Source organism: Flagellimonas lutaonensis (assembly GCF_000963865.1).
In the GTDB taxonomy this organism is placed as follows: domain Bacteria; phylum Bacteroidota; class Bacteroidia; order Flavobacteriales; family Flavobacteriaceae; genus Flagellimonas_A; species Flagellimonas_A lutaonensis.
Map to the genome: position 1 here is coordinate 2,428,377 of NZ_CP011071.1, position 57,068 is coordinate 2,485,444.

Annotated in this window: 57 protein-coding genes (2 of these 57 cut by a window edge); 28 read left to right on the forward strand and 29 right to left on the reverse strand. The window is 44.5% G+C overall.

From position 1 onward, the window contains the following. The 7 genes from VC82_RS11320 to VC82_RS11340 form a co-directional block, all read right to left on the reverse strand. On the reverse strand, positions 1-2,151 hold the 5' portion of the coding sequence (locus tag VC82_RS11320; protein ID WP_045802469.1) for a DUF5916 domain-containing protein. The gene continues 48 nt to the left of window position 1, outside the view; 2,151 of the gene's 2,199 nt are visible here — the first part of the coding sequence; the start codon lies at positions 2,149-2,151; the stop codon falls past the left edge of the window. 64 nt (positions 2,152-2,215) lie between these two features. Next, positions 2,216-2,389: a type II toxin-antitoxin system antitoxin gene (locus VC82_RS15475; protein WP_084598217.1), complete on the reverse strand. Its 174-nt coding sequence runs from the start codon at positions 2,387-2,389 to the stop codon at positions 2,216-2,218. Further along, on the reverse strand, positions 2,382-3,311 hold the full coding sequence (locus VC82_RS11325; protein ID WP_045802470.1) for an alpha/beta hydrolase: 930 nt from the start codon (positions 3,309-3,311) through the stop codon (positions 2,382-2,384). Before VC82_RS11325 ends, VC82_RS15475 begins: the two co-directional genes overlap by 8 nt. Continuing rightward, positions 3,308-3,466, reverse strand: coding sequence for a DUF4177 domain-containing protein (locus tag VC82_RS15575; protein ID WP_157518070.1), 159 nt, complete (start codon positions 3,464-3,466; stop codon positions 3,308-3,310). The genes VC82_RS11325 and VC82_RS15575 overlap by 4 nt, the downstream gene beginning before the upstream one ends. Further along, the gene (locus VC82_RS11330) at positions 3,453-3,959 is read right to left on the reverse strand and encodes a hypothetical protein (protein ID WP_045802471.1); all 507 of its coding nucleotides are present in this window, start codon (positions 3,957-3,959) and stop codon (positions 3,453-3,455) included. Before VC82_RS11330 ends, VC82_RS15575 begins: the two co-directional genes overlap by 14 nt. Before the next feature lie 13 nt (positions 3,960-3,972). Next, entirely contained in the window at positions 3,973-4,833 is an 861-nt protein-coding gene (locus tag VC82_RS11335) for an SPFH domain-containing protein (RefSeq protein WP_045802472.1), read from the reverse strand. Between the two features lie 73 nt (positions 4,834-4,906). Beyond that, positions 4,907-7,162 carry a transglycosylase domain-containing protein gene (locus VC82_RS11340; RefSeq protein WP_045802473.1) on the reverse strand — a complete coding sequence of 752 codons (2,256 nt, stop codon included), beginning with the start codon at positions 7,160-7,162 and terminating at the stop codon, positions 4,907-4,909. Between the two features lie 170 nt (positions 7,163-7,332). Here VC82_RS11340 and VC82_RS11345 point away from each other — a divergent pair, with 170 nt between their 5' ends. Further along, a complete protein-coding gene (locus VC82_RS11345) occupies positions 7,333-8,118 on the forward strand; it encodes a S1/P1 nuclease (RefSeq protein WP_045802474.1) in 786 nt (261 codons plus the stop codon). On the opposite strand, the gene VC82_RS11350 is transcribed toward VC82_RS11345, so the two are convergent. The 3 genes from VC82_RS11350 to VC82_RS11360 form a co-directional block, all read right to left on the reverse strand. Next, entirely contained in the window at positions 8,108-8,386 is a 279-nt protein-coding gene (locus VC82_RS11350) for a TIGR03643 family protein (protein WP_045803413.1), read from the reverse strand. The two genes, VC82_RS11345 and VC82_RS11350, sit on opposite strands and share 11 nt — an antisense overlap. 233 nt (positions 8,387-8,619) lie before the next feature. Further along, complete coding sequence (locus VC82_RS11355) at positions 8,620-9,219, reverse strand: alpha-ketoglutarate-dependent dioxygenase AlkB family protein (protein WP_045802475.1); 600 nt, start codon at positions 9,217-9,219, stop codon at positions 8,620-8,622. Continuing rightward, positions 9,219-10,097 carry an AraC family transcriptional regulator gene (locus VC82_RS11360; RefSeq protein ID WP_045802476.1) on the reverse strand — a complete coding sequence of 293 codons (879 nt, stop codon included), beginning with the start codon at positions 10,095-10,097 and terminating at the stop codon, positions 9,219-9,221. Before VC82_RS11360 ends, VC82_RS11355 begins: the two co-directional genes overlap by 1 nt. 227 nt (positions 10,098-10,324) lie before the next feature. On the opposite strand from VC82_RS11360, the gene VC82_RS11365 reads away from it, so the two are divergent. Then, entirely contained in the window at positions 10,325-10,696 is a 372-nt protein-coding gene (locus VC82_RS11365; RefSeq protein ID WP_045802477.1) for a hypothetical protein, read from the forward strand. Between the two features lie 52 nt (positions 10,697-10,748). Here the strand turns inward: VC82_RS11365 and VC82_RS11370 are convergent, their stop codons facing one another. The 6 genes from VC82_RS11370 to htpG form a co-directional block, all read right to left on the reverse strand. After that, entirely contained in the window at positions 10,749-11,381 is a 633-nt protein-coding gene (locus tag VC82_RS11370) for an MOSC domain-containing protein (RefSeq protein ID WP_045802478.1), read from the reverse strand. Between the two features lie 193 nt (positions 11,382-11,574). Further along, positions 11,575-12,006 carry a hypothetical protein gene (locus VC82_RS11375; RefSeq protein WP_045802479.1) on the reverse strand — a complete coding sequence of 144 codons (432 nt, stop codon included), beginning with the start codon at positions 12,004-12,006 and terminating at the stop codon, positions 11,575-11,577. A 341-nt stretch (positions 12,007-12,347) separates the two neighbouring features. After that, complete coding sequence (locus tag VC82_RS15295) at positions 12,348-13,484, reverse strand: helix-turn-helix domain-containing protein (RefSeq protein WP_052699002.1); 1,137 nt, start codon at positions 13,482-13,484, stop codon at positions 12,348-12,350. 129 nt (positions 13,485-13,613) lie between these two features. Next, a complete protein-coding gene (locus tag VC82_RS11385; protein WP_045802480.1) occupies positions 13,614-13,967 on the reverse strand; it encodes a DoxX family protein in 354 nt (117 codons plus the stop codon). A 3-nt stretch (positions 13,968-13,970) separates the two neighbouring features. Then, positions 13,971-15,305 (reverse strand): hypothetical protein, encoded by a 1,335-nt coding sequence (locus tag VC82_RS11390; RefSeq protein WP_045802481.1) that lies wholly within the window; start codon positions 15,303-15,305, stop codon positions 13,971-13,973. A gap of 125 nt (positions 15,306-15,430) precedes the next feature. Further along, a complete protein-coding gene (gene htpG, locus VC82_RS11395; RefSeq protein ID WP_045802482.1) occupies positions 15,431-17,317 on the reverse strand; it encodes a molecular chaperone HtpG in 1,887 nt (628 codons plus the stop codon). Positions 17,318-17,721: 404 nt separating this feature from the next. Here htpG and VC82_RS11400 point away from each other — a divergent pair, with 404 nt between their 5' ends. Beyond that, complete coding sequence (locus tag VC82_RS11400) at positions 17,722-18,381, forward strand: TetR family transcriptional regulator C-terminal domain-containing protein (protein WP_045802483.1); 660 nt, start codon at positions 17,722-17,724, stop codon at positions 18,379-18,381. Positions 18,382-18,386: 5 nt separating this feature from the next. Beyond that, positions 18,387-19,697 (forward strand): ABC1 kinase family protein, encoded by a 1,311-nt coding sequence (locus VC82_RS11405; protein WP_045802484.1) that lies wholly within the window; start codon positions 18,387-18,389, stop codon positions 19,695-19,697. Here VC82_RS11405 and VC82_RS11410 read toward each other — a convergent pair whose 3' ends face one another. Then, positions 19,698-22,145, reverse strand: a complete 2,448-nt coding sequence (locus VC82_RS11410) for an alpha/beta hydrolase family protein (RefSeq protein WP_045802485.1) — start codon at positions 22,143-22,145, stop codon at positions 19,698-19,700. A 238-nt stretch (positions 22,146-22,383) separates the two neighbouring features. On the opposite strand from VC82_RS11410, the gene VC82_RS11415 reads away from it, so the two are divergent. After that, positions 22,384-23,391, forward strand: a complete 1,008-nt coding sequence (locus VC82_RS11415) for a 3-oxoacyl-ACP synthase III family protein (protein ID WP_045802486.1) — start codon at positions 22,384-22,386, stop codon at positions 23,389-23,391. Positions 23,392-23,580: 189 nt separating this feature from the next. On the opposite strand, the gene VC82_RS11420 is transcribed toward VC82_RS11415, so the two are convergent. Next, positions 23,581-26,031: a TonB-dependent receptor gene (locus tag VC82_RS11420; RefSeq protein ID WP_045802487.1), complete on the reverse strand. Its 2,451-nt coding sequence runs from the start codon at positions 26,029-26,031 to the stop codon at positions 23,581-23,583. A 333-nt stretch (positions 26,032-26,364) separates the two neighbouring features. Between VC82_RS11420 and VC82_RS11425 the strand changes: the two genes are divergently transcribed. Then, positions 26,365-26,724 (forward strand): CoA-binding protein, encoded by a 360-nt coding sequence (locus VC82_RS11425; RefSeq protein ID WP_045802488.1) that lies wholly within the window; start codon positions 26,365-26,367, stop codon positions 26,722-26,724. A 138-nt stretch (positions 26,725-26,862) separates the two neighbouring features. Here VC82_RS11425 and VC82_RS11430 read toward each other — a convergent pair whose 3' ends face one another. Continuing rightward, complete coding sequence (locus tag VC82_RS11430) at positions 26,863-28,344, reverse strand: sodium:solute symporter (RefSeq protein ID WP_045802489.1); 1,482 nt, start codon at positions 28,342-28,344, stop codon at positions 26,863-26,865. 78 nt (positions 28,345-28,422) lie between these two features. Between VC82_RS11430 and recR the strand changes: the two genes are divergently transcribed. The 13 genes from recR (at position 28,423) to VC82_RS11490 (ending at position 38,804) form a co-directional block, all read left to right on the forward strand. After that, on the forward strand, positions 28,423-29,043 hold the full coding sequence (gene recR, locus VC82_RS11435; protein ID WP_045802490.1) for a recombination mediator RecR: 621 nt from the start codon (positions 28,423-28,425) through the stop codon (positions 29,041-29,043). Positions 29,044-29,122: 79 nt separating this feature from the next. Next, positions 29,123-30,478 carry a dihydrolipoamide acetyltransferase family protein gene (locus VC82_RS11440; RefSeq protein WP_045802491.1) on the forward strand — a complete coding sequence of 452 codons (1,356 nt, stop codon included), beginning with the start codon at positions 29,123-29,125 and terminating at the stop codon, positions 30,476-30,478. A gap of 57 nt (positions 30,479-30,535) precedes the next feature. Beyond that, positions 30,536-31,309: a carboxylesterase family protein gene (locus tag VC82_RS11445; protein ID WP_045802492.1), complete on the forward strand. Its 774-nt coding sequence runs from the start codon at positions 30,536-30,538 to the stop codon at positions 31,307-31,309. A gap of 8 nt (positions 31,310-31,317) precedes the next feature. Beyond that, positions 31,318-32,094, forward strand: coding sequence for a 3'-5' exonuclease (locus VC82_RS11450; protein WP_045802493.1), 777 nt, complete (start codon positions 31,318-31,320; stop codon positions 32,092-32,094). Between the two features lie 72 nt (positions 32,095-32,166). Continuing rightward, positions 32,167-32,778 carry a fumarylacetoacetate hydrolase family protein gene (locus VC82_RS11455; RefSeq protein WP_045802494.1) on the forward strand — a complete coding sequence of 204 codons (612 nt, stop codon included), beginning with the start codon at positions 32,167-32,169 and terminating at the stop codon, positions 32,776-32,778. Then, positions 32,778-33,116: an Hpt domain-containing protein gene (locus VC82_RS11460; RefSeq protein WP_045802495.1), complete on the forward strand. Its 339-nt coding sequence runs from the start codon at positions 32,778-32,780 to the stop codon at positions 33,114-33,116. The genes VC82_RS11455 and VC82_RS11460 overlap by 1 nt, the downstream gene beginning before the upstream one ends. An 83-nt stretch (positions 33,117-33,199) precedes the next feature. Continuing rightward, positions 33,200-34,447 carry a competence/damage-inducible protein A gene (locus VC82_RS11465; RefSeq protein WP_045803415.1) on the forward strand — a complete coding sequence of 416 codons (1,248 nt, stop codon included), beginning with the start codon at positions 33,200-33,202 and terminating at the stop codon, positions 34,445-34,447. A gap of 71 nt (positions 34,448-34,518) precedes the next feature. Further along, a complete protein-coding gene (gene rpmB / locus VC82_RS11470; protein ID WP_045802496.1) occupies positions 34,519-34,755 on the forward strand; it encodes a 50S ribosomal protein L28 in 237 nt (78 codons plus the stop codon). Between the two features lie 12 nt (positions 34,756-34,767). After that, positions 34,768-34,950 carry a 50S ribosomal protein L33 gene (gene rpmG, locus VC82_RS11475; protein ID WP_045802497.1) on the forward strand — a complete coding sequence of 61 codons (183 nt, stop codon included), beginning with the start codon at positions 34,768-34,770 and terminating at the stop codon, positions 34,948-34,950. Positions 34,951-34,959: 9 nt separating this feature from the next. Continuing rightward, the gene (locus VC82_RS15480) at positions 34,960-35,112 is read left to right on the forward strand and encodes a DUF4295 domain-containing protein (RefSeq protein ID WP_084598219.1); all 153 of its coding nucleotides are present in this window, start codon (positions 34,960-34,962) and stop codon (positions 35,110-35,112) included. 107 nt (positions 35,113-35,219) lie between these two features. Further along, positions 35,220-36,182 (forward strand): signal recognition particle-docking protein FtsY, encoded by a 963-nt coding sequence (ftsY, locus tag VC82_RS11480; protein ID WP_045802498.1) that lies wholly within the window; start codon positions 35,220-35,222, stop codon positions 36,180-36,182. Beyond that, positions 36,179-37,057, forward strand: a complete 879-nt coding sequence (locus tag VC82_RS11485; protein WP_045802499.1) for a DUF2911 domain-containing protein — start codon at positions 36,179-36,181, stop codon at positions 37,055-37,057. Before ftsY ends, VC82_RS11485 begins: the two co-directional genes overlap by 4 nt. 88 nt (positions 37,058-37,145) lie before the next feature. After that, positions 37,146-38,804, forward strand: coding sequence for an amidase family protein (locus VC82_RS11490; RefSeq protein WP_045802500.1), 1,659 nt, complete (start codon positions 37,146-37,148; stop codon positions 38,802-38,804). On the opposite strand, the gene VC82_RS11495 is transcribed toward VC82_RS11490, so the two are convergent. Continuing rightward, entirely contained in the window at positions 38,797-39,885 is a 1,089-nt protein-coding gene (locus tag VC82_RS11495; RefSeq protein ID WP_045803416.1) for a serine hydrolase domain-containing protein, read from the reverse strand. The genes VC82_RS11490 and VC82_RS11495 overlap by 8 nt on opposite strands. Before the next feature lie 123 nt (positions 39,886-40,008). On the opposite strand from VC82_RS11495, the gene rimO reads away from it, so the two are divergent. The 3 genes from rimO (at position 40,009) to VC82_RS11510 (ending at position 43,602) form a co-directional block, all read left to right on the forward strand. Continuing rightward, on the forward strand, positions 40,009-41,319 hold the full coding sequence (gene rimO / locus VC82_RS11500; RefSeq protein WP_045803417.1) for a 30S ribosomal protein S12 methylthiotransferase RimO: 1,311 nt from the start codon (positions 40,009-40,011) through the stop codon (positions 41,317-41,319). Positions 41,320-41,500: 181 nt separating this feature from the next. Continuing rightward, a complete protein-coding gene (locus tag VC82_RS11505) occupies positions 41,501-41,983 on the forward strand; it encodes a DoxX family membrane protein (RefSeq protein ID WP_045802501.1) in 483 nt (160 codons plus the stop codon). 2 nt (positions 41,984-41,985) lie between these two features. After that, a complete protein-coding gene (locus VC82_RS11510) occupies positions 41,986-43,602 on the forward strand; it encodes a Gfo/Idh/MocA family protein (protein ID WP_045802502.1) in 1,617 nt (538 codons plus the stop codon). Positions 43,603-43,628: 26 nt separating this feature from the next. Here VC82_RS11510 and VC82_RS11515 read toward each other — a convergent pair whose 3' ends face one another. Further along, on the reverse strand, positions 43,629-44,384 hold the full coding sequence (locus VC82_RS11515; RefSeq protein ID WP_170218322.1) for an anti-sigma factor: 756 nt from the start codon (positions 44,382-44,384) through the stop codon (positions 43,629-43,631). Further along, a complete protein-coding gene (locus VC82_RS11520) occupies positions 44,381-44,941 on the reverse strand; it encodes an RNA polymerase sigma factor (protein ID WP_045802504.1) in 561 nt (186 codons plus the stop codon). The genes VC82_RS11515 and VC82_RS11520 overlap by 4 nt, the downstream gene beginning before the upstream one ends. 112 nt (positions 44,942-45,053) lie before the next feature. Between VC82_RS11520 and VC82_RS11525 the strand changes: the two genes are divergently transcribed. Beyond that, on the forward strand, positions 45,054-45,572 hold the full coding sequence (locus VC82_RS11525) for a fasciclin domain-containing protein (RefSeq protein ID WP_045802505.1): 519 nt from the start codon (positions 45,054-45,056) through the stop codon (positions 45,570-45,572). 55 nt (positions 45,573-45,627) lie between these two features. Here VC82_RS11525 and VC82_RS11530 read toward each other — a convergent pair whose 3' ends face one another. From VC82_RS11530 to VC82_RS11545, 4 genes are read right to left on the reverse strand one after another with little or no spacing between them, the layout of a single operon-like run. Next, entirely contained in the window at positions 45,628-46,146 is a 519-nt protein-coding gene (locus tag VC82_RS11530) for an SRPBCC family protein (protein WP_052699004.1), read from the reverse strand. Beyond that, positions 46,146-47,300: a serine hydrolase gene (locus tag VC82_RS11535; RefSeq protein ID WP_045802506.1), complete on the reverse strand. Its 1,155-nt coding sequence runs from the start codon at positions 47,298-47,300 to the stop codon at positions 46,146-46,148. The genes VC82_RS11530 and VC82_RS11535 overlap by 1 nt, the downstream gene beginning before the upstream one ends. Then, positions 47,287-47,529 (reverse strand): hypothetical protein, encoded by a 243-nt coding sequence (locus VC82_RS11540; protein WP_045803419.1) that lies wholly within the window; start codon positions 47,527-47,529, stop codon positions 47,287-47,289. The genes VC82_RS11535 and VC82_RS11540 overlap by 14 nt, the downstream gene beginning before the upstream one ends. Before the next feature lie 14 nt (positions 47,530-47,543). Beyond that, positions 47,544-47,999 carry an SRPBCC family protein gene (locus VC82_RS11545; RefSeq protein ID WP_045802507.1) on the reverse strand — a complete coding sequence of 152 codons (456 nt, stop codon included), beginning with the start codon at positions 47,997-47,999 and terminating at the stop codon, positions 47,544-47,546. A gap of 115 nt (positions 48,000-48,114) precedes the next feature. On the opposite strand from VC82_RS11545, the gene VC82_RS11550 reads away from it, so the two are divergent. The 5 genes from VC82_RS11550 to VC82_RS11570 all read left to right on the forward strand — a co-directional run bounded on the left by VC82_RS11550 (position 48,115) and on the right by VC82_RS11570 (position 54,510). Beyond that, positions 48,115-48,990: a hypothetical protein gene (locus tag VC82_RS11550; protein WP_045802508.1), complete on the forward strand. Its 876-nt coding sequence runs from the start codon at positions 48,115-48,117 to the stop codon at positions 48,988-48,990. Beyond that, the gene (locus tag VC82_RS11555) at positions 48,950-50,386 is read left to right on the forward strand and encodes a peptidylprolyl isomerase (protein ID WP_245615892.1); all 1,437 of its coding nucleotides are present in this window, start codon (positions 48,950-48,952) and stop codon (positions 50,384-50,386) included. Before VC82_RS11550 ends, VC82_RS11555 begins: the two co-directional genes overlap by 41 nt. Positions 50,387-50,389: 3 nt before the next feature. Beyond that, the gene (locus VC82_RS11560; protein WP_045802510.1) at positions 50,390-51,343 is read left to right on the forward strand and encodes an AAA family ATPase; all 954 of its coding nucleotides are present in this window, start codon (positions 50,390-50,392) and stop codon (positions 51,341-51,343) included. Between the two features lie 158 nt (positions 51,344-51,501). After that, a complete protein-coding gene (locus tag VC82_RS11565) occupies positions 51,502-53,772 on the forward strand; it encodes an aconitate hydratase (protein WP_045802511.1) in 2,271 nt (756 codons plus the stop codon). Positions 53,773-53,949: 177 nt separating this feature from the next. Continuing rightward, the gene (locus VC82_RS11570; protein ID WP_045802512.1) at positions 53,950-54,510 is read left to right on the forward strand and encodes a TlpA family protein disulfide reductase; all 561 of its coding nucleotides are present in this window, start codon (positions 53,950-53,952) and stop codon (positions 54,508-54,510) included. Here the strand turns inward: VC82_RS11570 and VC82_RS11575 are convergent. The 3 genes in view from VC82_RS11575 to VC82_RS11585 are tightly spaced (at most 3 nt apart) and all read right to left on the reverse strand, a layout consistent with a single transcriptional unit that may run on beyond the window. Continuing rightward, on the reverse strand, positions 54,477-54,959 hold the full coding sequence (locus tag VC82_RS11575) for a sterol desaturase family protein (protein ID WP_045802513.1): 483 nt from the start codon (positions 54,957-54,959) through the stop codon (positions 54,477-54,479). The two genes, VC82_RS11570 and VC82_RS11575, sit on opposite strands and share 34 nt — an antisense overlap. Before the next feature lie 2 nt (positions 54,960-54,961). Continuing rightward, positions 54,962-55,801: a phytoene/squalene synthase family protein gene (locus VC82_RS11580; protein WP_045802514.1), complete on the reverse strand. Its 840-nt coding sequence runs from the start codon at positions 55,799-55,801 to the stop codon at positions 54,962-54,964. 3 nt (positions 55,802-55,804) lie between these two features. Then, positions 55,805-57,068, reverse strand: partial view of a phytoene desaturase family protein gene (locus VC82_RS11585; protein ID WP_045802515.1) — the 3' portion only. It continues 194 nt past the right edge of the window; 1,264 of the gene's 1,458 nt are visible here — the last part of the coding sequence; its start codon lies off the right edge, out of view — the gene reads right to left on this strand; its stop codon occupies positions 55,805-55,807.

Genomic DNA, 57,068 nt, shown 5'->3' on the forward strand with positions numbered 1-57,068 from the left:
CGGCATAAAGGTATTGACAAAGTAGTTGTCGTTGTAGACGATGAACAAGTCTGAAAGCGGCGCAAACCGCCATTGAAGCCTTGAATTGAAGCCTAGGTTGTCGCGCTGGTTGCTGTACTGAATCAACGTTGACCAAAAGACCGATTTGTTAAATGTGACATCGATTCTAGGGCTGAGCAACCATATATCGGCGCTCGAATAGGGACTTGGCAGCTCTAAACGGTCATATTGTGCCTCAAGCCTGAGATTGAAACGCGGTTGCAATCGCAAATTGCCAGACAGCTCGAGTGAATAGCGGTTGCCATTGAAAAAGCCCCCGATCTCGGGTTCTATCGAATACGAGAACGCTTTTCTTCGGTCAGAACGAAATTCTGCCCCGAACGAGGTAAAATGGTAACCTTGGTTGGCAGGCAAGGGCACTGCATTATCCTTACCGGTGGGCTCAAATTCGTCGGTCAAGAAAATATATTGGTACGATAGGCCGGCTTCCATTTCTGAAAGGTTGTTGAATTCTGCTCCCCATCCGAAATTTATGCGGCGGTCGGTGTTTTGAAAATCAAGTTTGGGCCTCCAGACATAAACCGAAAAGAGCTCAAAACCATGGTTGTTTATTTTTTTTTGACTTGGCCAAAAGGTTCTGCTGAGGTTCAAAGCGCCCTTAACAATGTCTTTTCTTGGAATAAAGCCGAGGTCTGAGGTAAATTCTTCATCTACATACACCATATCTACGAACGCACCATACTTTCTCGAATTATACCCGGTAAAGGCCCCCAACGAATAATTGCCCTCGCTATCGTTCGGTTGAAACGATTTATGGCCATAAAACTTACCGATCCAAGTATTGTCTTTAGAGGCAAGATTGTAATCAATGCCCACTACACGGTTGTATTCCTCAGATTCATCGACATAGTCGGGGGCATTGAAGGTTTGCCTATTGATGAAGAACATACCGATGTTCGAACGTGCGAAAACCCTTTGTTGCAAACTAAGCATCATGTTGTTGTTAGAGGCAATCTCGTTGGCCGCATCTTCTTCTGTCTGAATGTTCAAAAAGCCCAATCTAAGATTGTTGTTGATTTTCCCGCTTAAACGCAGCCCAGCAATTATGGGGTTTTCGATGGTATTTCCATCGACATCCTCTGCGATGCCGATACGCCTCGAAAAGAATGGGTTGGCATCACGGCCGCCACCGAAATTTCCGAAAAGGTCGTTGTTATCGATAAAGAACTGTCGCCTTTCTGGCAGTCTTACCTCAAATCGTGTCAAATTGGTAAAGAAATTGTCAACTTCTACCTGTGAAAAATCAGGATTTACGGTAATGTCAAGGTTCATTGAATTGCCAATGGCCACCTTGGCATCGCCACCCACTTTGACCGTGTTGGTACTCTCATCGATTTCGAAATCCTTACCAGAAAAACCATTGATATAGGGGATAATGGTCAGTGGGGTACGCGATTTGCCCAACGGTTTTTCAAATACCATATCGCCCATGAACGCCAAATTGAATATGAGTTGGTTCTGCGGAATTCTGACCCAGGTACTTCTCTCGTTTGCCTGCATGTCAAAACGGTAGCTGTTGAACCTCCATTTTGTCTCTCCTTCACGAAACTTAAATGAGGTAAGGGGTATGGCGATCTCTGCGGTGTAGTAATTATCGTATATTTTCGATTCGCCTTTCCATTTTACATCCCACGAAGTGGTAAACCCACGCAAATCGGACCCACCACCGGTGATCAATGCCTCTCGCCGAACGCCAAGGGGGTTGATGCCAAAGAGAAAGGCATTTGTACCGTCGTTAAAAGTGTCAAATAGCAAACTGATGTTGTCGTTGCCGCCGGCCCTAAAGTCTCTTTGGAGAGAGGGTATGATATAATCTTTACCCTGTGTATCCATTCGAATGCCCAAATACAGATTTTTGTCATCGTACATCATTTTTATGTCGGTCTTTTGGGTGGCCGCAATGGAATCCGTTGGAAAATATTGATGGAAGTCATGGGCACTTTCGGCTTGTTGCCAGGCAGGTTCGTCCAAAATGCCATCAATTCGAACGGGTTCAGAAATGTACTTGACAACGAACGATTTTGTGGTTTCTTGGGCGGTAAGGTTTATAAAAAAAAATAGAAAGGGTAGGTAGGCGTATTTTCTTGCCATTTGGCAGTATTTGAATTAGTCGCCCAAATTTAAGGGTTAGTAACGTTAAAAAAATGTCAAAAAATCACTCTTTTTCAGTGCTCTTTTTTTTCGGGGCCCTATTTGCTTCTTTAAGGCTTTTCATCAACATCCATTCAATTTGGCCATTGATGCTACGAAACTCATCGGCGGCCCATTTTTCAATGGCCTTCAACATGTCTTCGTTCAACCGTAGCGCAAATGCTTTTTTTTTACCCATTGGAGAGGATGAATTTTGCGAGTGTTTCGACAAGTTTTGATGATAGGGGAAAACCGGCCTCTTTGTAAGACCTTTGATTTTCGCCCCAAGATTCTACCGATTTCAGCACATGGTTCATATTTGGGATCATGGCCAACTCAGCATCCGGCTTGGCTTCTTTGAGCCTTTTTGCATCTTCGGGAGTAACCTGTAAATCAGCATCACCGTTTACGATAAGCACGGGCATTGACAGTTTGGCGATTTCCTCTGCAGGGTCCAACAACATCCAATCTTTCAGGTATTTTTGGTTTTGTGGTGCAAAAAGGGCCATCAAAAATGGATTTACATCGAGAATCGTGTCGGTTTCCATTAGTTCATCGATATATTTTTCGGCCATTTTTCCGGCATCCTTGTTTTGTGCCCCAAGTTGACGGATCAGGGCTTTGTCTACGGGAGTGCCAAGGCCCGCCAACGAAGTATAGCTTTTTATCTCTTCAGATGCCGCGAGCATGCCCAGCAATGATCCCTGGCTGTGCCCTATTAGGTGCAGAGAGGCAAAACGTTCATCATCTTTAAAACGACTTATGGCCACCTTAAGGTCGGCGACCAGATCGCCGATACGCATGTTCTTTGATTTGGCAAGGTTGGCGGGGGTTGCATTGCGCTTATCGTAACGGTAAAAGGCAATGCCCCTCGCATTTAAGCTGTCGGCCAATTCTTTGATGTAGTTGGCCCCGACCATTTCACCTTGGTTGCCATTTCTATCAGGATTGCCCGAACCGTGTACAAAAATGGCCAAGGGCGGCTTTTTTGTCTGTATGGGATAGCTCAACGTGCCAGGCAGATAGATGCTATCGTTGTACAGTTCAAGTTCTTCGACCACTATCTCTTGGCCAAGACACGAAAAGGCCGATAGCCAAAATATGTAGAACAGTTTTTTCATCGGTTCTTATCTCTTTCAAAAACGATTCTTGCGCTGTGTTCGGCGATGTGCAATACCTGCCAGCCTTGTTTGGCATATTCGTTCAGGGTATCTTCTAAACGCCTGTTGTTGTTCGAGAGCCCCATTTTCCAGGTGGTGACCTTATATTCCTTCATTGTTGAAATATCTATCTATTACTTGTTGTGCTTCCTTAGGTTTTTGGGTGCCTAGCAGTACTTTTTTCCCATCCTGCGTTTCAAGCTGAATGCCTTGGTTTCCCTTTACGTTGTAGGCATTGCCCTTTCCGAAGGAAATTCGGTATCCCCAGCCACCATATTCTTTGATCGGATTGTATTTTCTGGTGTAGCATTGCTTTAGCGCTTGCCATTCAATTTTTCTTTCGTTTCGGTGGAAAGGAAAAAAGCGATAATGGATGCCCCGTTCATCTATTCTGGTCTGTAGTTTGAGAAACGACAGAATCGAGATTGGAATCACGGTCAACACCACTACCAGTACCATGACAATTTCTTCATTGCAATCTGTGGCACCCATCAAATATTGGTGTTGGTACCAGTCGTAGGCCAGGTATAAAACACTGAATACCACAACCGCTTGAATGGCATAGAACCACCATTGGTCGAACCGCTGTTTTTCTTCGAAGACCCTCATTTCTCAACAAGAATTAGTGGTTCAAGGTACCGGCATTGACAATCGGGGCGGCATCTTTGTCTGAACAGAGTACCACCATTAGATTGCTGACCATGGCCGCTTTGCGCTCTTCGTCGAGCTCGACTATTTCTTTGCTATTGAGTTCTTCCAAGGCCATTTCTACCATGCTTACGGCCCCCTCGACAATTTTGTGCCTTGCGGCCACAATGGCGGTAGCCTGCTGCCGCTTTAGCATGGCGTTGGCAATTTCTTGGGCATATGCCAAATAGCCAATTCGGGCTTCCAACACCTCAATGCCGGCCATTTCCAGCCGATCTTGTATTTCTTTCTCAAGGGCCTCGCTCACTTCGTTGACACTAGATCTCAACGTAATGTCTTCTTCAATGCCCTCATCGGCAAAATTGTCGTAAGGATACATACTGGCCAGTTTTCTTACGGCAGCATCTGTCTGTACCCGTACAAAGTTCTTATAATCGTCCACATCAAAGGCAGCCTTGTAGGTGTCGGTAACGCGCCAGACCAGAATGGTACTGATCATCACCGGGTTGCCCAGTTTATCGTTTACTTTTAGGCGCTCGCTGTCAAAATTACTGGCCCGTAAAGAGATTTTCTTTTTTGTGTACAAGGGATTGACCCAGAATAGACCGTTCTTTTTAATGGTGCCCACATATTTACCGAAGAGCAACAAGACCCTTGAACTATTGGGGTTGACGAGCACCAAACCGAAGAACAGCACAAACCCTGCAAACACAGAAAATCCGTACCAAGGTGACCCAATTCTGATAATGGCCGCAATACCGCCAAAAAGCAGGAGCAAACTCAGAAACAGCATTACATACCCGTTGAAGGGCGTTATAGATTTTTCATTGGTCATAGTCGTAGTATTTAAGAAGTGATATTAAAATGATATCATAAATATATCAATATAAATCCAAATAAACAAATGATTAGCCCTTGAACTTTCTTTTCTTCTTTTTGTTGGGGTTTGTGAACAATCGCTTCAAAAAGCCATCGCGTTTAACGGGTTCGCAATCAAGTCTCTTTAAAATCTCTTGTGATGGGGTCTTGAACCGTGCACGTGTAAGGGTATCGAACCGCTTGTCTTTGTTCATTTCTTTAAGTAACAGGGCAAACAGGGGAAGGGCTGCGTTGGCCCCTTGGCCTAAATGTGTACTCTTGAAACCTATTTCATGATCATCGAGCCCCACCCAGTTGACATGTACCAGTTTGGGCATTACCGCAACAAACCACGCATCTTTATTGTATTGCGTAGTGCCCGTTTTACCGGCAATGTCGTTTTTGAGTCTGTAAGTGGTTCTGATTCTTGCTGCAGTACCTTTATCAACGGTCGCCTTCATCATTTCGAGCATCAATTGGCGGGTATCATTGGAAAAGGCCTTTTCTGAACCAATTTCGGGCGAAAAAGTTGTTAAAATGGAGTCGTTGGCCGTGGCAATGGCCGTAATCAGCATGGGTTTTACTGGTTTTCCATTATTGAGGTAGCTGGCATATGCCCCCGCCAGCTCTGTTATTTTTATTTCTCCCGTACCAAGGGCCACAGATGGTTTTTTGGGCAGTTCTTCATGAATGCCCATTTTTCTGGCTTGTTCCAATACGTTTTCAATACCTGTTCTTTCCAACACCTTTACCGCTATGGTATTGACCGATTTGCTCAGGGCCTCTTCCATCGAATAGTTCAGGTAGGCCTCATCTTCAGCACCTGAGTTGCTGGGGCTCCATCCCTCCAAATTTTTGTATTCCACCTCCCGTGCAGAAATGTGGTCGCAGGGATCCAATCCTTTTTCAAGTGCTGCCGTGTACACAATTGGTTTGAAAGTAGACCCAACTTGGCGTTTGCTCTGCGAAACATGGTCGTATTTAAAATGCTGGTAATTGATGCCACCGATCCATGTTCTTACGGCACCTGTAAAGGGGTCAATGCCCAAAGAGCCAATGTTCAAGAATTTCATGTAATGCTGTAAGCTATCCAAGGTGCTTGCCTGCATTTCTTTGGGCCCGTCCCAAGTGGATAGTTTCATGTTCTTTTTGACCGAGAGCGAGTCCCAAATCTGCTTTTCTGACAACCCTAAAGCCTTCAATCGCTTATAGAAGGGCAAATTTTTGGCCTTCTTTCTGACCAAACTTTTGTTGACCAACCAAGGGGCGTTTTTACCATAGCTTTTTTCAAATGATTTTTGTAATGAATTCATATGTGCCTGCATGGCTTTCTCGGCCAATTTTTGCATTTCAAAGTTAAGGGTGGTGTAGATCTTGAGTCCGGAGGTGTAAATGTTGATGGGGGTTTCACTTTCTAAGTTCTGGGCCCATTGCATCAATTCTTTTCTGACGGCCTCACGAAAATAGGGGGCTATGCCCTCATCATGGCTGTATTCACGATAATTGAGTTTCAACGGCAATTGGGCCAAGCTATCACGCTCTTCTTCTGGGATAAAACCATTGTTGGCCATGGCCGAGAACACCAAGTTGCGACGGGCCAGGCTTTTCTCAGGAAATATCCTCGGATTGTACGCGTAGGTGGCCTTTAACATTCCGACCAGAACAGCAGCCTCTTCGATTTTCAGCTCTTTGGTTGGCTTGTCGAAGAATTTTAGCGAGGCGCTTTCAATGCCAAAAGTATTTCCCCCGAAGGAGACCGTATTGAGGTAATGGGCAATGATCTGTTTTTTTGACAAGACATTTTCAAGTCTTCGCGCCATGATCATCTCCTTGACCTTGTTGACGGCAATATTTGCAATTTTTCTATCCTTTCGCGGATATAGGTTTTTTGCCAGTTGTTGGGTCAGGGTACTTCCACCCCCCGCTGATTCGTCTTGTAATAGCAGTGATTTGAAAAACACCCGCATCAGACTTTTGGCATCGATGCCGTCATGGTCGTAGAACCGCTCATCTTCAATAGCGACCAAGGCCTCTACCAAATGATCTGGAAATTGACCGTATTCTATGGGCTGGCGGTCATACAGGTAGTACTTGCCAATAAGCACACTATCGGCAGAATACACTTCAGAGGCCCGCTGATATTGAAAATCTGCCAGTTCCTCTTGGGAGGGAACCTTGCCCCAAATGCCCATGTATACCGAGCCGATAAAAAGGCCTAGCACTAGTAAGGGAAGAAGTAAAATCGCCCCCAATAGCTTCCACCTTTTGACTGGCTTCTTTCGTTTTGCGGGTTTTGATTTCTTCATCTATCCAACGATTTTAATGAATTGAATGTCTGGTTTGCTCTCTTTAGCTGTTGTGCCCTTTGTAAATTGGTTCCCTTGCGCGTGCAATATCCCACTTAAAAACCAAATTTGATATGGCCGTAACACTGGCCAAAGGTACAATGGCTATTTTTGTGTAAAAATTTTCTCTTATGCGAAAAGTACTTCTTATCATATTTCTTTTGGGTCCGTTGGTTTTTGCCAATGATCTCATCTGGTCAAAGACGGGCCATAGAGCGATTGGTGAAATTGCCCAACAACACTTGACCCGCAAGGCTGAACGGGCCATTGCAGAACTATTGGGCGGGCACGACCTGGCATTTGTCGCCAATTTTGCAGATGAAATCAAGGCCGATAGAAGTTTTTCAAAATTCAGTGCCTGGCATTATGTCAACTATCCTGCGGATAAGAAATATACCGAAGTTGAACCGAGCGAGTACGGCGATGTTGTGATTGGCATCGAAAAATGTATTGAAATCGTTCAAAATGAAAATAGCCCACGTGAAGACAGGGTATTTTACCTAAAAATGTTGATACACCTTGTGGGAGACTTGCACCAGCCCATGCATGTGGGCCGATTGGAAGATCGTGGTGGAAACGATCTACAGGTACGCTGGTTCGATGAGGGAACCAATCTACACCGGCTATGGGACAAAAACTTAATCGACTCTTACGGCATGTCGTATACCGAGTTGGCGCAGACCCTTCCGCAGCTTTCAAAAAAAGAGATCAAGCGATTGCAACAAGGTACTGTTTACGATTGGGTCGAAGAGTCGCAAGACCTTGCCAACGAATTGTACGATTCAGTAAAAGTGGGCGAAAAATTGGGGTACCAATATAGCTATAGATACAACAAGGTGCTTTTGCACCAATTGCATCTTGGGGGTCTTCGGCTGGCAAAGGTCTTGAATGACCTTTTTGACCGATCTATCTTTTAGAGATCTTATTGCCCGAAATATTTTTTTGGCGACTGGACTTGAACCGGGCAACTTGGCCATTTCTTAGCTTCGCATGTTTGGTTTTTCTGCCCTGCACCCTTTTTCGCCAAAGGCGAAAACTACTAGGCTTCAGCTCTCGGCGCATGAGTTCTATGGTCTCTTGTTCAGATAGGCCAAATTGGGCAGCAATGGCCTCAAAGGGGGTTCGATCTTCCCAGGCCATTTCAATTATTCTGTCAAGTTCACGTTCGGTAATTTCTTTTTTCATAGCGAAAACAAAGGTACTTATTTGGTCTGGTATGCTAAATAACATGCAACTCAACCAAGAAACGTGAAAATGGGCGACTGTACATATTTTGGCACACAATTTGGAGTTATATTAAAGTAAGAAGTTGGAAGCGAGGAGATTAGTGCGGTGTCCCAACGTATTAAAGGCAGCGAAGACTTCAATAACCAGGGATTAAAAAAAATCGGTTCAGCAAACCGATTTTTTTTGCGCTGTCAGACAATGACCCGAAAGGTCAAATTGATCCGTGGCCCTATTCGTTTGGCTGTTTTGGGTATCTGATGCTGCCAATTATGCTGGGTTTCTCCCTGCATCAGCAATAGGCTTCCGTGTTGCAACAACAGCTTGCTTTTCAGTGATTTATTCTTTTTGTGCCTAAGGTGAAAATAACGTTCTTCACCTAAGCTCACAGAGGCGATCACCGGATTTCGGCCCAGTTCTTTCTCATCATCTGAATGCCACCCGTTGCTGTCTTTTCCATCTCGGTACAGGTTCAATAGGCAGGTGGTAAATTCAACCTTGGCGACCTTCTCGATTCTTTCTTTGATAGTGGTCAATGGCTCAATAAAAGAATGTGGCCACATAACGATGTTTGAATAGGAATACGGCTTGCCGTTATTGCCATAGAGCGCCGTCAACCTGGGCTGTTTGTAGGTTTTGCCGAAAATGGTGATGTCATCATGCCGCCATTCTATATTTTGTAGAAGCCTGTCAAAGAAACAATCTGCTTCGCTTGCGGTTAAAAAATGTGGATAGTAACGAATATCGGCATCGACAAGGGCGAGTTTGGTATTTTCCGCAGACGGCCACCCCATTATTGCAGTACTGCTTTTAACTGATTTCGGTATTCAGATGGGTTTTGCCCGGTGAAGGCCTTGAATGACTTGTTAAAATGCGAAAAGTTGTTGAACCCGCTTTCGTAACAGACCTCTGTGATGCTCATGGGTTGCTCGGCCAACAATTTTGACGCATGCACCAACCGATATTCGTTTACAAACTGCGTAAAGGTCTTATTCGTGATTTTTTTGAAATACCTACAGAAAGAGGGCACCGTCATACTTACCATATCTGCCATTTCATCAAGCGATATCTCTTCTTTGAAATGTGACTTTACATGGTTGAACACCAAATTGATACGGTCGTTGTCTTTGACCTCTGCGGGCATTGAAAAACTTTCGGCATTCAGTATTTTATACTCGGTAGAACTACCAAGTTCGTTCAAAATATTGAGTATGGAAAGTAGCCGCTGAAAGTGGGTCTGGTACTCCATGATCTCCATTTTTTCACCAATTTTGCGCTTGGTCTTTCCAGAGAAGGCAATACCGCTCTTCGACATCTCAAAGAGCTTTTTTATTTTTTCCATTTCTGGGATATTAAAAAAGTCGTTCCCAAGAAAATCCAATTTCATTTGAATGACGGTTTCACTCTCGTTGCCGGTCAGCTTATCGGTAAATCCGCAATGGGGCAAGTTAGAGCCTATAAGAATAAGGTCACCATCGGTATAGTAAGAAATATGGCTACCTATTTGGCGCTTGCCCGAACCACCGTTTACATAGACCAACTCCAGTTCTGGGTGGTAATGCCAACTTTTATTGGTATTCGATTTGTTCTTGTCGAACTTCTGGTAGGTAAACGAATGCCCAAAAGTTGGTGATATGGATTCAAAAGCCGGTTTGTGCTTCACGATCGTCATTTTTGCTTTTGTAAAAGTAGACAGGTCAACTACAGCGAACCTGTGCAAAATTACCCAAAAAGTGTTCTATTTTACCATTTTAGGGCATTTAACACTTTATTAGGGTTAAAATTGTATAGAAATTTGAAAACGGAGTGGTGGTTTCAAGGGGTAGTACATCGCTATGTTTGCACTGTAAATTGTTGATAACACGCCTGAGTTGATTCAGGCATTAAAAAACAAACGTTATGAAAAGAGTTTTGAAATTTACAGTTGCATTGGCCCTTTTGTTTGCTTCGACCAGCCTATTGGCCAATGGACCCGCAAAAACCTTCGGCAAGAAGGGCTTTGGTGTTGAAAAAGAACTGATCGATATCAATTTGGACCCCGTATTCCTTAAAAAAGGTGATAAACTTTTGATGAACCTCTTGAACTTGGACCAAGATAATGTCATCGTTAAAATTTACGATAGCGAGGGTAGGATCGTGTTCAAAGAAACCTTTGAAGGGAAACTTGTTGTTGAGAAGGCATTCAATTTTGAAAAAGCCTTTGAAGATGAGTACACCATCGTGGTAATTGACAGCAACAAAACCTACAAAGAAAAAGTAACGGTAAAATAGGTTGTTAATTGAGTTAATTGTTGAAAGTCCCGGTCATTGATCGGGACTTTTTTTATAGATATTTTTTCAGGCGCTCCCGTTTCGAAAGGGGCAAGGCCTCGTTTTCAACGGCCATTTTAACCAGTTGCCTATCCTTGTCCTTGGCGAACAAAAGGTCAAAAAACTGTTTTGTGGTCAAAGAGGGGGTAGGTGCCATAATTAATTCAAAGGTATCGCCTGCTTTAACGTTGCCATTCTGCAAAACCCTGACATAAGTGCCGGGGTGGCCATGCACAATAAATTCTTTCAGGATCTGTTGGTTGCAGAACCTAATTCCTAATTTGTAGCATGGCTCGCGGGGTTGGGTAATCTGTACAACGGCACCACCGATACGATAGGTACTTCCGACAATAAGCTTGTTTTCGTCTAGGCCGGCCACCGTTAAATTCTCACCGAACATGCCCCAATCCCATTCCAGACCGGGATACTTTTCTTTCCAGTAGGGATACTGATCTGCTGAAAACAGATAACAGGCCTTAAAAGTGCCACCGTGTACCCTTTTATCGGCTACCGTGTCATGGGCAACCTGCTCTTGTTGCAATAGTATGGGTTGTGTTGTCGGATATTTATAAATACCCGTTGACTGTTGTTTACCATTCCAAGTAATGGTTGTTGCTTTCCCAATATTGGTGGCGATGATTTTCATTCCCTTAAAATAAAAAAACCACCGTTGACTTCGGTGGTTCTGTAACAAATTATACGTTTTGGATTATTATTCGTCTTTTACTAGGTGATTCGTCATGAATATATAACCAATGTTGATGAGTTACTGTCGGAGCAAAAAAAACATTTCGCCAAACCAACCAATGTCGGTAATATTTAATAGTTAAAAGAATCTATCAAACAGCGTTCAACCATGTCTTTGGATTGGTCATATTTATAAATTCTTCATCATAATATTTTAATTGCAATAACTGTATTTCAACAGTATCATGGCCCACATTTTCCAAATCTTGAATTAAAAATCCGTGTTGCAATTCTTGATAATAGGAATCTTCTTCTTCAAAGACCAACAAATCCACTTTTCCTGAAGCATATCGTGTAATTAGAATACCGCCATTGATGCAGTACACAACAAAGGGATATTTGTGCCGCCTAAATGCGATTCTCTCCTTAGGCTTTAGAACAATTTCCCAAAGGGTAACCGAATCATTTTCAAACATTAAACGATTGCCCATTATTTCTGAGAATTTCAAATGTTCCAACTCTTTAATCGTATTCGAACTCCAATTTTTAAAATTTCCGGCAGGATTAAGCTCTAGTTTCCTCATATCGTCTCCATGTTATAATCCCGCAGCTGTAAAACATGCATTTGTCTGTTCTTGCTGAATTAAAATCAGTTTTCTTTGGTAAAAACTGTATCAATTCAATCGGTTCAATTTCATGAACAGGCAATAATGCACATTTAAAAACAATAACTGGCCAATTTTGATTATTAGCGGGGTTAAAAATAAAACGACAAATATTTCATAAGATTGGTTGATAATCAACGATATGGAGGTATAATTGGTTCTAAATTCAGAATTTAGAACGGATGGTGGGTTATTACTTCCAAACTTTCAATAATCAATATGCTCTAATGTAAATTATTTAGAAAAAGAAAATGAAATTTCTACTTATCAGCTTTTTTATCAAATCGAATTTTATAGGTTGTTGGGGTTATGTCAGTAACTTTTTTAAATGAACCATAAAAGGCACTTTTACTTTTAAATCCTGATTCATTTCCAATTCCGTCAATGCTTAAATTCAATTTATTGAAGTTTTTCAAAAGCCGCTTTGCTTCATCTACACGATAATTATTAACATAAATGTTGAAATTTTGATTTGTTATCGTATTGATGGCATTGGATATTTTTTTTGGATGCATTTGTAATTTTTTGGCAATATCAATAATGGTAAGGTCTTTCTTAAGGAATAATTTTTCATTTTCCATGATGTGATCGATTTTAGTAAGCGTACGCTTTAAATCGGCCATATCTGGTTTTGCCTCTTCATTTTGGATTTGAGCCTCAACTTTACCAAAATTGTTTTCAAATTTGTTCTCACTCAAAACAGTATGGGTATTCTGTTGTTGCAAACCAAATACCGACACCCATGAAATCGCGATTAAATCAAAAATCGCAAATATCAATCTGAAATAGTAATTATCCGGATCATAATAATATAGGATGTGTATTATTAACGAACTTAATAAACTATAGATCAAGAATGTTTTCGCCCAGTTCAATTCCTTTGACTCGACCAATGAATAATAATTTTGGATCTCAAGTTTATGGCGGTTCAACATCACCAAATTCCAAAGGCCTATACTCCAAGAATAAAATATTCCTAAATAGGTAAATAGAAATTCATACCATACACTCTGGGCAATTATGAGTCTTGTTTGATAGGGCATCAGAAAAATGATGAGTTGGGCAATAAACGACAATATGCCGGGAACCAAAACCCAATAATTGGTTTTTTGGTCCGAAAAAAATGATATTTTTTGGCAATAGATAAAGAACAAAGGGAATAGCAACCAAGAAAAATTGAAAGGAACCAAAAATAAACTCGGATGATATTTTTCCAGCGCTATGCCATTTGCAATATAGTGCAGTAGCTTAAGTGAAAAAACAATTAGAAAAAGGCCCAAATAGAAGGTGCTTTTGTGCCTGTTCCTGTTCATTATAAGAATTATTGAACCTAGGGTAAGGCCCTGTATAAAACCGACAGCATCTAAAAAAGAGATGAAATTGTAGTTCAATTCCATAATGACAAAAATACTTGGATTAAAGTACCCGGTTGGGTTAAACCCACCTTTATTTCACTGCTCAAAAATTTAATTTAGGGTCTAATATTGGATTTTTTAAAGTGTTTATCTTAAGTAAATTATAGAAATTTATAAATAAAACCAAGCCCAATAAATTAATCCGAACTGCAGGGGTATTCGCAGTACGAGCACCCATTTGGGAATACCTGCCGAGGCTTTTTCATCTGATAGCATATAGAAATGAACCAACAGAAAAACCGTCAACATGGCAATGATGCCATAGATTGAGGGCTTTTTGGTGGCCGAAAAACACAGTCCGACACCCAAGGCAATCTCCACCAAGCCGCTCACATATACCAATAACCTGTGCTGTGGCAGGTACCTGGGCATGATGCGCATATAGGCCCTTGGAAAAACAAAATGCATGATACCGGCAATAATGTACATGACGGCCATAAGAGATAGATGCCAGGGGGTGCTCATGGTTCAGTTGTTAAAATACCAAAAAGGGATGGATGCCTCTGTGACGGAAACAATCTCACCCTTTTCCTTTCTTTTTCGTTTGACCCGCAGCAAATGCTTGCCTTCCGATAGATTTTCGATATTCAGATAGGTTTCAAAGCCCAACTGGCCTTTTGGACTGGTGGTAATCACGAAATCTGAATCCAATTGAAGCGTATCTATTTGAAATGAGTAGCTTTCATTGAACGTTTTAAGGTAAATCGAGCGAATACTGTCTTTTTGACGTGTAGACATTCCCCAATTGTTTCCTTTGCTTGAAAATGTAATGGTAGATGATAGCCCTCTTAGATCTTCTTTGGGCTTAATGGAATCGTTGTAGGCAAAAATACGATCTTCTATTTTTTCAGCGTAGGGAATAAAAACCTGTAAATATGGGGTTGTAATCACTTTTGAAGGAATAACGGCATCACCGGGATAATCTTCTTCCTCGGTCAACATGTCAAAGTAATTCTCTTTGTTGGCGATTTCGGCAGACGAGTTGCTGTCATGGTCCAAGTAGTTAGAATTGCGGTATTCAAGGGAGGTAATGACCAAGATGAGTATATAAAAGGGTGTCAACGATAGAATAAGCCTTTTACCAAACTTATTGTCCAAAAAATTATAGATAAGCGGTCGATACAAAATGGAAAGGGTCAGAAAACTGAACACCCAATAAACGGGAAAGTATATTTTGGCCACCCATTTGTTTTTTTTCAACAACCCCTGGGTGATAAAATCAAAGAAGGTCAATAACATACCGATAAGCAAGAATATCACCAGCCCCACGCCCAGCCCTTTGGATATCCAGTTGGGGAGTTCATCGTTGCTTATGATGAACGTTGCCACCGATACGAAAGCCACTATAACGGCCGTAACGGCCAAAACATAGAATATGAGCAAAAACGAAATAGCGAAGAGTATACTACAATAATTTTCTAGATTGGCAATATATCGGTCAAAAGAAACAATCCGTTTGCGCAGATAATTTTTGAACTTGGCACTATACCCTAGGCTATCGAAGTCTATATCGCCCGAAACATAGCGTAAGCCGAGGGCCCCGATCCACAGGCCGCGCAGAACAACATGAAGCAATAGATTGAAGAGCAAGATGGAACAAGCTATAAAGGCCAAAAAGTAAATGACAAAACTATAGATCTGTTGCTCGTTCTGTGCATTGATCATGGCTGTCTTCAACGGCTCATAGGCCGTGAACAGTCCAAATATGGCAAACCCCGATATAATAAGTTCCAGTTCCCAGCTTTGTTGTTGCAGTGAGTCGAGCAATTTTTTAAAAGCCGGACTTTTGTAGTCGTTGCTCATAGGTCGGTTGTTTAGTGAGCATAATATAGTGACTTTGCCACAAAAAACCGCCCTACATCTTTCTCGCTTGATGTAGGGCGGTCATGAGATTCAATACGTGGCTACTGAAGTCTAAAATGCAGCGCCTATTTTATCATTTCATAGCTTCTGCTGATAAACTTCGTAAGCTCTTCTCCTTTTAAGAGGCCTTTAGACAGTCGTGCCAGATCCAAAGATTGATTGATCAACCGTTCCCGCTTTTTGGCAGTTTTGGTATTCAGTATCTGGCCAACCAATTCGTGGTTGGTGTTCACCACCAGGTTGTACATGTCGGGCATGTTGCCCATACCGAACATACCTCCACCGGTTTGCTGCATTTCTTTCATGCGGCGCATAAACTCGGGTTCGGTGATAATAAAGGGCTGGGCGGTGCTGTCCATAGCTTCCAATTGAATGGTGTAGTTGCTTTTTTCGCCCACCACTTTTTCCAATTCCTCTTTCAAACGGTCTTTTTCCTCATCGGAGAGTTTAGAGATGGCACTATCCTCTTTTTTGATGAGGTTGTCGATATGGTCGGCATCGACACGGGCGAAAGAGATCTTCTCTTTGGTGGTCTCCAGTTTCTGCATGAAGTGCGATACGATGGGAGAATCCATCAACAGCACTTCGTACCCCTTTGCCTTGGCCGCTTCAATATAGCTGTGCTGCTCTTCTTTGTCAGAAGCGTACAAGATGACCATTTTACCGTCTTTATCGGTCTGGTCATCCTTAATTTTCTTCTCCAACTCTTCAAAGGTCAGGTATTCACCATCTACAGTAGGGTAGAGGGCAAATTTTTCGGCCTTTTCAAAGAACTTCTCTTCTGAGAGCATTCCGTACTCGATCACGACTTTGATATCGTTCCACTTTTTCTCGAAATCCTCACGGTTGTTCTTGAAGAGCGAGTTGAGCTTGTCGGCCACCTTTTTGGTGATGTACGATGATATTTTCTTCACCGCCCCGTCAGCCTGCAGGTATGATCGTGAAACGTTGAGCGGAATATCGGGTGAGTCAATGACCCCTCGTAACATGGTCAAGAACTCGGGTACAATGCCCTCAACATTATCGGTCACAAAAACCTGGTTCTGGTACAGTTGAATACGGTCTTTTTGAATGTTGATGTCTGTAGTCAACTTGGGGAAATACAGAATTCCCGTCAAATTGAAGGGGTAATCCACATTCAGGTGAATATGGAACAAAGGTTCCTCGAACTGCATGGCGTACAGTTCACGATAGAAATTTTTGTAATCTTCGTCTTTAAGCTCTGTGGGCTTCTTGGTCCATGCCGGGTTCGGGTTGTTGATAATATTATCGACCTCTTTGGTGGGTGCCGGATCGTCTTCTTTGGCCCCTTCGGGCTTCGGTAGCGTTTCTGTTCGTGTACCAAACTTAATGGGCACTGGCATGAACTTATTGTATTTCAACAACAGTTCACGAATTCTGGCATCTTCCAAAAACTCGGTCGAATCATCGGCAATGTGCAGAATGATCTCGGTGCCCCTGTCTTCTTTTTTGGCTTTTTTGATGGTGAACTCTGGTGAACCATCACAGGTCCAGTGCACTGCTGGCTCATCTTTGTAGCTCTTGGTGATGATCTCTACTTTGTTGGCCACCATAAAGGCTGAGTAGAAACCTAGGCCGAAGTGGCCGATGATGCCCGCATCTTTACCGGCATCCTTGTACTTGTCCAAAAATTCTTCGGCACCAGAAAAGGCCACCTCGTTGATGTACTTTTTAACCTCTTCCTCGGTCATACCGATACCTTGGTCAATGATGTGTATTTTTTTGCCCTTCTTATCGATTTTTACCTCGATAATCGGGTCGCCCAACTCAACCTTTGCCTCGCCTATCGAAACCAAGTGCTTGAGCTTCAGGGTAGCGTCTGTGGCGTTTGAAATCAATTCACGCAAGAAGATTTCATGGTCACTGTACAAGAATTTTTTGATCAGCGGAAAAATGTTCTCTACTGAAACATTGATTTTACCTGTTGCCATATGTATTGTCAATTTTTATGGTCTTCTTTTCCAATGGTTGTTAGAAAAGAAACTGTTTTATACTATTAGATTACTGTTTACTCGCTGTGGGGTCAGAAACAAAAAAAATACCATACTGAAAAAGGTGACAAACTGACACGACATATGGCGCTGAAAAATTTTAACAAAACTTTGTTTAATTTTTAAAAAAAAAGATTAAACATTTTTATACTTTTGACATGTTGTGGTTAAAGAATTGCTATGAAAAGATGCATGCTGCAACAAGTTTGTTTATTTATTGGTTAGGTTGTTTGGGAACGTGCATTGCTAGATGCACGTTCCTGTTTTAAGATGGACGCATTTATGCCATCGTTAACAAAACCGGAATCGTTACAGCCGTACCATTGTAAAACATATCCTATATTATGGCGACATCAACAAAAGCTACCAAGGTTTCAAAAGAAAAGATCATCGAACGGTACATGCAATATGTCTTGGAACATGAGACCGTACCAAGATCAATTTTCAAGTTCTGTAAGGAAATCAAAATCAAAGAAGAGCAGTTTTACGAACATTTTGGCTCTTTCGATGGCTTGCAAAAAGAGATCTGGAAGACCTTTTTTGACCAGACCATGGGGTTTTTGGGTAAAAACAAAGAATATGGGGCTTATGCCAACAGGGAAAAAATGCTGTCGTTCTTTTTCACATTTTTTGAGCTGTTGACCCTAAACCGGAGCTACGTGCTGTTCGCTTTGAAAGAGCATCACAGCAAAATGGAATCGATGGCCCAGTTGAAAGGGCTACGCTCCAACATCAAAGATTTTGCAACAGAGTTGATTCAAAAAGGCAATGAGGGCAAAACCTTGAAAATAACAAAGCAAAATCCTGTTATTTTTTCTGAAGGTGCATGGGTGCAGTTTTTGTTCTTATTGAAATTTTGGATGGAAGACTCCTCCCCACGGTTGGAGAAGACCGATATGGCCATTGAAAAATCGGTGAATACCATTTTTGACCTATTCGACAATACGCCACTTGACAGTATCGTCGATTTCGGCAAATTTCTCTATAAGGAAACCTTTGCATAACACCGATGAAAACCCTTGACAGCATCCCCACGGGCAAGATTGAGCGGGCCAGTAAACTGGTCAAGACCGGTGTAAAGATCGGTGGCAACTATGTCAAGTATTACGGCCAGAAACTCGTAAACCCAGATACGACCAAAGACCGCTTGAACGAAGAAAATGCCGCCGATATCTACGATGGGCTTAAAACGTTGAAGGGAAGCGCCCTAAAGGTGGCGCAGATGCTGAGTATGGAAAAGAACCTGCTGCCCAGGGCCTACGTTGAAAAATTTTCGCTAGCACAATTTTCGGTGCCACCACTTTCGGCCCCTCTGGTACGAAAGACATTCAAAAAATATCTCGACAAATATCCTGAAGACGTTTTTGATGCCTTTGAGAAAGACTCCGTAAATGCGGCCAGCATCGGCCAAGTGCACAAAGCCACTAAAAATGGCAGACAGCTTGCTGTAAAGGTGCAATATCCAGGAGTGGCCGAAAGTATCAGCAGTGATTTGGCATTGGTCAAGCCCATAGCCATTCGAATGTTTAATCTACAAGGAAAAGATTCTGATAAGTATTTCAAGGAAGTTGAGGGAAAACTCATTGAAGAGACCAACTATCTGCTTGAATTGAAGCAGAGCCAAGAAATTACGGAAGCCTGTAGTGCAATACCCAATATCACATTCCCTAGATATTATCCTGAACTTTCGAGCGAACGTATCCTTACCATGGATTGGATGCAAGGCCAACACTTGAGCGAGTTTACCAAAACCGATTTTTCGCAAGAAACAGGCAATCTACTGGGGCAGGCCCTTTGGGATTTTTATATGTTTCAGATACATGGTTTGCGAAAGGTACATGCCGACCCGCACCCCGGTAATTTTTTGATCGGCGAAGACAGCAAATTGATAGCCATTGACTTTGGTTGTATCAAAGAAATTCCGAATGAATTCTACAAGCCTTATTTTGAGCTGGCAGAAAAAGGCAACATAGAGAATGATGAAATCTTCATGAAAAAACTCTATCAACTGGAGATTTTAACGCCAACCGATTCTGTTAAAGAGCTGTTGTTCTTCAAAGAGCTCTTTAAAGAAATGCTCACCATTTTCACTTTGCCGTTCAACAAAGAGGTTTTTGACTTTGGCGCACCTACTTTTTGGACCCAAATTGCGGCATTGAGTGAACGCTACTCAAAAGATGAGCAGATTCGAAAAATGAACGGCAATAGAGGCTCAAAGCATTTTCTATACATGAACCGAACCTTTTTCGGGCTGTACAACCTGCTTCATGATCTAAAGGCCCAGGTCAATGTAAATAACTTTAGGCAGTACCTCGGTTAATCATCGATTTTTGCCCGAAGCCTCTTTGTCGCTGGTCTGGCCTTTGTTCTTTACATATTTTTCGAGCCAACGGTCCTGTTCCCAGAGCAGGTGCAAAATACTTTCTTTGGCCCTGTACCCATGGCTTTCTTTTGGTAGCATCACCAACCGTACTGTGGCCCCAAGTCCTTTGAGGGCATTAAAGTATCGTTCGCTCTGCATCGGGTAGGTGCCCGAATTGTTGTCGGCCTCGCCATGTATCAACAAAAGAGGAGTCTTCATTTTATCGGCATGCATAAAGGGCGACATGGTATAATACACTTTTGGGGCTTCCCAATAGTTGCGTTCCTCGCTTTGAAAGCCAAAAGGGGTCAAGGTACGGTTATAGGCACCGCTTCGGGCAATGCCCGCAGCAAAAAGATCAGAATGCGATAGCAGGTTGGCCACCATAAAGGCACCATAGCTGTGACCACCAACGGCTACGCGGTCTCTGTCGATGTAACCAAGGGAATCAACGGCGTCAATGGCCGCTTTGGCGTTTGCCACCAGTTGGCTTCTAAACGTATCGTTTGGTTGCTCGTCTCCCTCGCCTATAATGGGGAAGGCCGCATCATCCAATACCACATAGCCCTTCGTGACCCAGTAAATGGGAGAACCCCAGTACGGATAGGTAAACTCATTAGGGTTCTGGGTGTTTTGTGAAGCACTGTTCTTGTCTTTGTATTCCCGTGGATAGGCCCATAAAATCATGGGCATTTTTTCTTTTTTGGCCATATCGTACCCAATCGGTAAATAGAGGGTGCCGGTAAGTTCGAGGCCATCGTCGCGTTTATAGGTAATAACCTCTTTGTGTACATCTTGAAGGCTTTTGTAGGGGTTCTCAAAATTGGTCAATTGTACTGGTCCCTTTCTTTTGACCAAGCTTTTGATATAGAAATTCGGAAATTCGGTGGGCGACTCGATGCGAACGAGCAACTCATCTTTATCGCTGTTGTAGTCTATCAACCGTTCTAACTTTCCTTCCAATTTTGAGGTGTAGAGGCGCGTCTTCTTTTGCGTTTTCAAATCCATTTTGTCCACAAATGGAAATTGGCCCTCTTCGGTATAGCCATCTCCCAGCAAATAGCCGGCATTCCCCTTGAGTGCTAAAACCTGTACCCCGTTTTTATTGCGGCGGGTCACAAAACGGCCCAGGTCTGAATAGCGGTCTTGATAATTTCTGTCAGAGATGACCACAGGTTGCTTATCTGGCTCAGAAGGGCTGAAAAGGTAGGTTTTGGTATTTCGGTTGTTCCACCAATAGTCATAGGCGATGGCAATATCATCGTTGCCCCAATTGATCCAGTTGAAACGGTTCTTTGTCTTCAAAAGGCTTCTGGGCTCGCCATCAAACGGGGCATCCAATTCAAATACTTCATCACGGTATTCGACCTCGTTTTGGGGATCGCCACCATCCAATGCAACCGCATAGTACAGTGTGGCCGGTTTATCATTGCGCCAGTTGACCTCGCGCATGCCTTGCCGCACGGCCATAAACCCTTTTGGAAGGTCTTCGATCAAGGGAACTTTCAGCAAGGGGGTGACCAAACTGCCATCATTTCTATAAATATTTGTGGTAGCCGGAAATCTATAGTAAGGAACCAAGTACGAAAAAGGTTTTTCGACTGTGGTTACCATTACATATTCGCCATCAGGTGAAAAGCTGATACTACTGTACATATCTGCCTCTTTCCATTGTGCTTTGGTGCCATCCAGATTTATGCGGTACAGGGCTGATCGTGCCAATTGCTCAAAATTGAACTCATCGTTCGGGTTTTTCAACAAATCTTGGTAGGTACGGTTTTGCGCCTTTTTTCCATCGTTTGATGAAATGGTGGGCCCTTCGGGCACCGCCTCAGAAGCATTGATGAGGGGCTGGCGGTCTTCGGGCAGCATTTTTGCCAATATTGATTTCCCGTCTTTAAACCAGTTGATGGCGTCGCGCATGTTCACGTTCATGGTGGGCTCCGTCAGCTTTTTGGCAGAGGTAGAGGCAATGTCTATTACCCATAGCTCTACGCCCTCAGGAGTGGTATGCGTCATGGCAACCATCGTTTGGTCTGGTGACCAATTATAGTTTGCCAGGCGGGGGTTCTTGGGCAGGCCCTTTACCTGCACGGCCTCATCATCACCCACTTTCTGGATTTTTATATTGTTATAATAATTGGTGCGGCTTCCTATGTTGGTCTTGGGGTTTATACGTAGGCCCGCCAAACGCATTTCGGTTTCAGAGAGTTCGGCAATGCTTTTGTAGGGATCACGATAAAGAAACACCATATAGTCCCCATTTTCGGTCAACCTGACAGAAGGCGGCAACGGGGCATCTACCAATTCCAAAATCTCTTGGGAGGGTTTTTGATAGGTCAGTTTTTCTTGGGCCGGTAGGCAGACAACAAAAAGGAAAGCGAATAGAAAGCTCAGAGTTCTCATGATAGTATGCGTTAAATTGACTTAAGGTGTCATTAGAATATCCTAAAAATAAATGTTTTAGAGGGAAAGACGAAGGCTTGGGGCAAGCTTTTTTGTTCATTCATTAAAGTAACCCCTCAATTACCTATTTAAAGCAAACGACCTTATTTTTGCCCTTTTCTATGTGCCATAGGGATATATTTTTTACTTTACAAAATCAATTTGGATTTCTGAAAGGCAATCCGCAACCCAAAAACAGATGTACAATTCAAAGATAATAGGGCTTGGCCATTACGTGCCAGACAATGTGGTCACCAACGATGACCTTTCAAAATTGATGGATACCAGTGATGAGTGGATACAGGAGCGGACAGGCATCAAAGAACGCCGTCATGGCATAAAGGGGAAAGACACCACGACCACCATGGGCGTCGAGGCCGCAAAAGTAGCAATTGAACGGGCGGGAATCGATAAAGATGACATCGACTTTATCATTTTTGCAACCTTGAGCCCTGACTACTATTTTCCAGGCCCTGGGGTGCTGGTGCAGCGTGATCTTGATATCAAAACTGTAGGTGCATTGGACGTGAGAAACCAGTGCTCAGGATTCGTGTATGCCCTTTCGGTGGCCGATCAGTACATAAAAAGCGGTATGTACCAGAATATATTGGTCATTGGCTCAGAACTGCATTCGTACGGCCTTGACATGACCACACGGGGCAGGGGGGTCTCGGTGATCTTTGGTGATGGTGCCGGTGCTGCTGTGGTGAGCAGGGAGGAAGATACCTCAAAGGGAATACTTTCTTCACATTTGCACTCAGAGGGTAAACATGCAGAAGAATTGTCTTTGATTGCGCCCGGCATGGGAAAGCGTTGGGTTACCGACATTATCGAAGACAACGACCCCAACGACGAATCATATTACCCTTACATGAACGGGCAATTTGTGTTCAAAAACGCAGTAGTACGCTTTAGTGAGGTGATTATGGAAGGGTTGCAAAAAAACGGACTTTCACCAAATGATATCGATTTGTTGATACCCCATCAGGCCAATCTGCGCATTGCACAATTCATCCAAAAGAAATTCAAACTTTCCGATGACCAGGTCTTCAACAATATTATGCATTACGGTAATACCACTGCAGCCTCTATACCCATTGCTTTGACCGAGGCTTGGGAGCAAGAAAAGGTAAAAGAGGGCGACTTGGTGGTGTTGGCAGCCTTTGGCAGTGGCTTTACATGGGGCAGTGTCATCATTAGATGGTAGAAACCCTTCTCTACATCCATGGTGTAGGGGTTGTTTTAACTCCTCGACAGAAAAATACTTCCCATTAAGGGATTACCGCATTTGCAGGAATAAAAAACCCTGACCTCCAAAAGGAGTGTCAGGGTTCAATGATAAGCCTTGAAAAGAACTAACCAACCAATATTCAGAGTCAAGGCAAATCAATTTTTTTTACAAAATTCCACCTCCTGTTTTTTTGGTGTTATCATCTCTACGCTTTCTGCCCTTGGCACGGTTTTTACCACTGCCGAAACGGTAAGATATGCCAACATAAAGGTTTTGGCTTTCCCAGTTGAACTCACCGTTTTGAACATAGGGGCGGTCGCCGTCAAAGGCAAAACGCATGGTATTGAATACATCGTTGAAGTTCAAACTAAGGGTTCCCTTGCCCTCTGCAAAACTGTACCGGGCCCCGGTATTGATAAAATACATGGGCTTGACCGTAAACTGCAGGTTCTGGTTGCGCCCGCGATAAAAACCAAATACCTGAAAGGTCAATTTTTTTGTGGCCGTAAAGCTATTGTTCATCCGCAGGTTCCAGGCCGTGTTCTCGACCTCTACGTCTTCGACCACAATATCGGCTTCGGTAGCAGTTGCCTGGTCGCCCTGCAACCGTTCGGTAATGCCCCGTTGGGTTTGGCTGAACAGGTCAAAACTACCGTTGATGTTCCACCATTTGGTGGGGCGGTAGTTTGTTGATAGTTCAAAACCATAGGCTGAGGTGTTGTCGAAATTGTCGAACGTGAGTATGAGCTTGTTGAAGTCCAATCGATCTACATACACCGCACGGTTGATCTCATCTTCGATGGTACGGTAAAAAATTCCTGCCGTAAGGCTTCCCTTTTTTAAGCGTTTGGTATAGTTCAGTTCATACGAATTGGTGAACTGTGGCACAAGACTGGGATTGCCGAACGACGATATCAGGGGTGTGGCAAACTCGCGTATTGGGTTTACCTGCCCAAGGCCGGGTCTATCGACCCTTCGACTGAAACTGGCCTGTAACTGGTCTTTTTCATTGACATTATAGGTCAAAAATGCCGAGGGATATAACTGCGTGTAGTTATCTGTAAATGCCCGCACTCTGTTTGTATCAGCCTTTACCTGTACGTCTTCAAGCCTGATGCCTACTTGGTACGACCATTTTTTCCTGCTTTGGCCAAAGGTCACATAGGCAGAATAGATATCCATTCCATAAATGAACTCGGTGCTTGGCGTGGGAATCAAATCGCCGTTTGAATTGAACGACAGCCCGGTGGAAGCATAGTCAACGTCTGTTTCAAATAAACGGGCCTCCAATCCGATTTCAAGCTTTGAAATACTGTCAAGAGGGTTCACATAGTCAAGGTTGGCGATGGTCTGTGTGCGTTCTGTATCGACAAAATCCATATAGTCGGGGAACAGGGTAGCGCCCCTTGACCTAAAATTGGCATCCTCATCATCATTGAAGCGGTTGTAATCGACTTCCAGTTCTATGTTGTGCCCTTCTTTCGCAAAATCAAGTTTGTAGTCAAAATTGTACTGCTCACTGAGGTTGTCGTTAACATTGTTGAAGAACTGTATTACGTTGCGGCTTTCTTCCTCATTGTAGCGAACATCGGTGATGCCGTCTCCCTTTCCGTTAAAATGGTTCTGGTTGGTGAAGAACGAAATGGTGTTCTTGTCGTTCAAATAGAAATCGACTCCCAATTTATACAGATGCGATTTGTTGTTGTTGAAAAAGTCAAAAAGCTGCTCTGAGTTTTCATCATCCCTAAAAATAAACCCATCGTTCACCCATTTTCCAATATTGGTACCGTAGTTGCCGTAAAAGTTGAACTTGCCATTTCGGTAGTTCAAATCGACAGAGGTGTTGAACTTTGCCTCAATGCCCTTGGTAAGCCCCATGTTTATGTTACCGTTGAACCCGATATTGGCATTTTTGTGCAGTACAATGTTGATAATACCGCTCATGCCCTCAGGGTTGTATTTGGCCGATGGGTTTGTGATCAACTCAATTGATTTTATGGATGTGGAAGGAATTTGTCGTAGTAACTGGGCCACTGGTACATTCGAGAGTTTGCCATCGACCATCACCCGTACGTTTGAGTTGCCGCGCAGGGTAATATCGCCGGTTTGCGAATCAACGTTCACAGAGGGTATGTTGTTCATGATGTCAGATGCCGTGGCCCCTGCCGTGGTCAGATCTTTGCCCACGTTGATCACCTTGCGATCTACCCGTTGCTCAATGGTCGTGCGCTCGCCCACAACTTCTACTTCTTCCAGTTTTTGGGTGTCTTCCATTAAGGTGATGGTGCCTAGTTCTACTTTTCGGTTTTTCTTTGAGATTACCAGTTGTTTAATAAAAGTCTGATAGCCTATAAATTGAACCTCTAAGGTGTAACTGCCCTCTGCCAGTTTTTGGATCTCGAATGTTCCTTCCTCGGTGGTAATGCCCCCGGTAATGGTCTCATCGCCATCTGCAGACTTGATTACAATTGCAGCGTAGGCCACTGGCTGCTTTTGGGCGTTGTCGACCACACGGCCAGAGACCGTACCTATCTTATCCTCTGAATCGTTTGCCAATAAAAAATTCGGGAATGTACTGCATGCGAGCAGTACCAAAAGCATAGCTATGCGCTTCATGATTGTTCGTTTTTTGATTGATAGATTGATGTTACCGATGAGACGATAGTAATGCTCTCATGTTACACAAAAAACCGGCTTTAACATTTTTTAATGATCAATGGTTTGCCAAGTGTTTGTGAATATGGCGCTTAGAAATCAGGAAAGTTGATAAAAAAAGTGAGCCCCAATGTTGGACATCGGGGCTCGGTGCATTGATAAGCTATACTAAACACTAACCATTAACTATAAAAATACAGACTTACCAATGTTTGAATATTTTTGTCTAATTAAAGACGTTCTAATTGTTGAATAGTTACAATAAACTGTTTAGTTTAACAGATAAATTAACACATGCGCAAAACCTTGGTATTTGGGGCGTCGCTCAAACCGCACCGCTACAGTAATATTGCTATTCAGAAATTGGTAGCCAATCAAGTGCCTACCGAGGCATTCGGCCCACGGAACGGAGTAGTTTCTGGGGTGCAAGTTACCACAAATCTTGATATCATTCAAGACATCGATACAATTTCGTTGTATATGAACCCAGAACGACAAAAGGAGTACTACAATGCCATTATTGCCTTAAAACCGCGTAGGGTTATTTTTAACCCCGGAACCGAAAACCCCGAGTTCTACAAACTGTTGCAAGAAAATGGCATTGAGGTCGATGTGGCCTGTACTTTGGTGCTGTTGGGTACCGGGCAGTATTGATTGCCCGAGCGAATAAAATATGGCCGTTTCAACTGTTTTTATTTAACCGTAGCCGTAGGTTGGTGCTAGGCTTCTTGTTTAAAAGGGCTGTTTGCCTATGCGTAAAACGGATATTGGCCTGGCCAAATAATATGTTGTTTATACGGAGACCGAGACGCTTTCTTTTCTTTCCCGAATCAGCCACAATCCAAAAAAGGTCAGTAGCCCGTTGAGGGGCAACAGTTCATAGCCCAGTACATAACCACCAAGTTTATCGGGGTCGATATTGGCAATCAAGGCAATGATAACCACTGAAAGTATCGTCACCAGCCATACATATTTGTCTTTGATCCGGTGTTTGGTAAAGATGCCAAAAGCAAACAGCCCGAGCAGGGGCCCGTAGGTATAGCCTGCCACGGTCAAGAGACCGTCGATGACATTGCGGCTCAGCACATATTTGAAAATGATGATGACCATGATCAATAGGGCGCTCATGGCGATATGGGTGCGTTTGCGCAGGCGTTTTTGTTCGGCTTCGTTGCGTTTGTCCAAATCCATAAAATCGATACAGAACGAAGTGGTGAGCGAAGTCAAGGCACTGTCGGCACTGCTATAGGCCGCGGCGATCAGTCCCAGCATAAAGGTAATGGCAAGGGTAAGGCCCAGGCCACTGTTGAGGGCTATCTCTGGAAATAACAGGTCTGTCTTTGGCGCACCGTCCATCAGCGGTACGGCAATATTGTTTTTATGGGCGTAAATAAACAATAAGGCCCCGAGCAGCATAAAGAGAAACGTGACCCCGACCAATACAAAACTGAACGAGACCATGTTCTTTTGGGCATCCTTCAGGTTTTTGCAGGTGAGGTTCTTTTGCATCATGTCTTGGTCAAGTCCCGTCATGCAGATGGTGATGAACATGCCACCAACGAACGATTTTAAAAAGTGGTTGCGCGCCAAAAAATCATCTGTAAAGAGAAACTTGTTGTATTGCCTTAACTCAGAAGAAGCGAGAAACTCGGTAAAGCTCCAGTCCAGCTCGCGGTTGATGAAGATGATGCTGAGTATCACGGCCAAGATCATAAACAGGGTTTGCAGGGTGTCGGTCCATACAATGGTCTTGATGCCGCCCCGTTCCGTATAGATCCAAATCAAAAGAATGGAGATGACCACGGTAATTTCAAAGGGAATTCCGAAGTCATCGAACACGAACTGCTGCAACACGATGGCCACCAAAAAAAGGCGAAAAGCGGCCCCCAAAACGCGCGACACAAAAAAGAAGAATGCACCTGTCTTATGGCTGGTGGGGCCGAACCTATCCAACAGATATTCGTATATAGAGGTCAAATCAAGCCTGTAATAAATGGGCAGCAATACAAAGGCCACCACAAAATAACCGACCAAATAGCCCAATACTACTTGCATGTAGCTGAATTCAGAAGCCTCTACCCAGCCCGGTACAGAAATAAAGGTGACCCCTGAAAGTGAGGCGCCCACCATGCCAAAGGCAACCAAATACCAAGGCGACTGCTTGCCGGCTTTGAAGAAATCGGCATTGGAATCATTTTTTCCCGTGAAATAGGAAATCAGGAGCAAAACCAAGAAATAGGCCCCTATCAATATCAATATCTGGGTTGGTGACATGTAGAAATTTTGGCTTGCAAAGTACAAAATCTGCGTTCATCAATGTAAAATCGTAATTTTACACCGTTAACCTTGGGTATGGAGTTTTCATCGAAATTATTGGAGAATGCGGTTTACGAAATGTCACAGTTGCCGGGTATCGGCAAGCGAACGGCCTTGCGCTTGGTGCTTCATCTGCTGAAGCGGCCCGAAGCACAGACCCAGAACCTTTCGAAAGCCTTGTCCAAGCTTCGTGAAGAAGTGAATTTCTGCACGAGTTGCCATAATATTTCAGATGCCGAACTTTGCGAGATATGTGCGAGTCCGAAACGTGATGCCACCACCATCTGTGTGGTTGAAGACATTCGCGATGTCATGGCCATTGAGAATACCTCGCAATATCGTGGGCTTTACCATGTTTTGGGCGGAAAGATCTCGCCTATGGAAGGGATGGGTCCCCAAGACCTGAACATTGCCCCGCTTATTGAAAAGGTCAAGGCCGGTGGGGTCGATGAACTGATTTTTGCCCTGAGTTCCACCATGGAGGGCGACACGACTAATTTTTATATTTATAAGCAGTTGGAAGGTGTTGGTATAAAGACCTCGACCATTGCCAGGGGTATATCTGTGGGTGATGAACTTGAATATGCCGATGAGGTTACCTTGGGGCGCAGTATTTTGAACAGGGTGCCCTTTGAAACCTCAATAAAGGCAAATTGATGAACATTAATTAAAAATTAGGTCATTTTTATATTATTTTTGCAAAATATAAGCTGCAAAAAGCCTTTTAAGTAAGAATATGTCAAAATTCGAATTAAAACTACCGCAAATGGGTGAAAGTGTTGCCGAGGCAACACTGACCGCTTGGTTGAAAGATGTGGGCGACACCATTGAAATGGACGAACCTATCTTCGAAATTGCCACCGACAAAGTGGATTCAGAAGTGCCGAGTGAAGTAGAGGGTACGCTGGTAGAAAAACGGTTTGAGGTTGACGATGTGATAAAAGTAGGCGAAGTGGTCGCGGTAATAGAGACCGATAGCGAGGTGCCCACGGTGGCCCCGACCATTGAAAGCGAGCCAGCATCTGAAAAGGGGCCGGTTACTACTCCCGAGCCGGTTGCCGAGCTAGAGCAACAGATGCAGGCAGTCAAAGAGACGGTTGCGACCGCTGCACCCGACTTTTCAGGGTCAGAACGGTTTTATTCGCCTTTGGTCAAGAACATTGCCAAGCAAGAGGGTATTTCGTTGGAGGAACTTGAGCGTATTCCCGGTACGGGCAAAGAGGGCCGTGTTACCAAGAACGATATTTTGGCCTTTATCGAGACTAGGGGCTCCAATGGTGGTTCAAAAGAGGTAGATGCTCCACAAAAAGCGGTGCCAGCCGAAAAACCTAAAGAGTCAACGGTGAAAACACCCCCAAAACCGAGCGCGGTTGCCGTTAAGGAGGGAGATGAGATCATACCCCTGTCACGTATGGGCAAGTTGATTGCGCAGCACATGGCCGAAAGTGTGGCCACATCAGCCCATGTGCAGAGTTTTGTAGAGGTAGATGTCACCAATGTGGTAAACTGGCGCAACAAGGTCAAAAAGGCCTTTGAAGAGCGTGAGGGCGAAAAGTTGACCTTTACGCCCATTTTTATGGAGGCCGTGGCCGTGGCCCTTAAAAAATACCCAATGATGAACATTTCGCTCGATGGCGACAATGTCATCAAAAAGAAAAACATCAACATTGGCATGGCCGCGGCATTGCCCGACGGCAACTTGATCGTGCCCGTGATCAAAAATGCCGATCAATTGAATTTGGTCGGTATGGCAAAAACAGTCAACGATTTGGCCCATCGCGCCCGAAACAACGAGTTAAAGCCAGACGAGATAAAAGATGGCACTTACACCGTTACCAATGTTGGTACCTTTGGCAGTGTCTTTGGCACCCCTATCATCAACCAGCCGCAGGTGGGTATTTTGGCCTTGGGGGCCATCAGAAAGATGCCCGCGGTCATCGAGACCGAAGAAGGCGACTTTATCGGCATCAGAAGCAAAATGTTTTTATCGCACAGCTACGACCACAGGGTGGTCAATGGCGCATTGGGCGGTATGTTCGTAAAAGCCGTGGCCGATTATTTGGAAGCCTGGGATGTAAACCGCGAAATTTAGTTTCCGACCGCTTTTATAGGTACAGTATTGTTATTTTTAAGGATTAAAAAGTAATCCATGAGGGCATTTTGTTTAATAATAGCGCTGTTGACCACCGCGCTTGCCATGTCACAAGAACCATCACCTTACAAAAAAAAGGTATTTGAATCTGAACGAGGCACGATGCCCTATCGTTTGCTGTTGCCAGAAGATTACGATGCCACCAAAAAATATCCACTGGTACTGTTTCTGCACGGGTCGGGCGAACGGGGCAACGATAATGAAGCCCAGTTGGTACACGGTTCAGGACTGTTCTTAAAAGAGGATGTTCGCAAAAAATATCCTGCCATCGTGGTTTTTCCGCAGTGTGCCGCCAACGATTCTTGGGCAAAGGTCGACGTGAAGGGAGAGTGGGGCAACCGTGAGTTTGTATTTTTCGATGATGCTGAACCGACCCGGGCCATGGAACTTTTGGAAGAACTGATCGATTATTTGAAAGATCAATACCCTATCGATTCGAAACGAATGTACGTCGGGGGTCTTTCAATGGGCGGTATGGGCACCTTTGAACTGGTGCGCCGAAACCCTAGAACATTTGTGGCGGCCTTCCCGATCTGCGGTGGGGCAAATCCTGAAATCGCCAAAAAATTGAGAAAAACAGCTTGGTGGGTCTTTCATGGCAAGGCCGATAATGTGGTGCCCCCCAAATATTCCACCCAAATGGTAAGGGCTTTGGAAGATGTTGGCGCCGAAGTTAGGTATTCGCTGTACCCAGATGTAGGCCATGACAGCTGGACGAACACCTTTGCAGAGCCCGATTTGCTTTCGTGGCTGTTTTCCAGATCAAAATAACGATACTTATGCAATTGCAACTCACAAAACCTATTTGCTTTTTCGACCTTGAGACCACGGGCACCAATGTGGCCAAAGACCGTATTGTCGAAATCTCCATCTTAAAAATATATCCCAACGGAAACAAAGAGAGCAAGACTTGGTTGGTAAACCCCGAAATACCGATTCCGCCAGAAGTAGAGGCCATACACGGTATTTCCAATGAAAAAGTGGCCAACGAGCCCACGTTCAAAGAACTGTCGAAAAAAATCTATACCATGATCAAAGATAGTGACTTGGCAGGGTTTAACTCCGATCGGTTCGACATCCCTCTGTTGGCCGAGGAAATGTTGCGTGCTGGGGTCGATTTTGACATGAAGAACATGGTGTCGGTAGATGTGCAGACCATTTTTCACAAGATGGAAAAACGCACTCTTGAGGCCGCCTACAAGTTTTACTGCGATAAAAACCTGACCGATGCCCATAGTGCCGAGGCCGATACCGAGGCCACTTATGAGGTGCTGTTGGCCCAATTGCAACGCTATCCAGAGCTTGAAAACAATGTAAAAAAGTTGGCCGAGTTCTCGACACACAGAAAGTTTGCTGATTTTGCCGGTTTTTTGGGTTACGACGAAGACGGCGATACAATTTTTTCTTTCGGAAAGCATAAAGGCAAAAAAGTAGAGCAGGTATTGGATGAGGAGCCCGGTTATTTCGGGTGGATCCTTAACGCCGATTTTCCGCTCTACACCAAAAAAGTGCTGACCCAGATAAAATTGAACAGGCTGAATACCAAATTGGGATAATATTTTGGCCGAATAGCGTATGAAGAACAGTAGGTTGTTTTACCCTAACTCCGATCATCTCAAAACATACACATGAAACTGATATGTATAGGCCGAAATTATGCGGCCCACATCGATGAGCTTAAAAACGAGCGGCCTACAGAGCCAGTGGTCTTTATAAAGCCAGACTCCGCGGTATTGCCGAAAGAGCAAGATTTTTATATTCCTGAATTTTCAAACGATGTACACTACGAAGTAGAGGTATTGGTGAAGATCAAAAAGGTGGGCAAGCATATTGCCCCAAAATTTGCCCATAAATACTATGATGAGATAGGACTCGGAATCGACTTTACGGCCCGTGACCTACAGGCCACCCTAAAAGCAAAGGGATTGCCTTGGGAGAAGGCCAAGGGTTTTGATGGCGCAGCGGTGGTCGGTAAGTGGGTTCATAAAGAAAAGTACGAAAATTTAGACAAACTGGGGTTTTTGTTGTTAAAAAATGGGGAAATCGTACAATCTGGTGATACCAGCCTGATGCTGTGGAAGATAGATGAGCTCATTGCACATGTTTCGACCTATTTTATGCTCAAAAAGGGCGATATTTTGTTTACCGGTACCCCTGCCGGTGTTGGTAAAGTAGCCCCAAATGACTACCTTGTCGGAAGAATTGAAGGTGAAGAATTTTTTGCAATTAATGTCAGGTAATGATTTATAGTTTGGACAAGGTCAATGAGATGGCCGAAGGTGATGAGGATTTTATCGTTTCTGTGGTTTCCGTTTTTTTGGAAGAAGTGCCCGAAGATCTGCATGCTTTGGAAACCGCTATCAACGAAAGAAATTTTGAACAGGTATACAAGTTGGCCCACAAGATAAAGCCCAATGTAGATTTGCTGGGGATGGAACAAACCCGTGCCACCGCCCTTGAAATCGAGACACTGGGTAAGAACGATGCCAATTTGGCCCAGATCGAGAACAAGTTTCCCTTGTTGAAGAAAGATATCGAACAGGTAGTGTCCGAACTCAAGCGAGACTTCGACCTATAGCCATCATCCTCTTTTTGTTTTTTGTTTGGTTATTTTTGCTGCCTATTCTTAAATAGCGCGGCAAAGCGCGTATGCAATCAATTATGCAGGCAGAGATCATAACCATTGGCGATGAGATACTCATAGGCCAAATTGTAGATTCCAATTCGGCTTTTATCGCCAAAGAGTTGAACAAGATTGGTGTTTCGGTATACCAGATAACCTCGGTTCAAGACGATCGGCAGCACATCTTGGATGCACTTTCAGATGCCAACACCCGCTCGCAATTGGTGATTATGACCGGTGGGCTTGGTCCGACCAAAGACGATATCACCAAACATACACTATGCGAGTTTCTTGATGATGAACTTGAGCAAGATGATGCGGTTCTGGCACATGTTGAAATGCTTTTTGAGAAATATATTTCGACCCCTATTTCCGATTTGAACCGCAAACAGGCCTTGGTGCCTACAAAGGCGGTGGTGTTAAAAAACAAATATGGCACCGCCCCCGGTCTTTGGATGGAAAAAAACGGTTCGGTGTTTGTGTCGCTGCCGGGGGTGCCCTTTGAAATGAAGCATTTGGTCATCGACGAACTGATTCCCAAAATCGTGGAGAAGTTTGAGCGCCCACATATTCTGCACAAGACCATAATGACCTACGGGTTGGGCGAAAGCGCCGTGGCCAACAGAATTGAAGAATGGGAGCATAACCTGCCCCCCTTTGTAAAATTGGCCTATTTGCCCAGTCTTGGGCGTGTGCGGCTACGGTTGACCGCCAAGGGTGCCGACAAAGATTTGCTGAAACGAACGGTAGCGGCAGAAACCCAAAAACTCTACCAGCTTATCGGCGATATCATTTACGGGGTCGAAGAAGATGAAAGCATCGAAGCGCTGGTGGCAAAGCTTTTGACCGATAAGAAGATGACACTTGCCACCGCCGAAAGTTTTACAGGGGGTAAAATCGCCCAACAGCTGACGGCCATTCCCGGGGCCTCGAAGTATTTCAAGGGCAGTATTGTAAGCTATGCCACCGAGACCAAGATCAAGGTGTTGGGGGTCAACGAAGATTTGGTAAAAAAACATTCGGTGGTGAGCCAAGAGGTGGCCGTGGCCATGGCCGAAAGTGTAAAGGAACTGCTTGGCAGTGATTTTTCGATTGCCACTACCGGCAACGCAGGCCCGACAAAAGGCGATTCAGATGCCGAGGTGGGTACGGTGTACATTGCCATCAGTGGTCCGAAAGGTACGATTGTAGAGAAATTTGTTATGGGCAACCACCGTGAACGCATTGTTCAAAAGTCTGTAAACAAGGCGTTTGAGATGCTTCAAAAGGAAATTACAAATTTATAGACCTGAATTTTGTGCAATAATTTAAAAGCACTAAATTTGCACCCTCAATAAAAACACGCAAAGCGAAGGCGATGTCAAGAATTTGTGAAATAACAGGAAAAAAGGTGATGTTCGGAAACAATGTTTCCTTCTCCATCAACAAGACCAAAAGAAGATTTGACGCAAATATCTCAAAGAAGCGCTTCTACGTTCCTGAAGAAGGCCGTTGGGTAACGTTGAACGTTTCCGCCAAGGGCATCAAGGTCATCAACAAAAGGGGCATTTCAGCCGCCTTGAAAGAAGCAAGAGCCAAAGGTTTTGTAAAATAATAGCACAGCAAAATGGCAAAGAAAGGCAATAGGATTCAGGTTATTTTAGAGTGTACCGAGCACAAAGACTCGGGTATGCCCGGTACCTCAAGGTACATTACCACCAAGAACAAAAAGAACACGCCCGATAGGCTTGAGATTAAAAAGTACAATCCTATCTTAAAGCGTATGACAGTCCATAAAGAAATCAAATAAACAGGAGTCATGGCAAAGAAAACAGTAGCAACATTACAATCAAGTTCAAACAGATTGACAAAGGCCATTAAAATGGTCAGGTCGCCCAAAAGCGGTGCCTACACCTTCGTAGAATCGGTAATGCCTCCTGAAGCGGTAAACGATTGGCTGGCCAAGCAATAAGCCAGAGACACTAGATGAGATTGAAAGAAGCCGCGTTTTAGCGGCTTTTTTGTTTTAACAAAACTCCCCTTACTTTCCTATCTTTGGCTACCAACAAGAATTGACCGATGAGCCTATTTAAAAAAATATTTTCCAAAGAAAAAAAGGAAACCCTCGATAAAGGACTTGAAAAAAGTAAAACCAGCTTTTTCGGAAAACTGGGCAAGGCCGTGGCCGGTAAATCGAAGGTCGATGATGAGGTACTCGATAACCTAGAGGAGGTTCTGGTCACTTCTGATGTTGGTGTCGATACCACCTTGAAAATAATAGAGCGTATTGAAGAACGGGTGGCCCGTGACAAGTATATGGGCACCGACGAGCTCAACACCATTCTCCGCGAAGAAATAGCGGGCCTGCTCTCTGAGACCCATGTGGGCGAAGAACAAGACTTTTCGGTGCCTGCAGACAAAAAACCGTATGTGGTAATGGTTGTTGGGGTCAATGGCGTTGGCAAGACCACGACCATTGGCAAGTTGGCACACCAATTCAAAAATAAGGGCCTCAAAGTGGTTTTGGGCGCGGCCGATACCTTTCGCGCAGCGGCCATTGACCAGTTGCAGGTGTGGGCTGATAGGGTCGATGTGCCCATCATAAAACAGAAAATGGGCAGCGACCCGGCTTCTGTGGCCTTTGACACCCTTAACTCTGCAGTGGCCGAGAACGCCGATGTGGTACTGATCGATACCGCAGGGCGCTTGCACAACAAGGTAAACCTGATGAACGAGCTTGCAAAGGTCAAAAGGGTCATGCAGAAAGTGGTGCCTGATGCGCCGCACGATGTTTTATTGGTGCTTGACGGCTCTACGGGCCAAAACGCCTTTGAGCAGGCCAAACAATTTACCAAGGCTACGGAAGTGACCAGTTTGGCCATTACCAAATTGGATGGTACCGCCAAGGGCGGAGTGGTCATCGGCATCTCTGACCAATTTCAGATACCCGTCAAGTACATTGGGGTGGGCGAGGGCCTAGAAGACCTACAGGTCTTTAATAAATACGAGTTTGTGGATTCGTTTTTTAATATAGAAAATTGAAATCTTGCCTGATAATATTCCTTTCAGTAATCCCATTTGGGATATATTCCCAAATCACCCATCCGAAAGCGAGTCCGTTTTCGACGGTCGAGCAAGAGGTCGGGCTCTCTAAAATCACTGTTGCCTATTCACGGCCATCGGTCAGAGGGCGGCATGTATTTGGCCCACAACCCGATGGGCAGCCCGGACTGGTGCCCTACGGCCGTATCTGGCGGGTAGGGGCCAACGAGAGTACCAAGATCACGGTCGATACCGATATGCAGGTGTTGGGCAACGACCTGCCCAAAGGCACCTATGCCTTGTATGCCTTTCCTGAAGAAAATGAGTGGCAAATCGTTTTCCATACCAACACCTCGCATTGGGGCGACGGACGAAAGAATTACAATTCTGATGAGGACTTATTTCGGATCACGGTCAAACCTGAAAACATACCCTATCACCAAGAGAACTTTCTGATTTCGTTCGATAGCATAACCCACCACTCCGCAAACCTGAACTTGATTTGGGCCAGTACCAAAGTAACCATTCCATTTTCCGTAGATACCGATGCCCAGATGGAAGCTGAGATTGCGAAGCAATTGAGAGAGAACCCCACCGCACAAACCTATTACGAAGCGGCCCGCTACCTACAGGAACAAGGCAGGGATTTTGAAAGGGCGCTTGAATATTTGAACAAAGCCATTGAGATTGGTGGCGACACCTACTATTTTCATAGGGTCAAATCGTTGGTCGAGGCAGCATTGGGCGATTATAGGGCAGCCATCACATCTGCCGAGAAATCCTTGGAACTGGCCGCAGCCCAAGAAAAAGACGAGTTTGTTCGTATGAACGAAAAGAATATCAAAAAGTGGAAGGCCAAAATCTTCAAAAAATAAATAGTGTCACCTCGAGCGCGGTCGAGAGGTCAATAAACCGCAAATCTATAAAAGGTCTCGACTGCGCTCGACCTGACAAAGGGCAATCATGAAAAAAACCATCTTACCTCTCTTGATTCTTATGGCCTTTGTGGCTTGCAAACAGGAACCCAAAAAATCAGAACCCATTGTATTGTGGCAGCCCTATAACGATTCTACCGAGGTGGCGGCCAATGCCGACCATGAAAATGAGCGCATGCGCTATAAGTTCATCCAAAGCAAGGTGCTTGATAAAAACGAGGTATTCTTGCCCTTGTATGAAGAAGTTTCCCGGTTTTCGGAAGCGAAATATGAGATGATGAAGGCGTTGGTGCTGGAACAGGACATCCCATCCATCCAAAAAAGTATATCCGAGGGAAAATTCTCGTATGAAGATTTGACACGCTTCTATCTGCACCGCATCTACAAATACGAACTGCCCAACGAGACCACCTTGAATATCATTATTGCGCTGAACCCAAAAGTATTGGAAGAAGCAAGAAAATTGAAACCCAATGCAACGGGTGAACATCCCATTTATGGCATGCCCATACTTTTAAAGGATAATATCGGTTCTGAAGGCATGAAAACCACCGCTGGGGCCATTGCCTTGAAAGACAATGTGACCGACGACGCGTTTATTGTAAAGAAATTGAAGGAGAAGGGGGCGTTGATACTGGGGAAGGTCAATCTCAGTGAATGGGCCAATTTTTTGTGTAATTGTCCTAACGGACAAAGTGCCATGGGAGGGCAAACATTGAACCCCTATGGTCGGCGGGTGTTCGATACCGGCGGATCCAGTGCCGGTAGCGGAACCTCGGTGGCCGCCAATTATGCCGTGGCGGCGGTTGGCACTGAGACTTCGGGATCTATTCTGTCGCCCTCAAGCCAAAACTCCGTGGTAGGCCTAAAGCCAACTGTTGGACTGTTGAGCCGCACGGGAATCGTGCCCATTTCAAGTACGCTCGATACCCCGGGGCCCATGACCAAAAATGTGACCGACAATGCCATTTTGTTGGATGCCATGCTTGGGAAGGACGTAGAAGACCCAAAATCGGTCGAAGGTTACCAAGGCATCTTGTCTTCCTACCAACAGCCAGCACCTTTAGAAAAAATCCGGTTGGGAGCCATAAAGGGTCTGATGGAAAGAGATTCCATTTATCGCAAGACGGTTCAAATTTTACGGAAAGGGGGCATTGAAATAGTGGAATTTACGCCTCCTGAAGTAAAGCGTGATGGTTTTCTTACGCTGTTGAACATCGATATGAAGAATGATTTGCCAAAGTATCTAGAAACCCAAACAAAAGACAAACAAGCGGTAAAGGTGCGCTCTGTTGAAGATGTGGTTCGCTTCAACCTTCAAGATACCCTGGTGCGCATACCCTATGGCCAAGAACGTTTCGAGGGTATCTTGGCCGATTCGACCAACGCAGAAAAGTTCACTGAGATAAAAGAACAACTAAAACATGCTGGGCGGCGTTATTTTGACACTCCCATGAACCAATATGGATTGGATGCGGTCTTATCAATCAACAATTGGCATGCGGGCTATGCCGCCATGGCCGAGTATCCTGCCTTGACCATTCCCATGGGGTATAAGGAAAGTGGCGAACCCATCAGCCTTACTTTTATTGGTGAGCCGTTCGAAGAGGCGCACTTGTTACGTATTGGTAAAACATATGAGAACTTGAACAAAGTCAGAAAAATTCCAGCGGCATATGCTAATTGAAATAGGCACTCAGTTTTTCCCATAGTGCATTGTCAAAACTTGAGGGTCCCAATTGGTCTTCACCGGCGTCTTCGCCCATTCTGACCACTACCAGCCCCTTACTGGGCACGATGTAGAGTTTTTGGTCGTCTTTTCCGAGTCCGGCAAAGGTGTCCGTCGGTGCATTTGGAATCAAGAATCCATCAAAAACAATTTGTGAACCGGGCCCCATGTGGCTCTGCTTGCCATTGAGCCACCAAAGATATCCGTACGATTTGTTGTGGTTTTGTGAGGTGTTTTTCATATCCTTCAAAAAATCACTGTCACCGAGAATGGTTTCTTCCTTCCACTTGCCGTTGGCAAGGTTCAAAAGTCCGAAGCGGGCCATACTGCGGGCAGTACTGAAGTAGACGTTGTTGGATCCATTGGTCGATAGCCAAAAACCATCCATTCCAATTTTATTGCGGAGATGGGTGTTGAAGTAAGTGGCCCACTCTTCTTGGGCGGCATTGGCCACCACACGTTGCAGCAGTGTGTACGGACCATTGTGGTAGGCCCAACGTGAGCCGGCATCGGCCACATAGTTTAGGCAATTTGGTGCTACACAGTCGAACGCCAACGGATTCATTCCGCTGGTCATGGTCAGTTGGTGCCAGACGGTGATGAGGTTTTCCTTTTCGGGTTCAAGGGAAGTCCAACCGCTTTCTAGATAATCGGAAGTTTTGTCGTTGATGTCCAAAAGACCTTCGTCTTGGGCGATACCCACGGTAAAAGCGGTAAGGGTTTTTCCGGCCGAGGCCCAGTACCAACTGGTGTTCTGGGTGTGGTCGCCAAAATACCATTCAACCACCAGTTTGCCATCCTTTAAAATGATGAATGCCTTGGTGTTTTTTTCTTCGAGCAGGTTATAGAGTGCTTGTTGCGCTTCGGTATCCCACCCTAGGTCATCGGGGGATATTGTTTCCCAATCAGCAGAATCGTCAGGGGGAAAATACAGATTGGCAATGTCTGGATCATCATCGTTGCCAATGGGTTCGGTATCAGATGAACAGCCCCATCCCAGAAAAATGAGCAGCATCAAAGAAAACAGAGGTGTTTTCATGGTATTGATTTTTTGTATGACCATTTTGATTCTCAAAGGTTTAACGCAGATTTGGCGGAAATATGCATTAAAATCGACCAATTGCCAACAGTGTTGTATTTTTGCCGTCCATTTGAAGAAGCAATGCGCACAAAATCCTTGAAAAAGAACCGGATAAATGTAGTGACCCTGGGTTGCAGCAAAAATGTCTATGACTCTGAGGTGCTCATGGGCCAGTTGCGCGCCAATAACAAGGAAGTTGTGCATGAAGAAGAAGGCAATGTGGTGGTCATAAACACTTGCGGATTCATTGCCAATGCCAAAGAGGAAAGCGTCAACACCATTCTGGAGTTTGTACAAAAGAAGGAAGCGGGCGAGATTGACAAAGTATTTGTCACAGGATGCTTGAGCGAACGTTACAAGCCTGACCTGCAAAAAGAGATACCCAACGTTGACCAGTACTTTGGCACCAGCGACCTGCCCCATCTTTTGAAGGCCCTAGGGGCTGATTACCGGCACGAGTTAGTGGGCGAACGGTTGACGACCACGCCCAAAAACTATGCCTATCTTAAAATCGCCGAAGGGTGCGACCGGCCCTGTTCGTTCTGCGCGATTCCGTTGATGCGGGGCAAGCACCGTAGCAAACCGATGCAAGAATTGATTGCAGAAGCTACAAAATTGGCCGCCAACGGGGTAAAAGAACTGATTTTAATAGCACAAGACCTGACTTATTATGGTCTTGACCTGTATAAAAAACGGAATCTTGCCGAACTGTTGCGCCAGTTGGTCAAAGTCGAGGGAATCGAATGGATTCGACTGCATTATGCGTTTCCGACCGGTTTTCCGATGGACGTACTCGATGTAATGCGCGAAGAGCCAAAAATTTGCAATTACATCGATATTCCGTTACAACATATTTCGGACCCCATTCTAAAGAGTATGCGACGGGGCACCACCAAGGCCAAAACCACTAAATTGCTGCAAGATTTTCGGGCTGCCGTACCAGATATAGCTATTCGAACCACATTGATCGTGGGGTATCCTGGGGAAACCGAGGAAGATTTTCAAACTTTGAAAGAATGGGTCGCCGAAATGCGTTTCGAGCGCTTGGGCTGTTTTACCTACAGCCATGAAGAGAACACCCACGCCTATTCGTTGATCGATGATGTTCCCGAAGGGGTGAAACAACAGCGTGCCAATGAGATAATGGAGCTGCAATCACAGATTTCGTGGGAGCTGAACCAAGAGAAGATAGGTAAGATTTTTCGCTGTATCATCGACCGCAAAGAGGGAAGCCATTTTATCGGGCGCACAGAATTTGACTCGCCCGACGTAGATAACGAAGTATTGATCGATGCAACCAAGCATTATGTGAAAATTGGTGACTTCACCCATGTTAAAATAACCGATGCGGCTGATTTCGACCTTTTCGGCGAACCCGTTTCCGCCACTTAGGCATATGATTGTTTCCTTTGGATTTTTACCTGTGGAAACCACAATACTGACAAAAGTCATAATTCATTTGTTTCTAGTGCCATAGCTTTGTTCGAAGTTTTACATTTGGATGGGCAAATGACCGAAGATTCCGCTGAAAGCCTCTCTTTTTGATTACAATCGAGAACTAATTTTTGGTACTATGATAGATAAGAATTTGGGCCTGCCTGTCAAGCGCAGCGTTACCCTGTTGCGCATTTTGATAGGTTGGCACTTTTTGTACGAGGGGATTATAAAGTTGTATAATCCTGATTGGACCTCTTTTGGCTACCTGGCCACTGCCCAAGGGCCTTTAAAACCGTTTTTTACTGCGCTGACCAGCGATTCCATTATCGGGTGGGTCGATACATTGAACATTGTGGCCCTGCTTATTGTGGGCATTACATTTACGCTTGGCATATTTGAGCGCAAGGGCGCCATTGTGGGCATTGGGCTTTTGGCACTTTATTATTTGGCGCATCCCTCATTTCCCGGAATGCCCGCGGTCAATGTAGAGGGCAATTATTGGTTTGTCAACAAGAACCTGATCGAATTGGTGGCCTGTGTGGTAATCTACAATATTCCTACCGGTCATTTTTTCGGACTGGATCATTTTAGAAAGAAAAAACTTATTAAAATCAGCTAACCATGAAATGGGCAAGAAGAGATTTATTGAAAGGATTGGGGGGGCTCCCCATTTTAGGTGCCGTATGGTGGGCTGGTGCCGCTACGGCCGTGGGCAACAGAAAAGAACGGTCTGAGATACTTGAGGTGTTGAACATTGAGCCCTCACTGCCACCAACAGTACCCGAAATTACCGGTGAACCGGTTAGGGTGGGTATCATCGGTTTTGGCATTCGGGGCGAGCAATTGTGCCGCTCTTTGGGATTTGCTACCAACGAATGGCTGGAAGATATGAAACTCGAGGCCGAGAATGACCCCAAGCACAAGGCCCTCGAAGATTTTATGAACCAAGACAAACTCAATGTCAAACTGGCAGGGGTATGCGATGTTTTTGATGTTAGGGCAGAAAAGGCACTGCGATCCTTTTCCTCTGAAGACAACAAAATAAAACGATATGGTACGTACCAAGAAATGATACAGAGTGGTGACATCGATGCCGTTGTAATTGCCACCCCAGATCATTGGCATGCACCTATGGCCATTGAGGCATTGAACAATGGGGTACATGTATATGTCGAAAAGCCCATGACACATACAGTTGAGGAAACCTACCGGTTACGGGAGGCCGCCCTGAACTCAAAAGCCGTCTTTGCCGTTGGTCACCAACACCGTCAAACGTTAAGTTTCAAAACGGCTAGCGACGTTATTCAAAAGGGCACCCTAGGGCACGTTTCATTGATACAGACCAATACCAATCGGAATGATGACAACGGGGCATGGAACTATGAGATGCACCAAAAGGCCAACGAGAATACCATTGATTGGCAACAGTTCTTGGGCACGGCCCCACAAATACCCTTCAACAAGAACCACTTCTTCAGATGGCGTAAATGGTGGGCTTATGGTTCAGGGTTATCAGGAGATTTGTTGACCCACGATTATGACAGATTGAACTGTGTGTTGCAGATGGGCATTCCTGATTCGGTCATGGCCTCAGGGGGCATTTACACCCACAACGATGGCCGTAACGTACCCGATGTCTTGCAGGTGAACATGGAGTTTCCGAATTTCAGTACGGGCAGCAGTCAACAGCAAGGGAAGGAAAAGGGCATGACCTTTTGTTATAGCGCCACACTCGGCAATGGCTTTAACCGCCCCACTATTTTAATGGGCCATGATGCCACCATGGAACTTGGCAACCGGCTGACCGTATGGCCCGACGGGGGCTCGACACGCTATGCTGAAATGCTCGAGGCTGAAAAGATGCGGCCTTCGGTGCCCATATATCAGTACAACCCCGGTGCCAACATGCCCGATGCCATTTCGTCGGCCACCTCGCAATATTTTGCCGATAAGGGCCTTATGTGGACATACATCAACGGAATGCGGGTCGATTCAACCTTTTTGCATATGCGTGAATGGTTGAGTGTCATCAAAAATGGCGGTAAGGTCAGCTGCGGCATCAAGGAAGGTTTTGAGGAAGCGATTTCGGCCCATATGGCCGGGCTTTCATGGAAGCTTGGAAGAAGAATTGAATGGGATGCCACCAATGAGCGGTTGAAGCCCATTGAAGGCATCGATTTTGATGAGGTGCTGCTTTCTTCTGATTTTCAACCTGAAGGCGCCATCTTGGTTGGTTAGAATAGCCTATAACGGCAATGGCCACCCTACATTGTTACGTATGACACCAGTTTTTCGACGGTTGGGTGGTCATTGCCTCCAGCGGGCTCAATGGTAATGTTCAAAGATTCAGCCTTATCAATATATTTAAGCATTACCAAGTCTTTATCTGTAGGGAGCAGCCCCATGCTGATCATTTCACCGTCAACATCGCCCCACATCTGGTAGGTCTGGTCTTCGGGCAATTGTGGCAATCCTTTTGGGTTTACCACTACCAACTTGTTTTGATGGTTCACATAGGCAACGGCCCTTGCGTCTTGGTCAAGAACTTGACCTTTAAGAAGAAAGGGTACGGTGCTCGGCGCATTGATAAGTTGTAAACGCTCATTGGTGGTTTGGTAGTTTTCTTCCAAAACAACCAATCGCTCTTGCAGACTATTGGTCTGGGTCTGCAACAAGTTGAGGCGTTCTTGAGATTCTTGCCATCGGTTGTACATTAAAAAAGTTGTCAGCATAAAAAGCAAGGCCAAGCCGGCGGCTATCATAAGCGGGGTACGATAGTATATGAGTTTTTTTGGTTCCTCTAGACGTTTTTGCAACATTGTTTTCACCCTTGGGTCGGGAACAATGGCATTCTCAAACGCCATTTTTTCAAAATCAGCTTCCAACTGTATAAATTGCTGCTTTAAATCGACATCGTCTGCAATGGCCTTTTCGACAAATATTCTGTCGTTTTCTGAAAGTTCGTCCAACAGATATTTTTCCAACAATCCTTCCTCATGTATCCTTTTCTTATCCATCATGCCAAAATTTGTAAGATTGACCATGTTATCATAAGCTCGGTGCCATAGCTTTCGCGAAGCAGCTTCAAGGCCTGCCGCACATATGACTTGAATGTGCCCAGCGGTACATCCATTTCTTCGTGAGCCTCACGGTGGGTATAACCTCTGAAATATACCAGTTCAATAGCTTTTTGGTGGTGAGGCTCTAACTTTTTTAGAGCTCCATTCAGTCCAGTATAATCGATGGTTGTTGCATCCTCTTTATTACTATGTACACTCAAATCCTCATTTTGGATGAGCGGCATTGGTTTTCGCAATGCATTTAAGCCTATATTTTTTGCAATTCTGTAGGCCCAGGTATAAAATCGCCCTTTGGTGCGGTCATAGCGATGGGCATTTTGCCAAATCTTTACAAAACTCTCTTGTAAAAGGTCTTCTGCCTGCACCCGATTTCGGCACATACGTAAAATAACCCCATAGAGCGCCGGTGCATAGCGGTCGTAGATTATATACAAGGCTTGCTTGTCGCCATTGGCAAGGCGGGTCATAAGATCATTGTCAGTTGGGAGCTTCGACATATACAATGTTAAAGATATGATAAAAATACGCTGCGCTCATCCATTGGTGTATATCCTGTGTAAATATTGGAAAGCGCGCAACATTTTATTTCTAAATCTAAAAACAATAAAAATGAAAAAAGTAGCTCTAATTATCTCATCGATTACCTTGTTTCTATTTGCCCAAATCACAATGGCCCAAAAGGGAAAGGACATTGTGGACATGGCTGTTTCACAAGATGACTTTTCAACGCTGGTGACCGCCCTTAAGGCGGCAGATCTGGTAGGCGCCTTAAAGGGGGATGGCCCCTTTACGGTATTTGCCCCAGTAAATGCGGGATTTGAAAAAATTGATTCAAATACGCTGAACGCCCTTTTGCAGCCAGAGAATAAAGATAAATTGGCTGCTATCTTGACCTATCATGTTGTGTCAGGGAAGCTGCAGGCAAAAGATGTGGCGGCGGCCCTTGAGTCTGGTGGTGGCAAGGCAACGCTTACTACGTTGAACGGCGCCAAATTGACAGCCATGAGCAAAAATGGTGGAATTTACCTAAAAGATGCCCACGGCAATTATAGTAAAATAGCACAAACCGATGTAATGGCCTCCAATGGGGTGATTCACGTAATTGAAGACGTGGTCATGCCCAAATAAGTTGTTTGATTTTTGTTTTGGTTGATGGGCACCGCTTCGGCGGTGCCTTCTGTTTTTACATGTTCACATAAACGTGCCCCGCTTGGGGAATATCGGTAAGGTCAAACTCGGTTTCATTCAGGACGATGCCATGCTCTAGATAGGCTTTTAGATTGGCCAGCCAAAAGGTCCACCCGCAACTACACCCATTATAAATGTTCATTTTGGTCTCTTCATCGGTGGGCATGTCATATTGCTTTAAAGTGAGCAGTGTGGCCCTTTCTTTTTCTTCGAGTTTCACAGAGACCTTGCACACGTCATTTGCAAATGAAAAGTCTAAAAAATCTTTGCCATTGGCCTGCAATATGGTTCCTTTTTCCTGACCGTCCCAATTGTGCCACTCCCAAGTATAGGTATCGCCCGATTGTATGAAATCATCTGGTTTTCTGGTGTCGCCATCTGAAGCGGTATAAACGGCTTTTCTCAAGAACCAAGTTTCAATACCGGCCTTTGTGGCCCAACACCAATATAATTTTTGGAGCGGCGCCTTTATATAGATCTTTTTGGTGAACTGGTCAAAACGTAGCTGTTCCATTATCTTTTTCGGTTTAATTCATAATGATAAAGTTCACGGCCCAATTGGGCCAAGAAAGGTATGCCCACTTCGTCATATTCATAAACATTGTCGTTGAATATGCCATCTTTGTTGACCAATATGGTGGCGGTGACCATAAACTCAATCTTGTTCTTTTCATCGTGTATGTAAGCACAGTCGGTCAACGTGCCATACGCATAGCCAACCTTGTTGTAAATGCTGACATGGTCGGGCATGGTCTCTTTTTTATCGCCATAAATGAAGAATTTGCCATAACTGTCATAATATTCTTCAGAGTCGTACCCCACCTCTTGGGGCAGTAACTGCATGGCATCTAGTAGAAACCCACGTTGCGATTCACTTAAGTTAAACCGCTCTTCGCTTATGAATTGATCCGGAAAAACTATCCGTTTCAACAAAGCGTGCTGTGCGGTGATCGGGTAGTAGTTTTTCAGTCCGAAATCGAAAGGCCCCCTGTGAAGCGAATCTTGTACATAAAACCCGGTTCCCTTTTTTATCTCCATTAGTTCAAGGGGCCGGGGTGCACCGCTGGTAATGGGTTTGGTGGTAGCGGTGGTACTGTCATTCAAATAAATGACCAACGGTTTTGTCGTAACCTCGTCGGCATTATCGGTTGAGAGCCGGTGTGCGATTCGAATGGGCTTTACCCCCCGTCTTCGCATGCGACCGTTCAAATCGTCAAACCCCAAAAATTCAACCAAACGGTTGTTGGCAACATTATCACTGACTGTGAAAATTTGTAAAATGGCCTCAGAAAAAGTGGTTTCGACAGAGTCGCCTTCAACATAAAAACGGGTATCCGTGTCCAAAGAATCGATTTCGTTCAGTTTTTCAAGTGCGGCCACCGCTGCCGGAAACTTGACGGTACTGGCAGGGTAGAAATAGGCATTTTCATCAACCTGAAAATCATAATCGGTAAAGACTATGCTATCGCCGAAGCGGTCAATTTGGGTGTAGCGAATTTGTAGCTCGTATTGGTCAAGACTGTCCATCACCCTTTTGATTCTCCCATCAGCGGAGGCCAGAGCTTGCTCTAAAGGGTTTACAGCTTGGTTTTGGGTGCAGCTAAGGAACAAAAGGCCAACCGCGACAAAGAGAAAGATTGAGCGCGAAAGTTGTTCAGTTTTCTTCATACACTTCTCCTCTATGGGGTTTCAAGGCATCACGAACCTTTTTCATTTCTATCTTATTGACGACCATATAGGCCATGCTGTGCATGTCGCTGAAATGCGTGAACCCTGTGATATCGTTGTTGAGTTTTTCGTGAAAGATGAACTCGGCCAGGTGTTTTTGGTGGTGTTCGGCCGTTTTGGCAGCGGCCGGTCCTCTAAAATCCCAAATAAGTTTGATCTTTTGATCCACTGAATCTTCCATCGTTATTGGTCATCAAGTACTGAAATACCTTTTTCGGCGAAATTTTTAAAATCGACGGCATACTTCATCGACTGTTTCTTAAAGGCCCCAGGCATTAAAAAGGCCATTAATTTCATGCCCAGCGAAGAGAATTGAAATTCGCTTTCCGATATCCAACGGGTTTTTCCGTCTTCCTCCTTGAAATAATTTTTTTGTATGTTGTGCACGCCCTTGGCATCGTAGGTCACATGAAATTCTTCGGGCAGGTTTCGTTTGATGATTGTCTCGACCATTTCAAGCTCTCGCTTTCCCATCTTGTATTTAAGGTTCATTCTCGCCCCCTCTTCACCGGGTGTTCCAGAAAGTTGCTCGTAGCTCACAAGCCCCCGCTGCCAATGCTTCATGTTTTCAGGATTGTCGAGCTTTTTGATGAATTCGTCACGGGGCAGGTCAACTGTAATCTCGGTAGTATACTTCATCGGTATTGGTTTAGGTATCTAATGTACTAAAATATTGATTTGTGCCGCCTACTAAAAATCTGTTAATGAAAGGGACACTGCTTGTTCAGGATGAAGTTATTGTTATTTTTGCCCAATGCAATTCCTGGCCAAAATATACAAAAGACAGCTTGTTTTTGCGGGGTTATTGATTCTTGTTGGTTCCTGTGGTTCTTTTTTGAGGGATAAGGAAGAAAACGAACCCCTAGCAAGGGTCGGGGAAGCATTTTTGTACCATGAAGACATTGCTCCTTTATTGGACAAAGGACTTTCACCACAAGATAGTGCCGCCTTTGTGGTCAACTACATCAATAAGTGGGCGGCCAAACAACTTTTAATGTCTAAGGCCAAAATCAACCTTCCTGAAGATCAATTGGCACTATTTGATAAATTGGTGGATGATTATCGCACAGATTTATACACCCGAGCCTATCTAAACCTGCTTGTCGAGCAGTCGAGCGATACGTTGATAAGCGATACAGAACTTAAAAATTTTTACGAAAATCAAAAGGAGAACTTTAGGTTGAATGAAAAATTGGTACAACTTCGATTTGTAATGCTTCCCAACCAGTTTTTGAACAAAGACGAGGTGGAGAAAAGGCTTAGAAATTTTACCAATGAAGACCAGATATATTTGGATTCAATTGCCGTACAGTTTAAAAAATTGCACCTTAACGATTCTGTATGGGTAGATGCCTCTAAGGTAATTTGGCAAATAGCGCCCCTTAGTTCGGACAATCAGGATAGGTACTTAAAAAAATCACAATTTTTTGAACTACAGGATTCTTTAGGGGTATATTTGGGAAAGGTCACAAATGTTTTGGAAGAAAATGAAGTGGCTCCCCTATCATATATCACCCCAAACATCAAACAGATCATCCTAAACAGAAGAAGATTGGAGCAAATCAAAAAAATTGAAACCGAAATCATAGATGAAGCGATCAAAAAGAATGAATTTGAACTTTATAGATAAGCACCGACTGTTGCCGTTTTTGGCGGTCGTTTTTGGCTTGTTGGCCACTCGGGCCCAAGACGCACCAGAGACACAGGTGACAAATGAATCCGATGGTTCGCGCACCAAGGTAAAGGTCGATGGCATTGCTGCGGTAGTGGGCGATTATGTGATCCTTGATTCCGATATCGAGAAAACATTGATCGATCTGCGCAGTCAAGGGGCCTCTACAGAAGATATTACCCATTGCCAACTGTTGGGCAAATTGATGGAAGATAGGCTTTATGCCCACCAAGCTGTACAAGACAGCCTTTTGGTATCAGACGACCAAGTGAACGCACAAAGCGATGCGCAGATCAATGAACTGGTGTCGCGTATCGGCAGCATCGAAAAAATGCTGAAGTATTACAAAAAGCCCGATTTGGAATCGTTTCGCAAAGAGTTGTTTGAAATCAATAAACTGCGAATGCTCTCTGAAAAAATGCAGAGCAAGATCGTTGAAGATATTGAGGTAACCCCCGAAGAGGTGAGGCAATTCTTTTTCAAGATTCCCGAAGACCAACGCCCCGTTTTTGGCGCCGAGCTTGAGATTGCCCAGATTGTGAAACAACCAAAGGCTTCTGAAGAAGAAAAGCAAAGGGTGATCGACCGGTTAAAGGGTATCAAGCAAGATATCGAGGAAAATGACGCCAGTTTTAATGTAAAGGCTATCTTGTACTCACAAGACCCCGGTTCGAAATCAAGGGGCGGCCTATATCCGGGCATGACCAAAGAGACCCCTTTTGTAAAAGAGTTCAAAGATGTGGCCTTTAGCCTACAAGAGGGCGAGATTTCAGAACCTTTCGAGACCATGTTTGGGTACCACATTATAAAGGTTGAAAAAATTAGGGGGCAAGAACGCGACGTTCGGCACATCTTGTTGATACCCGAAATTTCTGAGGAGGCCATCAAAGATGCGGTCAAAGAGCTCGATACCATACGTCAGCATATTCTTGATGGCAAGTACACCTTTGCCGATGCCGCGCGTAACTTTTCTGATGAGAAGGAAACCAAGTTTGACGGAGGCCTCTTAAGGAACCCGATCAATTTCGATTCAAGGTTTGAACTCACAAAAATGGATCCCGCCCTTTACAACCAGGTCAGGGATTTGAAAGATGGAGAAATATCGAAACCCATTCGTGAAGATGACCCTAGGGGAGGGCCTCCCAAATTCAAGATCATGAAAATCTCGAACCGCTACGATGAGCATGTGGCCGACTTTGCAAAAGACTATATAAAAATCCAAGAATTGGCCCTACGCGAAAAACAGCTGAAGGCCATAAAAAAATGGATGGCCGAGCACATTCAAGATACCTACATACACGTAGATCCAGAAAACAAAGACTGCAATTTTGCCAACAACTGGTTAAAAGAATAATGCATGTCTGATGTAGCTGCTATCAAAAACCTTGTTGAAAAACACAAGGCACTTAAAAACGAGATTGGTAAGGTAATAATTGGGCAAGATGAGGTCGTTGACCAAATCTTGCTGTCTATCTATACAGGCGGACATTCGTTGCTTATTGGGGTGCCCGGCTTGGCCAAGACCCTGATGGTCAATACTATTGCCCAGACCTTGGGGCTTGATTTTAAGCGCATACAGTTTACACCTGACTTAATGCCCAGTGATATTTTGGGTAGCGAAGTCCTTGACCAAGACCGTAATTTTAAATTCATAAAGGGCCCGATTTTCGCCAACATTATTCTGGCCGATGAAATCAACCGGACCCCTCCAAAAACACAGGCCGCATTGTTGGAGGCCATGCAAGAGCGTGCCGTGACCATTGCTGGACAGCGACATAAACTGGAATCGCCCTACTTCGTATTGGCGACCCAAAACCCCATTGAGCAAGAAGGCACCTATCCGTTGCCAGAGGCCCAGTTAGATCGCTTTATGTTTGCGATCAAATTGGGGTATCCTTCTGTGGAAGAAGAGATCAACATTGTCAAGGCTACCACCTCAGACCGTTCGGTGGTGCTCAACACGCTCTTTAGTGCCGATGCCATCATAGATGTGCAACAACTGATACGACGTATACCGGTACCCGATAACGTGGTCGACTATACGGTCAAGCTCGTGAACAAAACACGCCCCACACTTGAGGGAGCTTCAGACTTTGTAAAAAACTATATCGACTGGGGCGCAGGGCCCAGGGCTTCGCAGAATCTGGTCTTGGGGGCCAAGGCCCATGCAGCCGTTTCTGGTAAGTTCTCACCAGACATCGAAGATGTAAAGGCTGTTTCGCCCGGTATATTGCGCCATAGAATTCTTAAAAACTATAAGGCCGAGGCAGAGGGCATCTCCATAGAAGAAATCATAGAAAGTCTGTTATAAAGTCTCATTTTTCAGCTTCAAAAAGTTTTAATGAGTTAAATAGCGGCGCCGTTTTTTGACAACTGTAAAAAAGCGCATTAAACAGTACGGCTATAGTTTCAAAGCCCGTTTCTATTTTGTAATTTTATCGAATTGTAATCTAAAAATTCTATTGAAAAATGGCATTTGACATTGACATGATCAAAAACGTTTATTCTACCATGGGTGAAAGGGTAGAAATAGCGAGAAAGTTGGTGGGAAGACCCCTTACCTTGGCAGAAAAGATTTTGTATTCGCATTTATGGGAAGGAAACCCCACAAAGGCTTTTACCAGGGGCAAGGATTATGTGGATTTTGCACCCGATCGTGTGGCGTGTCAAGATGCTACGGCCCAAATGGCCCTGCTTCAGTTTATGCATGCGGGCAAGCCCAAGGTCGCCGTTCCAACCACTGTCCACTGTGATCACTTGATTCAGGCAAAGGTTGGGGCCGAGGCCGATTTGAAGAGGGCCAATGAAACCAGTAACGAGGTCTTTGATTTTTTGGAGTCGGTCTCAAATAAATATGGAATCGGATTTTGGAAACCCGGTGCAGGTATTATCCACCAAGTGGTTTTAGAAAATTATGCGTTTCCGGGGGGAATGATGATCGGAACCGATTCGCACACGGTGAACGCTGGCGGATTGGGTATGGTGGCCATCGGTGTTGGTGGTGCCGATGCCGTGGATGTCATGGCCGGAATGCCATGGGAGCTCAAGTTTCCGAAATTGATCGGGGTGAAACTGACAGGAAAGCTATCAGGATGGACTGCCCCCAAGGATGTCATCTTGAAAGTCGCCGATATTCTTACCGTAAAAGGTGGCACAGGAGCCATCATCGAATATTTTGGTGAAGGGGCCATCTCAATGTCTTGCACGGGTAAGGGCACCATTTGTAACATGGGTGCTGAAGTGGGGGCCACTACTTCAACCTTCGGATATGACGATTCTATGGACCGATACCTACGGGCCACCGATCGTGCCGATGTGGCCGATGCCGCCCGAGAGGTAAGAGAGCATTTGACCGCCGATCCCGAAGTGTATGAAAACCCAGAAAAATACTTTGACCAAGTCATTGAAATCGACTTGGATACCTTGGAGCCCCATTTGAACGGGCCGTTTACTCCAGATTTGGCTACCCCTATTTCTAAAATGGGAGAGGCCGCAAGAGAGAACGACTGGCCGCTGAATGTTGAATATGGGCTCATAGGTTCATGCACCAATTCATCATACGAAGATATTTCACGGGCTGCCTCCTTGGCCGAACAGGTTTCTGAGAAGAATCTGAAAACCAAATCGAATTTTACCATCACTCCCGGTTCAGAGCAGGTTCGCTATACCATCGAGCGCGACGGGTTTATAGATACGTTCAACAAGATAGGGGCCACGGTATTTGCCAATGCCTGTGGGCCATGTATTGGTATGTGGGACCGATATGGTGATAAGGCGGCCAATGGGCCCCGAAACACCATCGTTCACTCGTTCAATAGAAACTTTGCCAAACGTGCCGATGGTAACCCGAACACCTTGGCCTTTGTGGGCTCTCCAGAGCTGGTCACGGCCATTGCCATCGCCGGTAGGCTTGATTTCAACCCCATGACCGATAAATTGATCAATGAAGATGGGGAAGAGGTAATGTTAGATGAGCCAAGGGGCTACGAACTGCCGCCAAAGGGCTTCGCTGTTGAAGATGCCGGCTATATTGCACCCAAAGAAGACGGTAGCAGTGTAGAGGTCAAAGTAGCCAAAGATTCTGAGCGTTTGCAGTTGCTTGAACCGTTTGAGCCTATCAAACCCGAAGAATTAAAAGGCATGAAATTGTTGATCAAGGCGTATGGCAAATGTACCACTGACCATATTTCCATGGCAGGGCCATGGCTTCGTTTCAGGGGGCACCTTGACAATATTTCGAACAATACCTTGATTGGTGCGGTCAATGCCTTTAACAAGAAAACCAATTTTGTAAAGAACCAGTTGACCGGTGAGTATGGTAGCGTGCCCGATACACAAAGGGCCTACAAGGCAAAAGGGATCAAGACCATAGTGGTGGGCGACCATAATTATGGTGAGGGATCGTCCCGTGAGCATGCGGCCATGCAACCCAGACATTTGGGCGTGGCTGCTGTATTGGTCAAATCATTTGCCAGAATACATGAGACCAACCTTAAGAAACAGGGTATGTTGGCACTGACGTTTGCCGATGAAAGTGATTACGACAAAATTCAAGAAGACGATACCTTCAACTTTTTGGATATCGACTCATTTGCACCAGACAAGCCGTTGACCATAGAAGTGGTGCACGATGATGGAAGCAAAGATATTATCATGGCGAACCATTCATACAACGACACCCAAATCGCATGGTTCAAAGAAGGATCGGCGTTGAACTTGATCAAAAGGCAGAATGCGTAGTGCATTCAAAATATTGAATTAAGGGGTTGTCCAAAATAAGTCAGTTATTATCGCTTTGTGGCCGAAAGGTGTCACTATTTCTTGGGCCAACACAGGTTATCGTAACAATTTGCTTCCCATAGAAGCCATTAAAGGACTTTTTTTGGACAATCCCTTTCATTTTGAAAATGTGAGTGCATGAAATTCAAAAAAAAGACCTTTCTCAACCTTCTGCTCATACTTTTTGTTGTATCATTCTTTGTTACGCCCTTAGGGCATTATTCAAAAATTTGGCTGAACAGGATCTTTGCCACATCACCCAAAATAATTGAAAAGGCTGAAAGGAAGCAGATAACCGACTACGATTGGAAGCTGAAAGATGCGGATTGGAACTTCTTCAATTTTGAAAAGTCAAAGGGTCGTGTGATTTTCATCAATCTATGGGCATCTTGGCGGTTGCCTTCTGAAGCAGAATTGGCCAGCGTGCAAAAGCTGTATGATGCGTACCGGGGAAAGCTTGATTTCTACATAATCACCAATGAAGAAAGGGCCCCGGTCGAAGAATTCATGCAAAAGCAGGGGTTTACCTTTCCGGTCACTTATTTGATAATTGGTGAAAAGACACCAATAGATGTTGAAGAGGTACCTTCTTCATACATAATCGACAAGAACGGTTACATTGTGATCCATGAAAACGAAATTGCCGATTGGGACTCAAGCGTGGTTCACAATCTTTTGGAAGAACTCTTGGAAGAGTAGTTCTTTTTAAAATACTTGAAAGGCACTACCAGCATACCGAAGCACTCACCGTCTTCTTTGCCCAAATGTTTGTGGTGCATTTTATGGGCCCTGCGTACACCGCGCGCATACCAATTGTTGGCATTTCTGAATATCTTGAACCGCTGGTGTATAAAAATATCGTGTACCGTGAAATAGGCGATGCCATAGGCCAAAATTCCAAAGCCAAGCGGCCAGCCATACCAGAATTCGGTCTGGGCACCAAGATAGAAGCAGACCATGCTCACCACTGCATAGAATAGAAAAAAGGCATCGTTCCGTTCAAACCATGAATCGTGGTCTTTTTTATGGTGATCTTTGTGCAGGCTCCATAAAAAACCATGCATAATGTATTTGTGGGTAAACCATGCCATGAACTCCATAAAAGAGAAAGTTGCCAGAAAAATAACTATCCAAATCAGTGTTTTCATGCTTATACCAAATTCAATTTATAACTGACATATGATGTAGCCAATAGCCCAAATTTTTGATAATTGGGCACCCGAATTCGGGTGTTTTTTATTTCCAAAGGAGGTGTTTTCACCAACTTGTCCAATAGTTTGCTGTAATATTTGTATGCCGTGTACACCCCAAATTTAGAGTCGTTCGGTAATTTGGCAATACCGGCGTGCCCCTTTTTGAAGTCATCACGTATTTCCTCGACAATACGGTTTTTTGAAACTTCATCCAACTTGGCCAGGTCGATGTGTGGGAAGTAGGTTCTGTTCAGATCTTCAAAATCTGCTTTTAGGTCGCGCAAAAAATTTACCTTTTGAAAGGCAGAGCCCAAAGCCATGGCAGACTCTTTCAATTCACCATACCTTTCTTTATCGCCCTTTACAAATACGCAAAGACACATGAGGCCGACCACATCTGCCGAACCATAGATGTATTCTCTGTACTCATTCTCGGTGGCATACTCTTTTTTGGTCAAATCCATCCGCATACTGCGCATAAAGGCATCTACCAAATGTCGCGGAATACCATATTGGTGGTAGGTATGTTGAAAGGCGTTGAGTATTGGGTTTAGGCTGATTTTTTGGGAAAGTGCCTTATCGAGGTCCTCTTCAAAATGGTTCAGCAGTTCTTTCTTGTCATAGTCATGAAAGCTATCGACAATTTCATCGGCAAATCTGACAAAGCCGTAAATATTATAAATGTGCGATCTAATGTTGGGGCCCAACATTTTGGTTGCCAGCGAAAACGATGTGCTATACGATTTTGTGACCGTTTTACTGCATTGGTATGAGACCTTGTCAAAAATTGCCTTCATGTATTAACTGTATTGTTTGGTAATGAGATTTGAAACCAATTTTCCCGATATCAGAGCTGGTGGTACGCCGGGCCCCGGAACGGTCAATTGACCTGTAAAAAACAGATTCTTGACCTTCTTACTTTTTAAGGGAGGTCTAAGAAAGGCGGTCTGCCGCAGTGTATTCGCCATTCCGTAGGCATTGCCCTTGTAAGAATTATAGTCTTTGATAAAGTCTTTTACGCAAAAGCTCTCCTTAAATATAATATTATTCTTGATTTCTTGCTCGGTGCGTTTTTCAAACCTGTCGATGATGATGTCGAAATATTGGTCACGTAGGGTTTCGGTATCTTCAAGTCCGGGAGCAATGGGTATCAAGAAAAATCCAGTCTCGCATCCTTTTGGAGCCATACTGTCATCTGTCACCGATGGAAAATTGGCATAGAACAAGGGCTCTGTTGGCCATTGTGGCCGGTCATAGATTTCTTTTGCATGTTCGTCAAAATCGGTGTCGAAGAATAGGTTGTGGTGGCCTATTCCACGTAGTTTTTTGTCGAAGCCCACATAGAACAACAGGCTTGAGGGGGCAAAGGTCTTTTTTTGCCAATACGTTTCTGAGAATTGCCGGTACCGAGAATCGAGTAGGGTTTCGGTATGGCTATAGTCTGCACCACTGATTGCCATATCACATGCAATATCTTTTCCATTTGCCGTAACAGAGATTACTTTGCCATTCTCTACATTGATTTTATCAACCGGGCTGTTCGTTTCGATGCCAACACCCAGTTCATGCGCCAAAGCGGTCATTGCCTTTACGATTTCGTACATTCCGCCCTTGGGGTGCCACGTGCCCAAGCCAAAATCGGCATAGTTCATAAAACTGTAAAACGATGGGGTCTTACTGGGTTTAGCGCCCAAAAAAAGCACAGGAAATTCCAGTATTGAAATCAATTTTGGGTCGCTTACCCTTTTTCTGACTTCTTGACTAATGTTTTTAAAGAATTGATCAACCCGCATAATGGTTTCAGGGGTCACCAGTTCAAAGGGCGATTGCCCCGGCCTTAGCACAATATCGTTGATGGCGATTTGGTAATTTTTTTTGGCCTTGGCCATAAATTTTTTGAGCTCATTGCTGCTACCGACTTCCAACCTTTCAAACTCTTCACAAATTTTATCCAAGCTATCGCCAATGGTTACTTGGTCATCTGAAAAAAATACTTTGTAGGCCGGATCGAGTTTGTCAAGCTGGTAATAGTCTGAAGCCTTCTTGTCGAAATCGTTGAAAAAG

Excerpts from the sequence above, each read along its gene's own strand:
- VC82_RS15475 (WP_084598217.1), bottom strand. The coding sequence starts at position 2,389 with ATGGGTAAAAAAAAAGCATTTGCGCTACGGTTGAACGAAGACATGTTG.
- VC82_RS11325 (WP_045802470.1), bottom strand. The coding sequence starts at position 3,311 with ATGAAAAAACTGTTCTACATATTTTGGCTATCGGCCTTTTCGTGTCTT.
- VC82_RS15575 (WP_157518070.1), bottom strand. The coding sequence starts at position 3,466 with ATGAAGGAATATAAGGTCACCACCTGGAAAATGGGGCTCTCGAACAAC.
- VC82_RS11330 (WP_045802471.1), bottom strand. The coding sequence starts at position 3,959 with ATGAGGGTCTTCGAAGAAAAACAGCGGTTCGACCAATGGTGGTTCTAT.
- VC82_RS11335 (WP_045802472.1), bottom strand. The coding sequence starts at position 4,833 with ATGACCAATGAAAAATCTATAACGCCCTTCAACGGGTATGTAATGCTG.
- VC82_RS11340 (WP_045802473.1), bottom strand. The coding sequence starts at position 7,162 with ATGAAGAAATCAAAACCCGCAAAACGAAAGAAGCCAGTCAAAAGGTGG.
- VC82_RS11345 (WP_045802474.1), top strand. The coding sequence starts at position 7,333 with ATGCGAAAAGTACTTCTTATCATATTTCTTTTGGGTCCGTTGGTTTTT.
- VC82_RS11350 (WP_045803413.1), bottom strand. The coding sequence starts at position 8,386 with ATGAAAAAAGAAATTACCGAACGTGAACTTGACAGAATAATTGAAATG.
- VC82_RS11355 (WP_045802475.1), bottom strand. The coding sequence starts at position 9,219 with ATGGGGTGGCCGTCTGCGGAAAATACCAAACTCGCCCTTGTCGATGCC.
- VC82_RS11360 (WP_045802476.1), bottom strand. The coding sequence starts at position 10,097 with ATGACGATCGTGAAGCACAAACCGGCTTTTGAATCCATATCACCAACT.
- VC82_RS11365 (WP_045802477.1), top strand. The coding sequence starts at position 10,325 with ATGAAAAGAGTTTTGAAATTTACAGTTGCATTGGCCCTTTTGTTTGCT.
- VC82_RS11370 (WP_045802478.1), bottom strand. The coding sequence starts at position 11,381 with ATGAAAATCATCGCCACCAATATTGGGAAAGCAACAACCATTACTTGG.
- VC82_RS11375 (WP_045802479.1), bottom strand. The coding sequence starts at position 12,006 with ATGAGGAAACTAGAGCTTAATCCTGCCGGAAATTTTAAAAATTGGAGT.
- VC82_RS15295 (WP_052699002.1), bottom strand. The coding sequence starts at position 13,484 with ATGGAATTGAACTACAATTTCATCTCTTTTTTAGATGCTGTCGGTTTT.
- VC82_RS11385 (WP_045802480.1), bottom strand. The coding sequence starts at position 13,967 with ATGAGCACCCCCTGGCATCTATCTCTTATGGCCGTCATGTACATTATT.
- VC82_RS11390 (WP_045802481.1), bottom strand. The coding sequence starts at position 15,305 with ATGAGCAACGACTACAAAAGTCCGGCTTTTAAAAAATTGCTCGACTCA.
- htpG (WP_045802482.1), bottom strand. The coding sequence starts at position 17,317 with ATGGCAACAGGTAAAATCAATGTTTCAGTAGAGAACATTTTTCCGCTG.
- VC82_RS11400 (WP_045802483.1), top strand. The coding sequence starts at position 17,722 with ATGGCGACATCAACAAAAGCTACCAAGGTTTCAAAAGAAAAGATCATC.
- VC82_RS11405 (WP_045802484.1), top strand. The coding sequence starts at position 18,387 with ATGAAAACCCTTGACAGCATCCCCACGGGCAAGATTGAGCGGGCCAGT.
- VC82_RS11410 (WP_045802485.1), bottom strand. The coding sequence starts at position 22,145 with ATGAGAACTCTGAGCTTTCTATTCGCTTTCCTTTTTGTTGTCTGCCTA.
- VC82_RS11415 (WP_045802486.1), top strand. The coding sequence starts at position 22,384 with ATGTACAATTCAAAGATAATAGGGCTTGGCCATTACGTGCCAGACAAT.
- VC82_RS11420 (WP_045802487.1), bottom strand. The coding sequence starts at position 26,031 with ATGAAGCGCATAGCTATGCTTTTGGTACTGCTCGCATGCAGTACATTC.
- VC82_RS11425 (WP_045802488.1), top strand. The coding sequence starts at position 26,365 with ATGCGCAAAACCTTGGTATTTGGGGCGTCGCTCAAACCGCACCGCTAC.
- VC82_RS11430 (WP_045802489.1), bottom strand. The coding sequence starts at position 28,344 with ATGTCACCAACCCAGATATTGATATTGATAGGGGCCTATTTCTTGGTT.
- recR (WP_045802490.1), top strand. The coding sequence starts at position 28,423 with ATGGAGTTTTCATCGAAATTATTGGAGAATGCGGTTTACGAAATGTCA.
- VC82_RS11440 (WP_045802491.1), top strand. The coding sequence starts at position 29,123 with ATGTCAAAATTCGAATTAAAACTACCGCAAATGGGTGAAAGTGTTGCC.
- VC82_RS11445 (WP_045802492.1), top strand. The coding sequence starts at position 30,536 with ATGAGGGCATTTTGTTTAATAATAGCGCTGTTGACCACCGCGCTTGCC.
- VC82_RS11450 (WP_045802493.1), top strand. The coding sequence starts at position 31,318 with ATGCAATTGCAACTCACAAAACCTATTTGCTTTTTCGACCTTGAGACC.
- VC82_RS11455 (WP_045802494.1), top strand. The coding sequence starts at position 32,167 with ATGAAACTGATATGTATAGGCCGAAATTATGCGGCCCACATCGATGAG.
- VC82_RS11460 (WP_045802495.1), top strand. The coding sequence starts at position 32,778 with ATGATTTATAGTTTGGACAAGGTCAATGAGATGGCCGAAGGTGATGAG.
- VC82_RS11465 (WP_045803415.1), top strand. The coding sequence starts at position 33,200 with ATGCAGGCAGAGATCATAACCATTGGCGATGAGATACTCATAGGCCAA.
- rpmB (WP_045802496.1), top strand. The coding sequence starts at position 34,519 with ATGTCAAGAATTTGTGAAATAACAGGAAAAAAGGTGATGTTCGGAAAC.
- rpmG (WP_045802497.1), top strand. The coding sequence starts at position 34,768 with ATGGCAAAGAAAGGCAATAGGATTCAGGTTATTTTAGAGTGTACCGAG.
- VC82_RS15480 (WP_084598219.1), top strand. The coding sequence starts at position 34,960 with ATGGCAAAGAAAACAGTAGCAACATTACAATCAAGTTCAAACAGATTG.
- ftsY (WP_045802498.1), top strand. The coding sequence starts at position 35,220 with ATGAGCCTATTTAAAAAAATATTTTCCAAAGAAAAAAAGGAAACCCTC.
- VC82_RS11490 (WP_045802500.1), top strand. The coding sequence starts at position 37,146 with ATGAAAAAAACCATCTTACCTCTCTTGATTCTTATGGCCTTTGTGGCT.
- VC82_RS11495 (WP_045803416.1), bottom strand. The coding sequence starts at position 39,885 with ATGAAAACACCTCTGTTTTCTTTGATGCTGCTCATTTTTCTGGGATGG.
- rimO (WP_045803417.1), top strand. The coding sequence starts at position 40,009 with ATGCGCACAAAATCCTTGAAAAAGAACCGGATAAATGTAGTGACCCTG.
- VC82_RS11505 (WP_045802501.1), top strand. The coding sequence starts at position 41,501 with ATGATAGATAAGAATTTGGGCCTGCCTGTCAAGCGCAGCGTTACCCTG.
- VC82_RS11510 (WP_045802502.1), top strand. The coding sequence starts at position 41,986 with ATGAAATGGGCAAGAAGAGATTTATTGAAAGGATTGGGGGGGCTCCCC.
- VC82_RS11515 (WP_170218322.1), bottom strand. The coding sequence starts at position 44,384 with ATGATGGATAAGAAAAGGATACATGAGGAAGGATTGTTGGAAAAATAT.
- VC82_RS11520 (WP_045802504.1), bottom strand. The coding sequence starts at position 44,941 with ATGTCGAAGCTCCCAACTGACAATGATCTTATGACCCGCCTTGCCAAT.
- VC82_RS11525 (WP_045802505.1), top strand. The coding sequence starts at position 45,054 with ATGAAAAAAGTAGCTCTAATTATCTCATCGATTACCTTGTTTCTATTT.
- VC82_RS11530 (WP_052699004.1), bottom strand. The coding sequence starts at position 46,146 with ATGGAACAGCTACGTTTTGACCAGTTCACCAAAAAGATCTATATAAAG.
- VC82_RS11535 (WP_045802506.1), bottom strand. The coding sequence starts at position 47,300 with ATGAAGAAAACTGAACAACTTTCGCGCTCAATCTTTCTCTTTGTCGCG.
- VC82_RS11545 (WP_045802507.1), bottom strand. The coding sequence starts at position 47,999 with ATGAAGTATACTACCGAGATTACAGTTGACCTGCCCCGTGACGAATTC.
- VC82_RS11550 (WP_045802508.1), top strand. The coding sequence starts at position 48,115 with ATGCAATTCCTGGCCAAAATATACAAAAGACAGCTTGTTTTTGCGGGG.
- VC82_RS11555 (WP_245615892.1), top strand. The coding sequence starts at position 48,950 with ATGAAGCGATCAAAAAGAATGAATTTGAACTTTATAGATAAGCACCGA.
- VC82_RS11560 (WP_045802510.1), top strand. The coding sequence starts at position 50,390 with ATGTCTGATGTAGCTGCTATCAAAAACCTTGTTGAAAAACACAAGGCA.
- VC82_RS11565 (WP_045802511.1), top strand. The coding sequence starts at position 51,502 with ATGGCATTTGACATTGACATGATCAAAAACGTTTATTCTACCATGGGT.
- VC82_RS11570 (WP_045802512.1), top strand. The coding sequence starts at position 53,950 with ATGAAATTCAAAAAAAAGACCTTTCTCAACCTTCTGCTCATACTTTTT.
- VC82_RS11575 (WP_045802513.1), bottom strand. The coding sequence starts at position 54,959 with ATGAAAACACTGATTTGGATAGTTATTTTTCTGGCAACTTTCTCTTTT.
- VC82_RS11580 (WP_045802514.1), bottom strand. The coding sequence starts at position 55,801 with ATGAAGGCAATTTTTGACAAGGTCTCATACCAATGCAGTAAAACGGTC.